Below are 57,671 nucleotides of genomic sequence, written 5' to 3'. Positions count from 1 at the left end.
TCAAGGACCAGGTCGTCATGGTGGGTGGTCACCTGGATTCATGGCAGGGGGGCACCGGTGCATCCGATGACGGCACCGGCGTTGCCGCGTCGATGGAAGCTGTCCGTATTCTCCAGGCGCTCGGTGTCAAGCCGCGCAGGACAATTCGTATTGGACTCTGGGCTGCTGAAGAGGAAGGCTTGATTGGTTCGCGCTCATATGTCGCTCAGCATTTTGGTGAGCGCACAGGCGGCGGTGGCGGCATGGCGGCGATGATGGGAGGGGGCGGAGGCGAACTGAAGCTGAAACCTGAGCATGAAAAACTCTCGGTCTATTTCAATCACGACAACGGATCGGGCAAGTTCCGCGGTATTTATCTGCAGGGGAATGAAGCAGCCCGAACAATTTTCCGTGCGTGGTTTGCACCGTTCGCTTCGTTGGGAGCGACCACGATTACACTTCAAAATACAGGTGGAACTGACCACCTGTCATTCGATGGCGTTGGATTGCCTGGGTTCCAGTTCATCCAGGATCCGTTGGAATATGATACGCGGGTTCACCATTCTACCGCCGACGTGTTCGAGCGAGTTCAGGGGGACGATATGAAGCAGGCATCGACGATCATGGCTGCATTTCTGTATAATGCGGCGATGCGCGATGAAATGTTCCCGCGCAAGCCGGCAGCTGCGCCGCGGCCAGCACGTACCGGCGGTAACTAGTCGTTGTTCAGAACGCTCCTGTTCATGCCAGATTCAAGGGGCATGGGCAGGAGCGTTTTCCTTTCTACTCCCGTTCTGCATTCATGCTACCTATGAAGAGTACCCGAACAATCCTCCTCGTTGCCCTTTTTGCCGCTGCATTTGCCTTCGTTGAATCAAGCGTTGTTGTCTACCTGCGTCAGATCTTCTACCCGGAAGGGTTTGCATTTCCTTTGAAACCGGCGATCATGTCGAACGTTGCCGTGGAACTTGTGCGCGAGCTGGCCACGATTGTCATGCTCATCACGGTGGGATTCATAGCAGGGATGACCCGATGGCAGCGTTTCAGCTACTTCCTGATCGGATTCGGCGTGTGGGATATCTTCTATTACGTCTGGCTGAAACTGGTCCTCGATTGGCCGGCGTCGGTCTTCGATTGGGACATCCTATTTCTCATCCCATTTCCCTGGATCGGGCCTGTCATTGCGCCGGTCGCAGTTTCGGTGACGATGATAGCTGGTGGGTGGTTGATTCTTCACAGAGAAGAAAAGCACGGTCCGTTCCAGGCATCCCGGACCACTATCGCTCTTGCCCTCCTCGGTTCGGCGGCAATTCTTGTCTCCTTCATGCTCGACACAGATGCTGCGGTTCGATTTCAGTATCCGAAACCGTATCACTACGAACTCCTGACGCTTGGCATGGTCTGCTACGGTGGCGCATTCGCATCAACGGTCCGAAGTTTCAGGAAAAGCTGATAATGAGTGTCGTTGACGCTACTACGGCAGAGTTGGGAGGATGAAGTCAGGAGGCGCTGGATGGGGCTGGTTTGAACCTATCCCAGAGATATGAGAGCGTAACCGACCCGACGATCAGGACCACGAAGTACACATTCATGATATTCCGTCCGACCAGATAGAACGGCGCGAGCGTCACCAGTGTATATACGTAGGGGTAACACAAAACCGCCAGGTCCCGCCATCGTCGTCGTGTCAGCCAGAGGCCGGCGAGGAAACACCCTGTGAACAAGCCGTCGACAATCATCAGCATGATTTTTCCGAAGGATGTATTCAGCGTTCCCGTCACATGCTGTGGAAGCTGCGGCTGAAAGAACAACTCCCGCCCGATTTTTGGAAACACGAACACGACTCCCCGCTTCAGTACTGAGCCTGCATACAGGAACGGGTGGATGCTGACGTATGTCAGAGCTTCGCGTTTCAAGACCTGCTCATAGTAATCGGTTTCATACTGTGCGCTGGAGTCGAGGGACCGGGCAAAGCGGATGATTGTTTCGTCATCGTCGCGTACTGCGTATGGGTTCGGCATCTGACCCACTCCGGCCCAGAAGGAATGCCAGAAGACTCCCCGCGTGGCCATGAACTTGTTGAAGACCACGTAGTTGCGAACAACCAACGGCGAAAAGGTCAGCACAAATCCGACGAGGAGCAGAAAAGAAAAGCGCAACGCTTCCCGCGGCGGTCTCATCACGAACACCATGGGTATCATCAGGATGACAAACAGCAGAACGGTGGACCGCATCCACGCCACGATACCGGTTGCGATTCCGATGCCAAGGATGCGCCACCACGTGTGTGGTCCGGAACCGATTGCGGTCAACTGGTAGACTGTGATGATAAACAGAAACGTTACCCAAATATCCCGGTGCGGGCGCACCGCCAGCTCGATGCCGGGGATGAAGCACGCGTAGGCAAACGCTGCGATGAGGCCTGTTCGTTCGTTGAAGACCTGCCTGCCGATCCGATAGACAAACCAGCACATCAGCACATCGAGCAGTACCTGCAGGAGGCGCACATACCACCAACGGTGAGAACCGGTGATTTTCCATATCGCTGCGAGGAGGAGCCCATACCCACCTTCGTCATTGTAGAGCGGAACAAGGTGCTCCTGCGCTGGGGGCGGAAAGTCCTGCTGATCGATGAGTCTCGATTGTGTGGTGCACTCGCGCAGGTAGTCCTGAAGATGCTGCTGGTCGAGCTGAAACCAGTGACCGTTCAGGATGTTGCGAGCGACTTCGGCGTGCATCAGATAGGAAGCTGCAAAATCGAGGTTGTTCCAATTCCGGTAGAGAAAGCCGAGCCTCACGAAAAGCGCAAGGGCGAGAACAGCGAAGAGAAGCCTGGAAAACCGTCGAGTTGAAGTGCTGGCCATCAGAGGACTGGAAATGGTTGTAGGCTCCGGCGCGGCTTCAGAAAACCGCTCAGATGCAATAGAACGAAGGCCTTAGGATTTGCGGGCATCGTCTAATCCGATGGCGTTTCGTACGATGTACAACGGACGCCGCTTCGTCTCGTCATAGACACGAATCAGGTATTCTCCGAGGATTCCGATGCTGATCAGCTGCACACCTCCGAGGAACAGAATGACGATCACGAGCGAGGTCCATCCCTGCACGGTATCATTTGTGAAGAACCGAACATAGAGGGAGTACATTCCGTACAGAAAGCCAACGATCGAAGCGAAAAGACCAAGGTAGGTCACCGCGTGCAGCGGCGCAGCGGAAAACGAGATAATACCATTGAACGCGAGCTTCATCATCTTGCCGACGGTGTATTTGCTTGTTCCCGCGGCACGGGGATCAGCCGTATACGGGACTCCGATGGTAGAAAAACCAAGCCAGCCAATGAGCCCGCGCAGGAACCGATCGCGTTCTTCAAGCGTGTTCAGACTCCTGACAACCGAACGATCCAGGAGACGAAAATCGGCAGCGAACGGCTGCACGGGAGTCTCCGAAAATGCATTGATGATCTTGTAGAACAGCCGGGAGGTCATCTTCTTGAAAAATGTTTCATCAGCTGTCGACTCGCGCGTTGTGTAGACGATTTCATATCCTTCACGCCACTTCTCAATCAAGGTCGGAATGAGGGATGGGGGATGCTGGAGATCTCCGTCCATCGTGATGACGGCGTCGCCCGAGGCGTAGTGGAGCCCGGCGGTCAGCGCAGCTTGATGGCCGAAATTGCGGGAAAAGGAGATTGCTTTTACGTTCCTGTCGCGTTGCTGAAGATCCTTGATCGCCAGGAAGGTTCCGTCCGTACTGCCGTCATCCACGAAAAATGTTTCAAAATTGTAAGGGAGACCGTGAATCGCCTTCTTGAGATGATCGAAGAGAATGGGGATGTTCTCCACCTCGTTGAAGACGGGAATGACGACGGAGACAGTCGGCAGATTCTTTCGGGACGGCGGGTTCTTTTTCACAGTGCGTGTCGGTCTTTCTGTGAGGTGTGTTTAGGCGGCAGTGTCCCGGCTCAGCGTGATCTGGATTTCGGCTGGAACGATGGCGTTGAGCGAAATCTTCAACGTCTTGTTCCTTTCCTTCACACCATAGCTCCGGGAGTACCAGGTGTCTTCGGGAGAAAACTCCCCCCGGCTAACGGATACAATATAACGTCCGTTTTGATTCCTTGCTATGGCTTTTTGGGGGCCCGTTAGCTCGAGAGAAACACCGGGCGCGAAGTGAAGATAACTCTCAAACAAATGCGATCCCGATCCCAGGAGTGCGTCTGTCACAATGAGAGAGAGGGGGGCTTTTGCGAATTCGAATCTTCTCCGGTGCGTGATCCGCGAGGGGAGGGAGAGATACGCGGAGTGTTCCACTTCCAGTACGTCCCGTTCGGCGTCGGAACTCCATGTCAGTATCTTTGGATTGGTGTCATCGGATTGGATTGACCACAAGCCCGTGAAGTCGGCGATTTCCTTCTTGTCGACGACCAGCGTGTTGTGCGCTTGTGAACGCCGAAACTCGTTTCTCAGGTAGACGTCCGCCGAATACGTGAACGTTCCTGAGTCCACGATGAGTGGGGACCCGTCGCACCAGAACTCGAAGCTGAAGGTGTCGTTGTGTCCGTGTCCGCCGCGGCCGAGCATGCCGATGTCACCGGCATCGACGAACAGGTGGACTTCACCGCTTCGCATCACATAGTATCCGCCGTCGGGAAAATCCTTCGATTCGGCCGCACTTACCGATGCCTGCAACCGCTGATGTTTTTCGAACCCTTCGCCGCCAAAGAGCCAGAGCGCGTCCTGTGTAAAACGTTCTGCCGTAGAACGGAAATCCGCCCGATCGAAAAGGAGAGCTCCCACCGACAGAGCGTGCCGATGGTCGTTGAAATCCTCGCGGGTTGAAAACTGAAACAGACGTGCGTCGTCAGCGTCACCCACAACCGGAGAAGAGCCGTCGGGTCTGGTGTAAGCCTGGACGAACTCAAACATCTTCTCCAGCCGCTTCGTGAACGCCTCTTCGAGGGGAATCTTGTTATTGCGGCACAGGATTGCCGCGGTATAGAAGAGTTCGAGGACCAGCCGGTGATATCCGACCGATTTCTCGTAGTTCACACCGTCCGGGTACACCTGGGTCTGCATTTCTTCCTGCAAAGTTCGTGCTCCCCACTCGGTCCATCGCGCCCCAAACGGAGCCGGGCGGAAGAAGACTCCCATCATCAGGAGCCCAACGACGTCCGCCAGCAGATGGTTGCCATTGCGCTTCGCGTACTCAAGATGACTTTCCACGTAACGTCCGTGGGAATACAGGCTCTTCAGAAACTTCAGCCAGAAATCATCCGTCAGTGATTTTGAATCACAGAAGAAATAGTAGCCCGCGATCCAGTTACAGGCACGGAGGGCCACCTCCATTGCGATGCTCCAATTTGGACCGCGTCCAACGGGGTTTTTCTGAATCCAGTCTTCGACCAGTTCGCCGAACTTGCGTGCATATTCTTCGTTTTGCGTCGCCCAATACGCCTTCCCCAGCCACCAAACCTGATGGAATCGGTTCAACTCCCATACGATCTTGATATCCGATGGTTTGCCGATATCGAGCAGCTCGCCGGCGGAAAGAGGTTTCATCGGCCAGATCCTACCGCTGCTGAAATCTCTTTGCCAGTGGATGCTCTCGCCGAGGCTGGTCTTGCCAAGGCCGAAAGCCTCAAATTTGTTTTCGAGGACATCCTGGGCGTCAGAGAGAACTTCCTCGTACGGCTGCGTTTGTGTAAGGAGATAGAGGAAGAAGTCCTTCTTGTTGCGGGGGTGGAAGAAGAATCGGAGCCGCGCTGACTCGTGGAAGTCCAGGAGAAAACCAGCCGGGTCCTGTCGCAACGGAAATGTGTTTCGGAACTCTGCGTCCGACAGCCGCTCAACCCGCGTACGTCCATGCCATTGCCACATCAGGGGATTGATGAGGCGATGCATGATACGTCGGATATGGACTTGTATCATCGGCGTGCGGAGGAAAGTAAGGAAGAATCTCAACTGACTGCGAATTCGCGCATCCAGAGCTCGAGATTCAGGAAACGCCAGGTGTCGCTGCTGGCCAACGGCAATGTCGATTGTTCAAAATCATGTGCGAACTTCTCCGTCAGCAGAAAACGTCCTGCGCGCAGCGGCTGCTGACGAAGCAGTGTCCGGAAATCGCCGTGAAGTTCACGCATCCAAAGCTCCTCGGGAGTCACGAACCCCATCTTGTCCCGTCTCCACTGGATGTCTTTAGGGAGCAGGCCTTCCATCGAGCGGCGAAGAAGATACTTCGACCAGCCCTCATGGATTTTGTACACCGCCGGGACATTCATCACGAATTCGATCAATCGGTACTCGACAAAGGGAACTCGCGCCTCGATGGAGAACGCCATCGAATTTCGATCTTCGTAATGAAGCAGCTGCTGGAGGTTGAAGCGTGTTTCCTCCTCCCACAGTCGACGTTGGAGACTGAAGTCGCTCTTCGTCAGGGCTGTCGCACGGTTGGCGCTTCGGGAAGCGAAGTCGCTATTGATGTAGCCCGATACGCCAAGGAATTCGCTCCGCAAGTTTTTCGGTACGAGGGACTTGGCGAGCTTCTGCAGAATCGGCTTCGCCAGGCTCGCCATTGAAAGGCCGGTCACGCCTTGAGTCGAACTGATTTCACGAAGCAGGTCGCCGAACCGAAGCTCTTTCATAAGCTGGCCATGGAAGACAGGGAAATGCCAGCGGTAGCCGCCGAGCAATTCGTCGCCCCCCTGACCGTCGAGAAGCACCTTGATCTTGTTCTGAGAGGCGAGTTTCATCACGTTCCACTGTGCGTACATCGAAGTGGAGATCACCGGCTCGTCGTGCGCCCGTACGAATGCGGGCAGATCAGCCCGTAAGCCTTCGCTGGACGGTTGAATGAAGAACGGTGCGGCATGTGTCTGGCCGATGACGCTCTGAACGAACTGATCTTCGCTGAACCGCGCATCGGCGTACGTCGCGGTGAAGGTCTTCTGCCGGTCGCCGACAATTGAGCGGCTGACACCCTCTGAACCAAAAATCAGCTGGTTACCCGTGCAGACAATCGATGATGAATCGAGTCCGCCGCTCAGGCAGCTTCCAATGGTCGCGTCGGTGCGAAGGTGGAGCCTGATCGAGTCTGTGAATCGCTCGCGGAATTCATCCACGTATCTGCGGCATTGCGCCTCGTCATACGTACCGGCATCCGGCGAATAGGTGAGCTGGTAATACTGGTGGGTCCGCAAGCCCGACTTATCGATCTGGAGCCAATGACCGGGGCGGAGCTGGTAAATGGATTCGAAAAACGTTTGATCGGTATGGTCGATGATCCTGTGCGCGAGATAGTCGTAGACCATCCCGCCGTTCGCAACGCGGGGTATTTCGCGGGATTCGAGCAACGCCTTGATCTCAGACGCGAACAGGAGCGTTGTGCCGTCCCACCAATAGTAGAACGGTTTAATCCCGAACCGATCGCGCGCACAAAACAGTTTCCGCTGCTTGGTATCATAGAGCGCAAATCCCCACATCCCGTTGAGCCTGTTGACGCACTCGGGACCCCACGCGGTGTAGGCGTGGAGGATGACCTCTGTGTCGGATTGTGTGCGGAAGACAAACCCGGCTGCCTGAAGTTCTTTCCGTAGTTCGATGTAGTTGTAGATCTCGCCGTTGAAGACGATCCAGACGGTTCGATCTGCATTCGTCATCGGTTGATGCCCGGTGGGGGAGAGATCGATGATGCCGAGACGTCTCCAGCCGAGGGCGAGATTGGGAGAGTCGTCAAACCTGAAAGGGGCGTTGATATCCGGGTTGGTGATTTCGGGGACGGTGTCGCTTCCACGGAACGGCTGCACCTTTGCAGATGCTGTGTGAGCAAGCAAGAAACCCTCGTCGTCCGGTCCGCGATGCCGCAGTGCGGTGGTCATCCGTACGAGGAGACCGCTGTCAGCAGGTTTCCCTTCAGGAGAAAATATTCCGGCTATTCCGCACAAGGAGTTCTTAGTTCCGAGTTGTGAGTTTGAAGTTGAGGACGGTTCACTGTTTACTGTTCACGGTTCACCGCGGCTGGTACTTCGGTTCTGACTGGCTCTGCGGCTTCAGAAGTAGATTGACTTGAATTCGTCTTTGTTCTCCTTCACCCACGCGGCGAGGAGTTGCACGCCATCTTCGACGCCGATCTTCGGTTCCCAGTCAAACTCATTCTTCGCCTTGCGGATATCGCAGATGAAGACTCTTTGATCGCCCGGACGCCAGTCGCCAAACGTATAGGTCAGCTTCTTGCCGAAGAACTTCTCGAGGTACGCGATCAGTTCCAGAAGCGACATCTTCTTCTGCGGCCCGCCGCCGATGTTGTAGGCTTTCCCGGAGGTTTTGTTGATCTGCTGCGTCGCCATGTCGTATGCCCGGACGAGGTCATCGATGAACAGGACGTCGCGGACCTGTTTCCCGTCGCCATAGATCGAGAGGGCGCGGTTGAACATGGCAGAAATCGTGAAATGTGCGACCCAACCCTGATCTTCAACGCCGAACTGCCGGTATCCATAGATGCAGGACTGGCGGAATACCACGGTCCGGAGGCCGTAGATCCTGGAATAGTCGATCATATACTGATCTGCCGTTCCCTTGCTGCAGCCGTAGGGAGAATGGAAATCGAGTTGTTCGCTCTCGGAGACTCCCTGCGGAAGGGTATCGTAGTCATAGACTCCGTTCCGCTCCACAATTTTCACGTGCTCCATCCCGCCATAGACTTTGTTCGTTGACGAATAGAGGACGACCGGCTTGTTGCCGGAGAGCCGGATTGCCTCGAGGACGTTGAACGTCCCGAGCGCGTTAATTTCGAAATCTTCCCGCGGGTCCACAACGGACGTGGTCACGGCTACCTGGGCGGCAAGGTGAAAGACAATGTCCGCCTTGCCCACTGTCGACTTGAGCTTATTGAAATCAATGCGGGTGTCCCCCTGCACGACCGTCAGGTTCTCTTTGTACTTCGTCTGCAGCCACTGAAGGTTTTGCAGTGTTCCCTTGCGGGAGAAGTTGTCGAACACTGTGACGTGATGTCCGTTCTTCAGGTAGTAATCTGCAACATTACAGCCGATGAATCCAGCCCCGCCGATAACGACAATGTTCATTTCTCTCTCGGACCTTTCTTGCCCTTAGTGGCCGATTACGGAGCGCACGTCGGCAAGCAATGTGCGCTCGTGGATGTCAAATGTGAAATTCTCGAGGATGCGTGCACGCGCTTTCTTTCCAAGCTCGGGCGAGGCCAATGCGCGCCTGATTGCCTGCGCAGTTGCCGGTACATCTCCAAACGGAACAAAGAATCCTGCATCCCCGACAACTTCAGGGAGTGCTGTAGTGTTTGTCACGACCGGTATGCATTCGCATGACATCGCCTCGGCGTTGGCAATTCCAAATCCTTCGTGTGCCGAAGCCTGCACGTACACTGTCGCCCGCTGATAGTAATGAAGCAACTCCTCGTCGAATATGAACTTGTCCTGGAAGCGGACATTTGCCGGAGCTGTGCGGCGCGCGTCCGCGACGGCAGCATCATTGCTCGTTTCACCGATCAGGACGAACTGAGCCTCGGGGATGGAGCGAGCGCTTTCGATCATCGTCCGCAACCCTTTCTGGATGAGGGTGCTCTCGTTCACCTGAAAGCATACCGTGATTACCAGCGGCTCTTTTGGTCCGGACGGTTTGAAATACTCCGTGTCGATGCCGAAGTAGAGCGCCTTGGAGCGCTTCGGCTTCGCATACTTAAGAACGTCGCTCTTCGAGAATTCCGAGAAACAGAGGACAAGGTCGACCATGAAAAGTGCATATCTCTGAGCGATCCGTTTCCACCAGGTCTTCATTTCTCCCCAATCGATAACCGGGACGTAGGTCGTGTCGTACCCGCCGGTAATGACGACGACTTTCTTTCCGAACAACTTCGCCAGCGTAACGACAAACGGCGCATAGATCGGAACCGAGAAGTACATCAGCACCATCAATACCTCTCCCTTCAAGAGCAGCGAAAGGAGCCGGAAAAGGAGGACCAGTTTTCGCGGAAAGGGGAGTGTATCGACGCCGAGGATTTCCGTCGGATAGTGCTTCGCGAGGATCGCGGCATCGCTGCGAACGAACGGGGACCTTGCCCCTGGACAGATGATCAGTATTTTCTGGCGGCTATTCATGTTTAGGGGAGATCATTTCTCGGCGATGAGAACGAGCGTTTCCTTCACTCTCATGCCGAGCGAATAGAACAAAGATTGAACCTTGAGCGCTCCCTCGATGGAAAGAAGGCCGCGCTGGTTGAGCAGTTTTGTGAGCGGTATTCCGGTATAGGAAGACTGCACCTTGTAGCGGGAGAAGCCGGCGTCGCAAGCGACCCGTTCCAGGCTTGTCGATGTGAAGGGCCGGATGTGGGTATAGTCGACATAGAATTCAAAACCCACGGCGCGGACATTCGGTGTTACAATGACTGCCCGCCCGCCCGGCTTGAGCACTCGCAGACATTCCTTCATAAGAAAGAGGGGCTGTTCAACGTGCTCGATGACATGCTGGCAGTCGATGGAGGTGAACGAAGCGTCCTTGAACGGCAGGCCGGGTTGAACATCAACCTGAGCCACGGTGAATCCCTTGTCGCGTGCAATCTTTAGCGCGTCGAAATCATAGTCGATGCCGATCTTCCGCTCGCCGCCAAACTGCGTGTGGTGGCCGACGCTGCAACCGATTTCAAGAATCGGACCCGCCGATGCCCCGTGGAACCGCTCAAAGTAGAGCCGTTCCGAGAGGTATTGCGGTCGCTCGGAGAATTGCTTGATGTAACTCTTCATTTCGGTTTTGGTATCCCGGGTTAGTTGTTTCCACGGCCAATCCGCTGACGCAATCGGGCGGCGATGCTCCGGAAATCCATCGACATCGACTTCAAGATTTCCAGAAATTCCGAAGTCGTCATGTTCGAGACCCGCCAGAAGACACCGACGGTCATGATCGACGACATCGTGTATGAAATGCCGGAGGCGAAAGCGGCGCCGGACATACCATACCGTGGAATCAACAAAATATCAAAAATGACCGTGAATAGAAACGAAATAAACGCTATCGCGGCGTTGTACCCGGGCTTTCCGGCAGCCGTCAGGTACGTTGCGAGGACATTTGTGAGGGAAAAAATCACCACGCCCGGGAGAAGGAAGAGAAACGGGTTAATGGAGCCGACGAACCGGGGAAGGAGAATTCTTATTACTGGCGGCCCGATCAGGAACGCAGCGATACCTGCAGCCAAAGAAACCGCGAACGTCGCGACGACCGCCTTGACCGCGATCATCTTGGAGTGGGCATGATGTCCTGCGAGCGTCGGCAGAAGAACGGCGGCCATCGAAGCAGAGAGGAGCCATACGGATTCGGCGAACGTTTTCGAGTAACTGTAAATGCCGACCCCCCCGAGCCCGAGAAAATAACTGACGATGAACGCATCAAGCCGATAGTTGAAAAACTGCGTCAGATTGCCAACGTGGATTGTGGCAGAAAACCCAACGAGTTCGCGGTATTCATGCCAATGGAGGCGCGCACGAAGAACCTCCCCCAGAGGCGGAAACGATGTGTAGATGATGATACCGAAAGCGAGCAGGAAACTGGCCGCAAAGAGCCCGATTGCGATCGTCACCGTCAAGGCATGAAGTGCATAGAGAATTGTGAGCGTGATGGCGAGGGCTCCCTGACTGCTGAGCGAAATGTAGTTGTTCAGGCTGATCCTGTTCTCGCCGACAATGATCCCCTGGGCAAACTGGGAAAAAAAGACGACGGGGATAATGCAGAGCGATGCGATGACAGCCGGCGTCATCTTGTCGATCGGGAAGAGGAAGTTCAGTCGAAGGATGTAGACGAGAAACAGGAGCCCGAAACTGAGAACGCTGATTGGAATCGTGAGAATAATTGACGCCCGTGTGAGCTGGGCGCGACTGAATTTCTTCTGAGCTCTAAAATAGGTGTTCGTACCTGGAATGCCGAAGTTCAAAACGGTTGTGATCGTGGTGATAATCAGGACGAGGAGGAAGTACTCTCCGCGTTCGGCTATCTCGAGAGCGTTGCCCAGGACGACGGCAATAACCATGCCGACGACGAACTTCAGGACGAAGTTTGAAACTGCAGTATGAAGAAAATTACGTCCGAGGATTCCCATATTCACTAGTCTTGAGAAGAAATTTCACCACTGAGCCGAAGGCTCATGCGCCTTTGGCGCAAAAGGCACAAAGAATTTGTAGACAAAGATGACTTCGTGCTCTTTGTGCCTTCGTGGTTCGCTTCTTGAATACCATATTAGACGGATCCGGCAGCGAGTATGGCATCAATCTGCCGGACCCGTTCCGACCAGCTGTTGCGTTTGGCGATCTCTTTCCGTTTCAACATCAGCGCTGGTGACTCCATGGACAGAGCTTCTGCAATGGCAGCAAGAACTTCCTGTTGAGAAGTTCCATTGATGACGACGTCGCGATCATACTCCTTTGGTCCAACCGTCGAAACGACGCACTTGCCGGCTGCGAGATACTCATAGAACTTCAACGGGGCAGCGTAGTATGTCGACACTTCCCCCTTGATATAGGGGAGAAGGCACACATCAAACGCGTTGATATATGCGGGAAGTTCTTCGGGGCGCTTCGATCCAAGGAAGTGAACGTTCGGCCGCCGCCTGAGGTTTTCGATGTGCGCGTAGAACTCAGACCGGCTCTCGCTCACCGGCCCGACCAGAACGAAGTCCCAATCGGGTTTCTGGTCAGCCAGAAACCGGATGAGCTCGAGGTCGAGCATGTAGCGAATAACGCCCGAGTACCCTATGACAGGTTTCCCGGAGGGCATGTCAACAGGCCGGCCAACGTTCGCTCCGGCTGCCCGGTCAAAAAGCGCGTAATCCACCCCATGGCAGATTGTGTGAACGGATTTATGAAAGCGGGATTTCTCTTCCGAGAGCTTGTCTGAAACGGTAAAGGTGACGTCGACCTTCTGCAGGACTTCCCGCTCGAGCGATACAATTCGCTGCTGCAAGGTTTTTGAGTCGACGAGGAGACTGAAGGCATCGTTGCAGAAATAGAGTGAGAGCGATTCACCAAGCTTGCCGATGAGCGGACTGGCGTTGTAGGCAAAGATCCAGAGAATTGGATCGTGGAATCCGAGGCGCTTCATTGCCTGACGGAGAAATGATCGTTCGAGATTCCAATTCGTCCGGCTGATTCCGGCGCTGAATTCACCGCCGGGTATAAATGGAATCGTAGAAAGAAGATAAAGATTGTCTGCCTGACGCCGGGGACCCTTGAGGAATCGGAGCGCACGGGAAACATTGGGTTTCTGGATGAATTTGGAGAGCGTGTATTGCGATTCGACGAACAGAACCCTGTTTCCCTGGCGAGCCAGCTCTTCGGATAAGAACTGTCGAATCCGCTTGGGACCTTCCCAATCAGAAATGGAAATAATGACGATGTCTTTGTTCTTCAGGAATGTGCCCGCGGGTGAGGCCATCGATCAGACCAATTTGCTGGCAGAATTCGAACGGCAGGCGTTGATCAGTATATCGCAAATGAACGTGACTTGATCAGCGGTCAGTTCGGGGTACATCGGCAGACTCAGGATCTCGCCCGCAAAACGTTCGGCCACAGGATATGAACCCGCAGGAAGTCCCAGGTATTTGTACGCCGGCTGCATGTGGAGTGGAATCGGATAATGAATTCCTGTCGCAATCCCCGCTTCCTTGAGTGCCTGCTGTACTTTTTCACGCTGCCGGACGCGGACGACATACAAATGAAACACGTGCGTTGCGTCGGGGTGGACAACGGGGGTAACGATCTCCGCCGCCCTGGAAAGCAGCTGTGAGTACTGCGCAGCGTGCTGCTGACGCCGTTGCGTCCAAGCCCGAAGGTGGCGCAGCTTCACATCGAGTACCGCTGCCTGCAGCGTATCGAGGCGGCTGTTGTATCCTTCCATCTCGTGCTCGTACTTTTTCAGCCGGCCATGGTTTGCGAGCATGCGGACTTTGTTCGCAAGCGCTTCGTCGTTTGTCGCGATCGCTCCGGCGTCGCCGTACGCCCCGAGGTTCTTGCCAGGATAGAAACTGAAACACGCGATTTTCCCCAGAGTCCCGACGGACTTTCCCTTGAAACTTGCCCCGTGGGCCTGTGCGGCGTCTTCGACGACGGCCAGGTTGCGGCGAGCGGCGATCTCGTTGAGCGCGATCATTGCAGCAGGTTGGCCATACAAATGTATGGGTATGATCGCTTTTGTGTGCGGCGTGATCTTCTCTTCAATCTTACTGACGTCGATCGTGTAAGTCTGAGGATCGTTGTCAACGAATACGGGTCGGGCACCTGTCGCCGAGATTGCCTCGGATGTTGCGATAAATGTATTGACCGCGGTGATAACCTCGTCACCTCTTCCTATTCCCAGGGCGAGCAATGATAACTGAAGGGCGTCTGTGCCGTTAGCCAGTCCGACCGCGGAACGGGTTCCGCAGTATGCCGCGAAGGATTGTTCGAATTTCGAAACGGCGCCGCCGTTAATAAAGTCTGTTTCATCCAGCACGAGTTGAACGGCGCTGTCGATTTCCGTCTTGATGCCTGCATATTGAGCTTTCAAGTCAACCAAAGGAATCTTCATTGACGCTCTCCGTACGGAAGGTTGGACACGTCGTTGATGACCTTCGCCGGGTTTCCCGCCACAACTTTGTTCGCAGGGACATCTTTTGTCACGACCGCACCGGCACCGACAAGCGCGTTCTCGCCAATCGTCACTCCGGGCAGCAGGGTCGCGTTGGCGCCGACCTTTGCATTCTTTTTTACCACTGCACCTTTGAGCTCATTCTTGACATTCTGGGAAAGCGGATACGCGGCGTTGGTGATGACTACATGTGGTCCGATCCACGCGCCGTCCTCAAGAATCGACATTTCAGGCACAAATGCCTGGGAATGGATGCGCACGTTATTCCCCATCCGCACATGGTGCTCGACCACGGATGAGGTCCCGATACTGACGTTGTCACCGAACTGGTTTTCTTCGCGCACCAAAACGTGGTGCCCCGTCTGGAAGTTTTTCCCGATAATGTTGCCGGCGTAAATCACCGTATGAGAGCGAAGAACCGCCCCATCGCCGATGATGGTCGGGAGCTCACCGGGCTTCTTGCCGCGGGGAGGAACGCCGATGATGACATATTCCCCGATCACCGCGTCCTTGCCGATTTGAACATTAGGGTAGATTTTGTGGTCCATAGTTTACGCCTTCGGGCCGATATTCGCTTGCGCGTAGATTCTCTCGATCACTTCGACAGTTTTCAACCCCTCGAGACCACCGGTTGCGACCTCGTGATTGTTTGTAAGAACGTCGAGCACGTTCTGGTAGACCTTGTCGTGATTCGACATCGACCCCTGATAGAAACCGTAGTCGTTGGCCGGAGCTGAATGCTCCACGTTGGTGATCTCGTATCCCTCGATGCACTGATATTCGAGCGCGTTGAGGTATTGGCCGCCAATTTTTACTGTTCCCTTGTCGCCAAACAGGGTGATCGAGCCTTCCATGTTCTTTTTGTAGCTGTTCACGGTGTAATTGATTGTACCGAGCGCTCCATTGGTGAACTCCAACGCAACAACGCCGGTATCTTCAAAGTCGATCGTTGATTGATGAAAGAAATTCCCCGTCAGTACGTGGAGAGGTCCAATGTCACCAACCATCCAGATCAGGAGATCGACAAAATGGCTGAACTGCGTATACAAGGTGCCGCCGTCGAGATCGAGCGAGCCCTTCCAGTCGGATTCCTTGTAGTATGCATCTGTCCGGTTCCAGAAACAGTTGAGTTGAACATTGACGATGCGTCCGAGCCGTCCCTCGTCGACTGCTTTTTTCAGCGCGGCAATCGGAGGATTAAACCGGTTTTGTTTCACGACAAAGAGCTTTCTGCCCGAGCGCTTTTCTTCCTCGATCATCCTTCGGCAATCGGCTGAGCGCAAAGCCATCGGTTTCTCACAGAGGGCGTGCTTCCCGGCCCGCAAGACCTTGATTGTGTGCTCGGCATGAAGCCCGTTCGGTGTGCAGATGGAAACGACGTTGACGCCAGGTTCAGCCGCGAGCAGATCCTCGATGTTTCCATATGCCCGGCATTGATACTTTGCTGCGAGTTCATCTGCGCGCTGCCGCTTGACGTCACACACGGCGGCCAGGTGAGCCATCTTGTTGATATGTTCCGCGTGGCGTTGAGCAATCCGTCCGCAGCCGACGATCGCGAATTGAATGTCACTCACAAGAAGCCTTCGTAGTTTTCAATTTTGAGTTTCGAGTTTCCAGTTTGAAGTTTCAAGTTCAAAGTTCCGCGTTTCACGTCTTCCTTCTCACGTCTACCGTCTCACATCTTCCGCTTTTCTTCCTTTTATCACCATCCAAAACCCCCACCGGCGGCTGAGGAATTTCTGATTGAGCCAGTTGACCGCAGCGCCGTACTTGCGACGGATCGGGTCACAGGCAGCGAAACGGAGATCCTTGAACCGCGTGAACATGGTTCGGAGTTCTGCTTCCGAATACGCTTTTCCCAGTGGATTCTCAGCACCGTCATACACGCGGACCCAGTCCTCGACCAGCGAACCCGCACCTGCGCGCAGTTTGTGCAGCATCGAATAGATAGGTGCACCGAGAAACACGTGAACGGAATTCTTGTGATACAACATGATGACAATGCGCCCGCCGGGTTTGAGAACGCGGTGCACTTCGTCGATCGATTTCTGTGTGTTTGGAGTATGGTGAAGAACTCCGAAGGAATATACGACATCAAATGATGCATCCGGAAAGGGAAGATTCTCCGCATCCGCAACCTGTGCGTCCACCGAAATTCCTTCCAGGGCGAATCGCTTCTTCACGAGCTCAATGCTCGCCGGCGTGAGATCGACTCCGGAAGTGATGGCGCCGCCGCGTGCGAATTGGAGCAGATCCGTGCCGAGTCCACATCCGATTTCCAGCAGCCGCTTGCCGCGAAAATTGTCGAATTCCACCAACTCCCGCATGAATGGCTGCGAATCATACCGGAACCTCTCGACCTCGTCGAAGAACTGCTTCGAGCCCCATTCGAGGTGCGTGAACTGCGTGCCGCATGGATGAGCGTCCCAGTACTCGCGTACCTGCTGCTTCAGGGTTTCGTCGTTTGTGTCTGTCATCTTCATTTGGGTCGATTCTAGAAATTAACCACGGATTTACACGGAAGAAACACGGATAAAGGCAAAATGAATTGGAGAAAAAGTCTTCCTTAACTTTCAAAAACCCGAGAAAATCCGTTCAATTCCGTGTCATCCGTGGCAAATTCTTCCCCACTTAAAGCTCTTTTCCCTCAATCCAGTACTTATGCCAGAGAACAAGGTTCAGGAGATTCCAGATGTTCTGCCCGGCATCGATTTTCCGGGCGCGATGGCTCTCGATCATCGATTTGATGAAGCCGTACTGCAGAATCCCCTGCTTCACGAGCGCCGATTCCCGGATCGCATTCTCCGCGTAGCCCGACCATTCATTTCGCAGCCATTCGTTGACCGGTGCGGCGAAACCCTGCTTTTTCCGGTAAATGATGTTGTCCGGAATAATCCCTTCCACAGCTTTCTTCAGAATGTACTTCGGCTCTCCCCCCTTGATCTTGAATTCCTGGGGGATCGTCATGGAATATTCCACCAGCCGATGATCAAGAAATGGAACGCGGGCTTCGATAGATGCAGCCATCGACACCTTGTCCACCCGCATCAGAAGAAGCTCGGGCAGGCGGTTCTTGAACTCGAGGTAGATCATTCGCTTCAAATAGTCTGCCCCGGGATCCTTCCGGAGAAGCTCGTCATGCCAGCCCTTCGCCAGCGCGTGCACGAACTGCGGATCGGTTTTTCGTCCGCCGTCGAGCAGAAGACGCTTGTGTGTTTCTGTGAAATTGATCGCGCCCCCCCAGAACAGTTCTTCTCCCTTCAAACCCTTCCGGATGTAATCGAGCGCGAGATATTCCTGTTTTCTTTTCAGAAACAGCGCTGCCGCTCCGTAGATGGACGATTGCGCGAAGCCGGGGAGTGCCTTGTATGCCTTCCATGCTGTGTTGTAGAACCGCAGCTCGCGCAGCATCGACTGATAACCGGCAAATTGCTCGTCGCTCCCTTCGCCGACCTGAACGACAATCGTCCCGTTGTCACGAGCGAGCTTTGAGACGAAGTACAGCGGAATACAGACTGGATCAGCAAGAGGTTCATCCTGGTGGTAGATGAGCTTCGGCAAAAAGTCGAAGGCCATCCTCTGATCGATCATCACTTCATGATGGTTCGTCTTGAACTGGCTCGCAATCTGGCGTGCGTAGCCAAGTTCGTTGTACTTCTCAAGGTCCCGGACGCCGACGGAAAACGTATCGACCGGCCGGTCCATCAATTCGGCCATCAGCGCAACGTTCGTGCTCGAATCGATGCCGCCGCTCAGGAAAACACCGAAAGGGACGTCGCTCATCATCCGGTCTTTTACAGACTGCTTGAGGAGCGTGCGGATCGTGCTGATACACGATTCCTCGGTCATTCCCGCTGCGTTTTCGACGAGCGTAGAGTGGGGAATCGGCGTCCCGTCGATGTCGATCGACGGCTGCTCGCCGGACGGAACCGGGTCCCAGTACTGTTCGTCTCTCTGGATTCCGTCCTGACCGATGACCAGGAAATGTCCCGGTTCGAGCTTACGAATGTTTTTGAACATCGTAAGCGGCGCGGGACTGATGAGAAAGGTCAGGTACGCATCCATCGCCTGCGGATCAATCTCACGTGAGACGGAGGGATGCTGCAGAATGGCCTTGATCTCCGAACCGAAGATCAACTGTCCGTCGGCAACGGTGTAGTAGAGCGGCTTGATGCCGATGCGGTCACGCGCGAGAACGAGAATGCGTCTCTTCTCGTCCCACAATGCAAGAGCGAACATCCCAAGCAGCTTGTGGACAAAGTTCAGTCCGTACTCCTGATACGCGTAGAGGATCGTTTCGGTATCAGAGCGCGAACGGTACTTGTATCCCTTCGCCTCGAGTTCTTTGCGAATGACAAGATGATTGTAGATCTCGCCGTTGAAGACGATGGCGACCGACTTGTCCGGCGTGAACATCGGCTGGTGGCCGGCAGGTGAGAGATCGACGATGGAAAGGCGTCGAAAACCGAACCCCACGCGATGATCGGAAGAAAGAAACGTACCCGCATCATCAGGACCGCGATGCTTGATGACGTCGCTCATCCTGACGAGGAGCGCCTCGTCGAACGCATGGTTCGGGTTGCCGTACTTATAGATGCCGCAAATGCCGCACATTGCTACGCCCCGCGCATGGCCGGATGGTTACGCCTTGGCCTGTTCATCGGCCTGTTTTGGTGTTCGTTTCTTACGCCAATAATCGAAGCCGAAAAACCCCAGCCCACCCAGCACAAGAATGTTTGCGGCGAGACTCAGGTTCTTGCCCAGGTAAAATCCCTTCGGTTCAAATTTCATTTCGAGTTTGTGCTGCCCGGCCGGCACGACCACCGCTCTGAACAAATAGTTCGCCCGGTAGATCGGTATTTCCTTGCCGTCGAGCAGGGCCTTCCAGCCCACAGGGAAATACGTTTCGCTCAGGAAGAGGAGGTTGTTGCCCCCGGTTGTTGTTCTCAACTCGAGGTCCTGAATGCCATAACGCACAATGTCCACGCTTGCAGCCGCATTGACCGGCTCCACGGATACCTTCGGGTCTTCCATGAAGTACATGACCTCGCGGGGATTGAAAGTCATATCCTTGATCTTGTTGAGGATCGTCAGGCCGTCAGCAACTTCATACTTGTTGACAAAGAAAGCACGCGGGAGTTGGAAACGGTTGCCGTATACCTTCATGTCGCGGCCGCTATAGACGAGGCCGATTGCACCGCTCGAATCCGGTGTGTTCGAGATGATGTACTTCACGTTCATCAGCCCCCACAACAAGGGATTCCCCATTCCGATGACATCGTCCATGTCCTGATACGCGCGCATCTTCGCTCCCTGATATCCGTACGCGCTTTGAATGCGCCAGTATGCGAGCATGTTGTTGTACGGGGGGCGGCCGTTCTGGAATTCCAGGACGCGGAACAGCGTCGTATCGCGTTGCAGGTATTTGATGTATTCAGGAGTAGCAAAGGCCTGCTGTCGCACGGATTTGTCGTGGGGATTCATTGGCTTGACGTCCACTCGCCACAGATCGAAGCCGATCACGAGTGTCAGGACGACGATGAAGGTCGTGTACTTCATCTGGTTTTGGACGAAGTAGTACAGCGCTCCGAATGTCACGATGAGGAGGACCAATGCGACGTACATGTCGCCCGTGGCCATTTTGGTGAGCGTCGAGGAGGCTTCTGTCATGTATTGAGCGGGAATCTGGCGCATGAATTGCTCGACCACCCGGTCCCGCGGCAAACTCTGTTGGGCAATGGGGGCGAGAATATTCTGCAGCGCCTGACGCGGAAGCAGGCTTTCGAAGGTCAGCGAGAGCAGGACGAAGACCCCGACGACGACTCCACCAGCGACAAGGATCGACTTCTTCCGTTTTTCAATATCGGCACCGCGAAGATCATCTCGCTCGCGCATAATAGAAGTGATCCCATACGCAGCCAGAATTGGAACAAAAACCTGGATCATGACGAGGATCATCGACGGAATTCGGAACTTGTTGAATGCCGGGAAGTATCGGTACATCAGATCGTACAGTAATGGGAACTCTCTGCCGAACGCGATCAGGAGAGAGAAAACGATCATGATCCCCACGAATTGAACAAAGGGATCTTTCCTGTTCTTCACAAAACCTATCACCGCAAGAATCAGGACGATGACGCCCATGTATTGAGGTGCGTGGGTGAACGGCTGCGGTCCCCAGTAAAAATTGGCCGACACGTCCTGGTTGTTCGAGAAGAAGCCTTTGTAGTCTACCTGTCCGAACCCATACCACGAAGGGACGAGCCACGTCATCATTTCGCCGGGGGAGAAGGACCAGCTTGTGGCGTAATCGTAGTCGAGACCTCCCTTAATCGTTTTGGTATCGCCGGGTTGGGGCGCTGAGACGATGGCGTTGGAACCCCTCATGGAATAAGGATTGTATTCGAGAACGGAGAGGTACTTGTCGGAGTCCATCGCGAACGCCAGGGCGCTTGCGAGAGTGAGAACGACGCCTGCCCGCACGAGGCCTTTCCAGGCCTGTGACTCGCCTGCCGCGCTCTCCAGGTCTTTCCTCTTGAGAAGAGATCGGATAAGGAAAAACAGGAAGTAGATGCCGAGCGTAAGGTAGATGTAGAAAATCATCTGGATATGGCTCGGCATATAGGTGAAGTGCAGCAAGACCACAAGAAGGAGAGCGAGCAGCCAGCTGAATTTCTCGCGCAGCCGCTCGACTGCATAGAAAATGTAGGGGAAGAAAGCCATGACGGCGATCTTCGTATTGTGTCCGCTCATCACCCAGATGATGATGTACATAGAGAATGTGGCAGAAAAAGCGGCAATGAATGCCGGAAACTTATGTTTCACCTTCTGATAGGTGAAGAGATAGATGCCCGAGGCAAAGACGAAGTAGAAGAACAACACCCATCCCTCGGAAGGATTCAGGATGACATAGCTGAACGCTGTTGAGGCATTCGACAGAATCTGAGCCGAGAGGTCGAAGAACCGGTCGCCCCCAACGGTAAGACTTCCGTAGGAAGGCATGCCGCAGAAGATGTAAGGGTTCCAGAGCGGGAAGATCCCCTGATGCTTGGCGTCTGACAGAAACGTGTCGAAGCTCCGGCTCGCCAGGATATCGGCCTCGGTGAACATTTTCCCGCTGAAAATCAGCTGGTTGAAGAAAATGACGAGGCTGAGAAAGAGGAGCGCGATGGCTGCGAAGTGCTGGTAGCGCTCTGGAATCAGGGGCGTTTCGCCGGCAGTCTGTCGACCACCGGTCCGTTCTTTATGTGTTTTGCTCATGGGATGATAAGGGTGGGGTTAATGCCGGGGGCTGAGAGTATCGAGAAGCGCCGCTAACTGGCGGGTGATTTCTCTCCGATCGTATCGTTTCACGGCCTCCCGATCCTGTTCAAAATTCGACTTATGATAGAGAAAATTGTCATAACATTCAATGAATGCGGCCTGAATCGCCGGAATGTCCTGATTCGGAGCCACGAACCCCGAGTGTGTTTCGCGCATCAGGCCAGCGATCGCGCCTTCCGGAGCCAGCGCGATGATGGGGCGCTGCGCGCCGATATACTCGAAGACTTTTCCCGGAACAATCTCGTCGCTTCCCGCCGCTTCATCGACAATCAAAAGCAGCGCATCGGAACGGAGCAAAGCCTCAACGCTCTCGCTGTGCGGGAGGTACGAGATTATTTCGATTGAATCGTGGACGGGCGAGTTCAGCAGCATCTCGTGCACTTCTGAACCGAACCGGCCGATAAACTTGAGGCGAATCTTCTTCGGATCGACCTTCCCCTCGCTTACCAATCCTTCAATTGCATGCAGAAAAGTCTTCGGGTTCCGTTTGCCGTACATCGAGCCGGTGTAGGTGACCGTGAACCGCTTGTTCTTCTGTTTCTTCAGCGCGGGATAGTCCTCGCTGTCGAATCCGTTCGGGTGGTACACGAGCTTCTTCTGATCGATATCCGGCACTTTTCCGATCAGGTCCTTCAAAATGCCGCGCCACGCTGCCTCGACGGCATTCGCGTCGTTGAAGACGGCACGCTCGAGGCGTTCATCGATTGCGCGAGGTATGGACCACCGATCGGGCGTGGAGAGGAAGCCGGTCCACGGATCGCGAAATCCAGCTACCCATGGAATTTTTGTTGCCAGATGAAGTTTTCGCGCAATGACTGAAGTGGTGTAAGGCGGCGAAGAGGAGTAGATGGCTTCGATGTTATGTTCTTTGATGATCCTGAGCCCCTGCGGAACAGCGTACGGGTACCATCCAATGCGAGCGTCGGGGATGAAGAAGGTGGAGCGGATGAATTCAGCAAGGGATTCCATTGCGGACCTCCCCTGTTTCCCCCCCTGCGGAATGTTCTCCACATCAACCGCCGCGTTTGCAGGTTTTCCGGTGAGCTTGCGGTAGAGGCGGTACGGCTCGAAGATTTTTGTCCTGTAGACGATCGCGTGGTCCGGGATCTCCGCGAGGAGCGACTCGTCGCGTGCGGGATAGTCGCCATCCTGCACCGTCAGCACGACCGGCTGCCAGCCGAACTCCGGAAGGTACTTGACGAATTTCAGCACGCGCTGAACTCCGGGTCCGCCGGAAGGTGGAAAGTAGTATGAGACGATAAGGACTTTTTTCACAGCGTAATGCTTGTTTAGACGATGGAATGCTGGATTCAGCCTCTTTAGCGTGATAGCAGGAAATCACGTAGAGACCTGCCCACTTTAAGGAATACACGGAGGCAGATGGGCGCCAAGCAGCAAAGGAACAAAATACTTACGCACGAATTCTCACAATCGACTTTGCGATCTTTGCGCCTTTGCGTGAGACTTCTTGAAAGGCTCCTATTTCTTCGTGGCTACAACAATGAGTCCTGTGCCTGTCTTGTTGGTGCCAGCGTAGTCAAGATACATAAGAAGGAGTGTAAATGGAAGGGTGAGAATGTAGTAGAAGGGGAGGAGAATGAAGAAGGCCTTGCTCACATTGAGCAGAAGCATCGGATATTTGATGCCCAGTCGCCATGCGATTGAACCCCACGGGCCGTAGGCGAACTGAATCTTGTCAACCGTGAAGCCAACGGATGTCAGCTTGGTTCTGATTTCCTCGACGCCGTAACCGTTCCGGGCGTGTTCCTCGATGAAGCTTTCATCCTCGGGACCGTGCGCGTCCGATCCGCCAAGATCCGACGGCGTGTTGACGAGGAGTCTGCCCCCCGGGCGAAGACTTCGGTGGAGATTGCGAAATACACCGACATCGTCCGGTATATGCTCCATCACGTCCACCGAGACCGCGAAGTCGAACCGGTTCTCGTGCTGTATCTGCGTCAGGTCCTCGACAGCGAACGACGCGTTTGTCAGGCCTGCGTTCCGGAAGAACCGTGTGCAATCTTCGATTTGCTCCGACTTGACATCCACGGCATAGATCGATGCGCCGGGAAAATTTGTCGCACAGTAGTAGGAATACTGTCCGAATCCGCACCCTGCATCATAGATCTGTTTCGGGGCTTTGTCGCGGCCGAGAAGCTTGCGAAGTTCCCGTTTTACATGCCATTCGCGCAGGAACATCAACCCGAGCATTGTGTAGAACAGCTTGCGGAGAAGGACGTTTTCGCGAACGATGTCGCCGAGAACTTTTTTGATGGGGTCGTATTTCACGCGCGTTTAGGCCTATGTTGTTTGAAGCATGACATTCGATGCCGGGGGTTGAAACCCCCTTGAGTTGTTCCTTCTGGTCCCCGACCTGAAGGTCGGGGCAATTACAACAACAGATTGAGAATTAGCACGGCGCTTGGAGGCCTTACGACAGGATGTCGGGGCAAGTACAACCACTGATTCATACCAAGCTAGGCTCCATGATTTATCTTGATAGGAGGTGAAGACAATCTGCATTCGATACTGGCCCGCGTACGCTGTCGGACAGAGATGCCACGACAGTTGTGTGAGTGGTTCGCTCTACTAGTTGCCCCGAGCTTTAGCTCGGGGGCAAGCCCCAAAACTTGGTGGGTTTTAACCCTTCAGTCCCACGGCAGAGCTTTCAGGGAACCATGGTGGTTCATTAACTCACCCCATTCCTCCGAAAGAGATTTCTTCCGGTGATGTCCTTCTTGGTTCTTTATGTACAACCTCACCCGCTCAACGGCAGAGTCGGAGACTGACGCTGCAAAATAATCATCCTGCCATTCAAATTTTCCCCGTAGGAGATGTTGCTGATTGAACCAGTGAGAAGATTCACCTTTCAAAAGCTGAGCAATCTTAGCGATTGTCTGATCCGGACCTAAAGAGACAAGTGCGTGAACATGATCGCATACGCCGTTCACACAATCGAGATAGATGCCTTTATTCGCCGCGTTCCCGGCCATGTGTTGAAAGAGCTGTTGCCGGAGTTCTAAACCGTTGATCAATGGCTCGCGGTTCTTCGTCGACCAAACAAATTGTATCCAGACTCTCAGGTATGCCATGGCTTCCTCCTCAGTGGAAAGGATTCCAGAGATAAGACGTTTCAATGGTTCCTTGACCAGGTGGCCTAGGGAACGCCTATGGCAAATTAAGTCTGAATGTCGAAGCGAAACAACGAGATACGATTGGCAGTTATCTGCTCATCGACTCACGAACCCCGAGTCAATCTTTCAATCGCCTGAACCAGATTCTCCCAGCTGTATTTCTTCTTCTCTTCCCGGACGTTCTTGACGAATGCCTCTTCCCGCTTTTCACTGTAGAACCGGACGACAGCGTCAGCGACCGCCTGCGGAGTTTCCGGTTTCACGATGAAGCCGGTCCGGTCGTTCAGCACAACCTCCGCAAGACCGCCGACATCAGTGGCAATGACCGGTTTGTCGAACTGATATGCTATCTGGACAATCCCGCTCTGGGTCGCAGAGATATAGGGTAACACGACGATATCCGCAGCGGAGAAGTACAGACTGACTTCTTCGTTGGGCACGTAATCCGAACGGACAACCACGTCGCTCTGCAAATTCTTGTCCGCAATTTGTTGGCGGTATTTCTGCTCATCATCATAGAACTCGCCGACAACGAGGAGCTTCACTTTCATCGACTTCAGAATAGACGGCATCGCATCCAGGAGGATATGCAGTCCCTTATATCGGCGGACGTACCCGAAGAAGAGTATCACCCGTTCGTCGGTGAGCCCGAGTTTCGCCCGCGCTTCCGATTTCGGCATGCTCGTCCCGAAAATCTCGTACACCGGATGAGCCACGAGCTCGTACCGTGAACCCGGGAGGAAGGCATTGAGGTCCTTTTCGACGGAGGCTGATTGGACAATGAACGCGTCGGCTGTCTTGAACGCGTAGCGGGTGAACGCCATGTCACCCGGACGCTTTTCATGAGGAATGATATTGTCGCAGACGAACAGGATCTTGGCTCCCGTCTTGCGGCGAACGAGTCGGGCGATGGTGCCAAAACATGGACCAAAGAACGGCATCCAGTATTTGAATATGAGCAGGTCCGGTTTCTTGCGGGCAATAGCGCTGGCCGCGGTGAACCACGTAATCGGATTGATCGAATCGATCAGCTGCTCGCTTGGGACGGCGCCCTCCTGACCTCCTTTTTCATCCTGTGTCTTCCCGGGAAACAGGAGGGAAGGATATTGGCGCGAGAAGGTGACAATCTCCACATGATGATGTTTGGAGAGATGCTTGTAGAGCAGCGCGTTGAAATGTGCTATGCCGCCGCGCAGGGGATATGCGGTACCGACGATGACGATATTCACGGTGTTTCTCCCAGCTCAACCTTGTACAGAACAGCCGGGGGGTTGGTCGTATAGGTGAGGGGGCGCAGCTCTTTCGGAGCGTTGCGTGGATCGAGAAGTCCCCGGAACTGCGGACGCATGCCGGCTTCCATAAGGCTGAAGTACAGATACGAGGCTTTCACCCTGCGCAATTCGACAAGAAGCTGATCGTAGTTCTCGACATAGGGAAACATCTCCAACTTCATGTCAAGGTAGTACGCAATGTGCGGTTTGCGCGCGATGACGATCTTGCCGCGCTCCGAATCGGCGAGATTCTGACGTGACCAGCTGCCGAAGCTCAGGACCTCCTTCGGGCCTGAGTCGATATTCGCCCTGTTGAACTCCGTGGAATCATAGCACGTCCAGACAATAAGGATGATCGCAATGAGACCGCCGGCATGAATTGTCTTCCAGAAACGGAATTGCGCCATGGAAGGGACGCTGAGCGCCTTCAACGCGAGAACTGCGTAGACAGGCAGGAGTGTCATGGAGAAACGTTCACCGTAGAACACAAGAAGCAAGACGCCGAAAAAGGCCGCGCTGATAAGGAAATAGCCTGCCACACGGGACGTCGGCCGATATTTGACGAATGCAGCGATGCCCAGGAGCGAAAAAACGCCCACCTGCCAGCCGAGGAGGAGGTTGAAATCACTGACGGCGTGGTCGATCAGGTTTTTCACCAGTGATGTCGTAAAGAGCACCGGATCGGCGAAGATTACCTGCGTGAGCGATGTGAACTTCTGTGCCTCACCGTACCAATATTGATCCCAGCCGATCTTTCCCTTCGCGAACATCTCGTACGCGATGTTCAGATAGTTTCTGTTGTAGAAGAAGCTTCCCTTCTGAATCTGGCAGTAAATTCCCCAGGGGGCAATCACCGCGAGGAAGACCCCGAGGAAGATGGCTGAAGTTTTGATCCTGTCTTTGAGGCTTTGCTGGAAAGGGTTCGCCACAAGAACGGCGAGCGGTATTCCGACGGCGGCAGACAGTCCATTGTATCGCGTGAGATATCCGATCGCTGCAAAGCATGCAGAGAGCACAACGTTGGTGCGGCGAAGTTGTTCGTCACGGAGCAGAAAAAACGTGGAGGCGCTCATGAACGCTACGAATAACATATCCGTTCCGGCGGTGTAGGAATAGCGGACGAAGGTCGTGTTCGCGGCGACGAGAAGCGTCCCGAGGAACGCGACGTCGGATCGGAAAAGTTTCTTCAGGAGCTCAAAGATCAGGAAGAGAGAAACTGCCGCCGCAAGTGTCGAGAGCGCGACGCCGGCATGGAACAGATCTCGCGTGAACAGAGAAATAAACGCGAGGACCATCGGATACGCCGGTCCGTGGTAGTCCTCGATCGGCACCATCCCCTCGAGGATGTGTTTCGCCTGGGGGACGTAACTCCAGTAGAAATCGGTTTCAACGTTATAGTCCCCGACGATGTGGTAATTCAGACTGATGAACAGCATCAGGACGAAATACAACGCAGCGATGCCCAGCCCGGCATAACGGCTGTTCAGAGCCTCCGGGAAGCAGGGAAAGAGGGACGTCTGAGGTATGACCTGTTGTCTGGACTGTTTTGCCATGGTGTCTACTTGATGCCGATGCCGAGAAGACGGTCGCCGAAAATCCCGAGTGACTTCGTCAGTCCGAAATTCGGATAGTGCAGCACCTTCTTGACTGCTTTCTCAAACGCGTTTCCCCGGAGTGTGATCGCCGACGGGGGTTTGATACGCTGGATGATCACCGCTTCCCGGAATCCCGCGCGCCCGATGATGGAACGCAGCGTCTTCGGAGTGAACTCATTCACGTGATAGGGGGGAAGCTTCATTTTCTTTCTTGTCCTGAGCAGCCGCATCCCGGCGACTGCACAACGTCCGGCGAGGCTGTTGAACGTTGAAGGTACCTCAAGAGCGACGATACCCGACGTTTTCAGCATCGTATGCGCCTTCGTGAGCATCTCCAGCGGTTGTGTGAGATGCTCCAGCACATCCCCCATAAAGATTACGTCGCACTGCTCCGGCTCGGGCGCAAGTTCCTCGAACGAGCCGCGCCGCACATCCAGTCCGAATTTCTCGCGACACGTACGGGCTCCAAGTTCTGCATACTCAATGCCGCTGACGGCATATCCCTGCTTGCGGGCGTACTCCAGGAAGTACCCCATTCCGCAGCCGACTTCGAAGAATTCACCCGACGGTTTGAAGCGGCTGATCCATCCAAGAATCTCAGGAAACTTCACCGAGCCTTTGATCGCTGCGGTCTCGTAATCTGAGGCAGAATGCGCCCCGAAATCTGCACCGTCGTGCAGAAAATACTCGTCGCTGTAGAGCAGCCGGAGATCGTTGGCGCTGAGCCGTGGATCGAGAAATACAAAGGAACAGCTTGAACATTGCTTTGCCTGGTACCTCCCGGCGTTGAACTCGTAGTAAATCGGAAAATCCCGGGAGACTGGTTGATGGCAAAGAGGGCAGGTCGTCACAGGTCCGCTCCAGTCGGCAACACGTTTGCTTTACGATCGGAGAAGGCGCGCACACGCATCAACGACGCGGGTTACAGGGAGATGCTCCATGCAGCGATACCGGGAGTTCGTGCATGTCGGCTGGTAGAAGCAGCGGCATGGTTTGTCCGGCTCAAGAACGGACCCAAGTCCGTAGAGCTCGAACTCATGCTTGTTAAAGATGTTGTTGAACAACACGATCTTCTTTCCCAATCCGATGGTGATGTGCATCGCCATCGTCACGCCGGTGACGACAAGATCGCACCGGTCGACAAGCTCGATGAACTGTTGAAGGGGATAGTGGCCGAAGTACTTCGCCTTGGAAGCCCGGGCCAGTTTCTGATTCTTCGAGTGCTCCTGTTCGCCTCCGAGGAGCACAACCTCGTATCCCTTTTTCTTGAGCGCGCGCGCGACCGCGACCCAGTTCTTGTCATCCCACAGCCGTGATGTCCAGCGGCCCCCGCAGCCGGTATTCAGCCCCACAACACGTTTTCGCTTGTTGATCTTCCAGGTGGTAGTCGCCGAAGCCGGCCGGTCGAGAATGTACCGTTCGCCGGCAAAGGAGAATCCGCAAATCTCAAAAATCTCCTCGGGATAACTCTTCTTATTGGCCTGGCTCAGGTCGTCGAAGATGCCGGTCAGATACTTTCCATCTGCTGCGGCATCGATGGGTGCGATGATGCCGTCCCTGAGGCGGAATCCTCTCTTCGTCGTCGCTGAAATCTGCTCGCACAACGCACACGCCTCGCGGTCTTTGTCGAGATTGTACAGGACGTCGAAATGAAGCGAACGAAGCGAGACGATGTTCTTCAGCGAAAACCCGAGGGGTTCGTCAACGAGAGAAGGCAGGATTTCCGGAGTGAGCGTCAGCCACCAGATTCTCGCGGAGGGATATTCTGCTTTGAGTTTGTGCAGCAGCGGTGTCGTCCGTATGACATCACCGATTGCGCCGAGTTTGATGATGAGAATGTTCTTGTCGATGTGTTCGTAATGCAGACACGATGCGCCGGACTCATCGACGCAGTGCACGCCGAAGCGCTTGTGCGGTCTGCACGGGACGTCGCCTCGAAAGAACCGGCAATCAGTTTTGAGTGGGATCATGTCGGTTCTTCGGTCTACCTGAGGGTTTCCCGGATGGAGTAGGTCGTTTCATCCTGTTGCTGGCGGTTAATCATCTCTCCGAGCAATCCGAACGAAACGAATTGAACGCCGATGATAATAAAGAGAACCCCGAGAAGGAACAGAGGGCGATTGCTGAGAGATGTCCTGCCCAGGAACCATTCGACGGAGAGGTATCCATCAATCAGGATGCCGAAGAGAAAGCAAAGAATTCCCCAGACGCCGAAGAGGTGCAGCGGACGCCGGATGTACCTTGTCGTGAAGAGAATGGTGAGAAGGTCAAGAAATCCGCGTGAGAACCTGCCGATGCCAAACTTCGTGCGGCCGTACTTGCGTGGGTGATGCGTCACAACCTTTTCGCCGACGCGGAAGCCGGCCCAGTGTGCCAGCGCCGGGATGTAGCGGTGCAGCTCACCGTATACAATGACTTCCTTGACCACTTCCCTGCGGTAGGCCTTCAGCCCGCAATTCATGTCGTGAATGGGAATGCCCGTCATCATCGCGGTGACTGAATTCGCGAGGCGGGAAGGAATGGTCTTCGAAAGCGGGTCGTGCCGTTTCTGTTTCCAGCCAGAAACAAGGTCGTATCCCTGTTCGAGCATTTCGAGGAGCGAAGGGATTTCTGCCGGATCGTCCTGAAGATCGGCATCCATGGTGACAACGAAGTTTCCCTGTGCTTCCCGGAATCCCACTGACAAGGCGGCGGACTTTCCGAAGTTTCTTCGAAAACGAACAACCTTGACCCGCGCGTCCTTCCTGTGCAGTTCCTCAAGGATCGAGAACGACTGGTCGGTGCTTCCGTCGTCCACGAAAATCATCTCGATCGGCTTTTTCAGCGGATCGGTGGCAGCGAGGATCTGCGCGTACAATTCGCCGAGAGACTCTTCTTCATCGAGAAGAGGAATGACGATCGAAAGAAACGGAGCCGCAGCGGCCGTTTTCGCCGGGGTCTTTGGTGAAATTTTTTGAGGTTTTGGCATGAGAGAGTATCAATAAACGTGTGCCAAAGTAAAGGAATTTCGTCCGAAATGCAATCGCGTCACGGTCACGTTGAATATAGCCCCCTCGTTCTGTATATTGACCCGGACTTCGCGCACATGCTTCCACCAAAAAAATCCCTCGGACAGAATTTCCTTCGTGATGAGAATGTTGCGCGCAACATTGTCGACAGCCTGAACGTACGTCCTGACGATGTTGTCGTCGAAATTGGACCCGGACAGGGAGCGCTCACCAAATACCTCCATGATCGATGCTCCCGCCTTGTCGCCATCGAGATCGACGAGCGGGCGGTAGGAATTCTGAAGGAGTCGTTCGGCTCATCGGTCGACATTGTGCACGCCGATGTCCGCACTGTTTCTCTCCCTCAGTTCGTTGGGCGGGAGGGGCAGCGACTGCGCGTTGTCGGCAATATCCCTTACAATATTACGAGCGAGATTCTCTTCTGGCTCTTTGACCAGCACACGGTCGTCGAAGACGCGACACTGATGGTGCAGCTCGAGGTGGCCAGGCGGTTCGTGGCGCCGATCGGGACGAAGGACTACGGCATCCTGGCCGTCTCTGTGCGCTATTACACCGACCCGGAACTTCTGTTCAAAGTTTCCCGGAATTCCTTCTACCCGCGGCCGGGAGTGGATTCAGCGATTGTCCGCCTCAGTTTTCGCAAACACCTTGACGAATGCGATCGGGAACTTCTGACCTCCATCGTTCGGTCGACCTTCGGGAAGCGGCGAAAGACGCTCAGAAACGGGCTCCGGTATATGGGATTCCCCGATGCCCAGCTCGACTCAGTTTCGTTTGATCTTACAAGAAGACCGGAACAGCTTTCTCTTGAGGAATTTCTCGAGCTTACCCGGCTTCTCCACCCGTTCCGTGGCTTTCTCAGAAGAGAAACCCTCTCCCTTCCCGGAGCTGGATCAACACGACCACGTTGAGCCGGCCAGTTCAGTACGGACCGGACCATCATTGACAATTCCCGGGTGTTGAATGAATGTTCGCAAGTCCCTCTCGCTTCTCTCGCCGGCCGACCTTGTATCGATCGTCTTCCTGCTCTTCCTGATCGGTCTCAACTTGGTCTTCTTTTCACGCGTTCCTCAATGGTGCGAACTCGCAGCGATCAATCTCGCCGTCATCGCACTCATTTTCTTCCTCGCATGGGGGGCAAAGGAAAAAAAGACGAGGCTGCTTGTTGGTCTGCACCGATGGTACTGCTATCTCATCATCATCTTCGTTTTCAAAGAGATCTACCTGATGGTGCATCCCATTCACCCCACTGATTACGATCAGGTCCTGATCGCCATCGACCATTGGGTGTTTGGTGTCCATCCGACTCAATGGATCGGTCAGTTCGCTCATCCTGTGCTGACGGAAATACTCCAGATAGCGTACTTCTCGTACTATATTCTCTTCATCATTCTCGGCGTGGAAATCTATCGCCGGTACGCGATCGAAGCCTTCGACAAAGCGGCGTTCATGATCGTATACGGTTTCTACCTGTCGTACCTGGGATACTTTTCGCTGCCGGGAGTCGGTCCGCGCTTCACGCTCCATGATTTCGCCCTGCTGGAAACCGAGCTCCCCGGTATTCTCCTGACGAACACGCTTCGTGCAATCATCAACGCCGGGGAATCCATTCCGCAGATTCATGATCATGCAATAGACGTCGTGCAACGGGACGTGTTCCCGAGCGGACATACGCAGTTGACGATGATCGTCATCGCGCTCGGGTTTCGCTATACGCTGAAGACGCGCTGGGTGTTGCTCGCGTTCGGAACTTTGCTCATCCTTGCCACAGTATACCTCCGCTATCACTATGTCGTCGACCTGGTTGCGGGAGCCCTTCTTGCGTGGTTTACCTTCTGGACAGGGGACAAGCTTGAAGTGTGGTGGAGCGGGACAACGACGCGCCTCCGCGGCGGAGAAGAGTTGACTTGATAGTCAACTCAAAATCCCCTATGTTTTTGAAGAAGACAGTTCAGAAATACCCCTTCAGACTACGATGTCATTCCCGCACGCCTGCGTGCCGAAACGCCGCACTTCGGCGTGCAGGCACGTTTCAGGTGAGAATCCAGACTGCGCAGTCTGGACTCCCGACAATGACGTTCGGGAGTGACAGGCGATTTTAGGATTGGCGCGAGTCAGTTTCTCGTCGTTGATGCAATGGAGGTTGGTGAAGACGATATGAAAGAAGAACAGATTGTAAAAGAGCTTGAGATGCTGGCCTCCAGCAGCGGGATTGCAGTCCGCTACGAAAAGGGGGACTTTGAAGGCGGGTTCTGTGTCCTCAAGGCGGAGCGGTTAATTGTTGTGAATAAGAAACTGGCGCCAGCCAGAAAGGCCTCAGTTCTCGCGCAGGGTCTCGCCGAGATCGGCATTGAAGACCGGTACCTCAAGCCCGCGATCAGGGAATTCATCGAGGAGGAGCTTGCAAGGCTCGTGCGCTCATAGCGATGTGGCCCGTTGCCGTGTTCACCGTTGCTCCTTGTCGGTTCGATTTCCTCATACGAGAGGCCGAGCAGAGTTTGTCGCACCCTCCAACGTTTACTTCAAACTCAGCGTGAACCTCTCTTTCTTCATACCTGTGCACGTCTTATAGAAATCCCGTGGAATATACACTTCTTCTCAAAGGGATCATTATTGGCTTTGCACTGGCCCTCCCCATCGGCCCCATCGGCATCCTGTGCATTCGAAAGACAGCCGCCGAGGGACATCTTTCCGGTATGGTGGTTGGGTTTGGGGCGGCGACGGCAGACGCCGTGTACGGGTTCATCGCAGCCTTTGGCCTGACGGTTATTTCGGACGCTCTTGTAACAAGGCAGATGTGGTTCCGTCTTATAGGTGGAGTGTTCCTGATCTATCTTGGGCTCAAGACCTTTCTCGCGAAGCCGGTCGAGAACGCGCGGGGAACAAATGGCAAAGGGCTTCTGGGTTCCTATGTTTCGACTTTCTTCCTGACGCTCACGAATCCTCTTTCGATCATAGCGTTCCTGGGGGTCTTTGCCGGATTCGGGCTTCGCAACTACGATTTGAGCATTGGCTCTGCCTCGACGCTTATTGCAGGCGTATTTCTGGGTTCGTCGCTCTGGTTCTTTCTTCTGAGTTATAGTATCACCCTGTTTCGGGAAAAGATCAACGCCACAGGACTCGGGTGGGTCAATCGGATTTCCGGATTGCTCATCATCATGTTCGGTATCATCGCGATCATCAGCTTTTTCTAGAGATCCGGGTGAAAAGTCCTGCCACAAAGACGCGAAGACACAAGGCACCTCACAAACTGAAACAATTCAAATCTTCTCCTTCGTGTCTTGCCAGCCCGCCCGTCTGCCAGTTGGAGCCACCAGAGGCGGGCAGGCTACGCGTTCTGGCGGGGTGCTTCTGTGGTCCCGCTTCCGGATTCCGCTCATGGGCGGAATTCAGAGAGCGAACAAATGGCGGGTTTTCGTCCGCACTTCTAGTCCGCGGGGGGCTGCGGCTCTATGAAATGAAACTCCGCCTGCATCTCCTTGTATCAACGATTTCGGCAACGGTATCCTCCCAGGGAGTCGGTTGATATGGAAAAACTTCAGAAGCTCTTTCCGTTCCTGCTGCTTCTTGTACTTTCTTCACTCGTCATCGTCCAGTTCTTCCCAAGCGTTCACACGTACGGCGGACTGCGCCTTCCTCTGGATGCGCAGGCAATCGAACTGCGTTCGCGCGAACTCCTGGTCCGCGTAGGAATCAACACCGAAGGCCTAACCCCGCAGGCTCAGCTCAAATACAATCAGGCGCTGTTCAGGGAAGTAGAGGAGCGGTACGGTGTCGAAAAGGCGAATGAACTTATGCGGAGCTCGATCCCCGTGCATCATTGGGATGTGACGTGGAGAAAGGCGTCCGTGCTTTCGATCGCGATGAATCAAAGTGAAGACCCCTCCAAACAGGGTGAACGCATGACGGAGTTAATCCGGGGGAATGTGTTCATGAGGCTGGGCACCGACGGCCGACTCATGGAGTTTGAGCGAAAGATCCCAGACAGCGTCGTGCTCCCGGGCGTTTCCCAGGAAGAAGCGAGGAAGCTGGCGCGAGCGTTCGTGGAGGAGTATGGAGCGCAGGCAGCGATGATCTCCGACACAGCTCAACCAGCCTCTCAAAAACGGATAGAGCTGAAGAAACGCACCGATCATGAATTTGTCTGGAACACGCGGTCTCCCGTGCTCGACAACCCGATAAGTGTGACGGTTCTTGTCGCCGGCTCACATGTGGTCCACTTCGAGGTACGGGTTGACGTCCCAGAGCAGTATAAGAAATCCGAGATTGAATCGGCTTCCCAGGCAATCGTCCCCATCGTTTACTTCCTCGTTGTCCTCCTCATGGTGATCGTGGCGTTCCGCCGGTTTCGTTCGTTTGAAATCGGTTTCCGCCTCGGGACCTTCATTGGTGTTGTGGCGGCGCTCGCGCTTGGGGTGGAAATTTATCTGACCATGCAGTCAGACAAAGGGTGGGAGATCCTGATCCCGCTCATTCTTGGTCCGCTCTTCTATGGCGGGGGGTTGGTCATTGTCTGGGCCGTCGGAGAATCGGTGACCCGGGAAACGTGGAAGGAAAAACTCATTTCGTTTGACCTTCTCTCCAAAGGCTATGTAATCCATTCCAGGGTGGGAAAAAATGTCGTCCGGGGAATCGCGCTAGGGTGCGCGGCATTCGCATTCACGCTGGTGCTGACGTTTCTCGCTGGAAAGATCACGCATCTTTGGTTCAACCGCATTGAAGATTCGGCCATCGAGAGTTTCGGGTCGTTCGCGTCGTGGGTGTACCTGCTCGGAATCGGATTGAGCGCCAACGCATACAAGCTTGCGATCATCATTCTCTTCACGGTCACGTTTCTCCGGCGCAGAATCTCGTCGGCTGTTCTTCTCATCGGGCTTGGCGCTCTCATTCTTGCTCTGACCTCCCGTGGAGACCTCTCACCGGTCTGGCTTGGTATGCTCATCCAGCTTCTCGCCGGAGCTGTTTCAGTCTGGGCATTCTATCGCTATGATGCACTCGCGGCGTTTCTCTCCCTCTACACGTTTTCGGTACTCCAGGGTGTGGGTGGACTTCTCGTTGCCGGAAATCCAACCTATACGCAATCGGGACTGTTTGTCATCGCAGTTCTTGTGCTGCTTGTCGTCGGAGGCCTGGCGAGTCAGTTGCGGAAACGGGAAATCACGGACTTCGACGATATCATGCCGGCATTCGCGAAACACATCACGGAACGCCAGCGGCTGCAGCAGGAATTGGAAATTGCGCGCAGCGTGCAGATGAGTTTTCTCCCGAAGGCAAATCCGAACATGGCGGAGTTGGATATTGCTTCGCGTTGCGATCCGGCGCTGGAGGTGGGAGGGGACTACTATGATTTCATCCATTTACCTGAGAGACGCCTCGGAGTCGTTGTGGGGGATGTCTCCGGCAAGGGAACGCAGGCCGCGTTCTACATGACGCTCACGAAAGGCTTCGTCCATGCCCTTGCCGAGGTCTCCAATTCACCCTCAGTCGTCCTCACACAGGTCAACAAGCTCTTCTATGAAAACGTGGACCGGGGGGTATTTATCAGCATGGTCTATGGCGTGTTTGATATTCAACGACACGTCCTGACATTGGCCCGCGCCGGCCATAACCCGGTCATCATGCGCAAGACGCTCGCCAATGACGTCCAGGTTGTGAATCCTATGGGACTGGCGCTCGGCCTTGACCCGGGGGCGACATTTGCGAAGTCAATTCAGGAGGTTTCCATCCCTTTCCAATCCGGAGACCTTTTCGTATTCTATACTGACGGCTTCCCCGAGGCGATGAATAAGACGCTGGAAGAATTCGGGGAGGAGCGTCTCTGCCGCACGGTCGAGAACTATGCACACGGTTCGGCGGCGCAGATCATGGACGGCGTGTTCGCCGACATGCGGCAGTTTGTGGGAAAAGCAAAACAGCATGACGACATGACGATTGTGGTGGTCAAAGTCGTCTAACAGTTTGTTGAAATTCTAGTTTCCAAGAATAAGATGAACCGCCCCCGAACCAACATCGTTCGGGGCAAGCAAGGCTGCCAAGAACGCCAAATGTTTGAGTTTTTGGATGGAAAAGGATACGCAACATATTCTTTGCGGTCCTTTGCGCTCTTTGCTGTTTGTTTTTCAGCAGCCTGCTAGTGGCGTTCCGAGAAAGAACACCTCAAAGACACAAGGTGGCGGGCGAGTGACTTCGTGTTCTTCGTGTCTTCGTGGTTGAAGTTCTTTTTGGTTCTCGTAAAATTTATTGATTGGAGTGCATATGCGGATTCTCGTTGTGAGCGGACCGAATCTGAATCTTCTAGGAAAACGCGAACCCGGAGTGTACGGGACTGTGACTCTGTGGGATATCGAAACCCGCCTGAGAGAGAAGTACCCCTCCGTGAAGTTCGAGTTCTTTCAGTCCAACAGTGAAGGCGCGCTTATTGACGAGATCCAGAAGGCAATCGATGGCGCGTTTGACGGTGTGGTGCTCAACCCGGGCGCGTACGGTCACTATTCGTACGCTCTCCGAGATGCAGTCGCCGCCCTGAAGACTCCGGTCGTTGAAGTTCATGTTTCGAACGTCTACGCCCGGGAGGAATTCAGAAAGCACTCTGTCATAGCCCCCGTCTGCAAAGGTGTCATCACCGGTTTTGGCGTCATGAGCTATGAGCTCGCTGTTCATTTTCTCGTCAACTTCAAGCAATAGAATACCACCGCGAGCAGACAGCTGACCCCTGGACCCTTCAAGATCTCGGGCCAAGCTGCTGACAGCTGATTGCTAATCGCCAACAGCCTGAAAGACCCACCACCACCATGATCAAAGCAGTTATCTTCGATCTCGACAACACGCTTGTGGACTTCATGGCGATGAAGAACCAGGCGATTGATGCGGCCATCCATGCGATGCGCGACGCCGGCCTCGGCCTGTCAGCCGAGGAGATACGAAAACGGATTGACGCCATTTATGCAGAGCGGGGCATCGAGTTTCAGAGCGTCTTCGATCAACTGCTGTACGACGAGTTCAGCAAGGTCGACTACAAGATCCTCGCGTCAGGCATCATCGCCTACCGGCGTGCACGTGAAGCGGCACTTGTACTGTACCCCCATGTGTACCTCACGCTGATCGGATTGATGAAGATGAATCTCAAACTGGCGGTCGTGTCGGACGCGCCGAGCAGGGAGGCGTGGTTGCGGCTGTGCTATCTGAACCTGCATCATCTCTTCGACGCGGTGGTCACCTTTGACGACACGAAAATACGCAAACCAAACCCGGAGCCGTTCGTGGAAGCGTTGAAGCGACTTGGCTTGCGGGCTGAAGAATGCCTGATGATCGGTGATTGGGCGGAACGCGACATGGTGGGAGCCGCGCAGGTCGGGATGAAAACCATCTTCGCACGGTATGGCGATACGTTCGGCACGATCGTGTCCCATGCGGATTATGAGGTCGACGACATCACGCAGGTGGTCGACATTGTCAGGCAATTGAATTCGAGGTCGTAACATTATGGCAGCTATTCTGGGAATTGGTGTCGATGTGGTCGATGTGAAGAGGATGAAGATCGTTCTCGACGCACGCGGTATGCCGCTGATGAAGAAGTTGTTCACAGAATCAGAAATCGCGTACTGCTCTCTGAAGAAGAATCCGCATGAACACTTCGCGGCAAGGTTTGCCGCCAAGGAAGCGGTCAGCAAGGCGATGCAAACAGGCTGGAGCGGCCGGTTCCGATGGCGTGATGTCGAAGTGGTCAACAATCCCTCGGGAGCTCCGAAAGTGGTTCTCCACGATTTCGTGGGTGAGCAACTCGTGAACTGCGAAGTTCATCTCTCGCTTTCTCACACCGAAAACACCGTTGTGGCCTTTGCAATCATTGAGAAAAGCACATGATGGGTATGGGGCCGACATTCCCTGTGCCGCATAGATTGCAAGTCAGACCGATTTTCCATATTTTTGCTCCAGAGCATTGATGACGACTTCCTACAGAACGAGGCACATCGTATGAAACATATTGGGATCAAGAAACTGTATTATTCGATCAGCGAAGTCAGCACCATCACTGGCCTCGAACAATATGTCCTCCGCTACTGGGAGTCCGAATTTCCGCAGTTGAAACCCGCCAAGAACCGTGCCGGCAACAGGATCTACACGAACAAAGACATCAAGTTGATCCTGTACATCAAGAAACTGCTTCGCGACGAGCGCTACACGATCGAAGGTGCGAAGAAAGTGCTGGAGGAGTACGTGCCGGAGTCGGAGTCCGTGGAACAGCTCGAGCTGTTGTCGGTGCCGCAAAAGAAGAAGATATCGGACGACGAAATCCGGTCTGATCTTGTTGAAGTGAAGGCGTTCCTCGAAGACCTGGCAGTGCGGTTGAAGTAAGCAGCGTTCAGCGTTCTTCTTCTTGTTCCATTCCTCTCGGGACAATCGTCCGACGTCCCTTAGTCCCTGTCGCAGTGTCATCTCGAATGTTCACGAAAAAACTTCCACAACGTTTCCGTGGCGTTCAAAGTCTTCACCGTGGGTCCAAAAAGCACTTTTGGGTGAAACCTGTCCGTCGGTGATGGATACGCATGGCCGTGACCTTTGATGACCACGGAGCGGACTTCCGCACCCCGCCGTGACAGACCCCACGAGAGGATTTGAATCTTCTCATCATCCTGCAAGAGTTTCGGTTCCGCCTCGAGTCTGAGCATGGAAGCCCAGATGCGCGGGCTTTGAAGAGCCGGCGGCAGCGTGGCGCTGCGTCCCAGGATTGTGACTCTTCCTCCCGCCATGGGTGTGAAAGGATCCTTGTCGCCAACGATTTGAATCAGGGAGACCTGTTCATCGAGCGGTTTGGGTTCGAGGAAGAAGTGTCCCGCGACTACGCCCGCTGACGCAACCAGGTTCGCCCGCTCGAATGCGAACCGGTATGCCATGCCGGCCCCATTCGAATGGCCCGCAACGAATATTCGGGACGAGTCAATTCTCAATTCTTTCTGTGTCTGCTCGATGAGTTCGCTGAGAAATCCGACGTCGTCAATGTCTCTTGCCGTCGCCGACAATTCCCCCGCGGCAAGGCTTTCCTTTCCCCCCGAATTCCATGTTTGCTGATTTCCAAAGAAGCTCTCTCGCCGAGTTTCGTTCTTCGGAGTTCCGTTCGGGAAAACCGTGACTACGCCTTCTCTCTCTCCGAGTTCCACCCATCCTGTGCTCTCAATGACATTTCCTGCCGAACCACCTGCTCCGTGCAGCATCATCACAAGGGGCCAGCCCGCTGCCGGAAGTTGTCGTGCCTTTGGAATGAAGATAACGGCAGTTCGCCGCCGTCCGCCGTGATCGAATTCGACATCATTTCTTCCCGGATGAAGCTGGGGATGCTCAGACCGCTCTGTGCCTGCAAACGAGGTAGGAGCTAAGAGGGCAAAAAGGAAGAGTGTCGAAAAAGACCAGAACCGGGACATAGGGGAAGCCTGAAGAATTGTGGAGTGTTCCTACGGGTCGGGATGGATCTCCCTGGGCTCAAAGTACTCAGACGACTCGGGAGGATCAAGGTTTAATGCCTGTGGAAGGCACTGTCACCTCCAGGTCTGTGGTCACCAGGTCTGCCGATCAAGAAACCTCATTGTTCCAGTGTCTGATTGCGGTGTGCACACGGACACCCCGCTCACATACTTCATACTCATCTACTCTACTACTTCCTTCTTTCTCGAATTCTTTATACCTTTTCCGCCATCTGAAGCGTCGCGGCCTTCCTCGATTGCACCGGACTCCATGCTTCGCTTCGAATCATTCGTCACCCATTCCACCTCGAGAGGAGCATCATGGATTTCTCATCGGTCGGACGCGGGCTTCTCGGACTCGTCTTTGTCATAGGCATCGCCTTTCTTTTCTCGCCCAACAAACGGGCCATCAGCTGGCGGCTGGTCGGTGTCGGCCTCGGAATGCAGTTTGTCTTCGCCCTTTTCGTCCTGAAAACAGACATTGGCAGACAGATCTTCGACGCCATCAGCAAGGCCTTTGTTCGGCTGTTTGCCTTCGCGCTGAACGGCGCTCAATTCGTGTTTGGTTCGTTGGCGACGGCTCCCGGGGACAAGGGAAGCCTCGGCTTTTTCTTTGCCTTCCAGGTGCTCCCGACAATCATTTTCTTCGCATCGCTGATGGCGATATTGTACCACCTCGGCGTTATGCAGCGCGTGGTGCAGGGAATGGCCTGGGTGATCTCGAAATTCATGAAGGCAAGCGGAGCAGAATCGCTCTGCGTCGCGGCAGCCACGTTCATCGGTCAGACGGAAGCACCGCTGGTCATCCGCCCATACATCGCCAAGATGACGCAGTCTGAACTCTATACCGTTATGACAAGCGGTATGGCCCACATCGCCGGGGGCGTGATGATCGCCTACTATACGCTTCTCGGCGTTGCCTATGCAAAATCGTATGGCATGGGGCTTGATGCATCACAGATCTACTTCGCCGGACACCTGCTCGCAGCAGTGATCATGGCCGCGCCGGCGACGATCGTTGTCGCGAAGATGCTCTTTCCGGAGACAGAAGAACCTCTCACGATGGGGACGGTGAAGCTGAAGATCGAGAAGACCTATTCAAACGTGATCGAAGCGGCAGCTTCCGGTGCCTCGGACGGTGTCCGGCTTGCACTGAACGTTGGCGGAATGCTGATCGCGTTCATCGCGTTTATCGCTCTCATCAATTTTCTGCTCGGACTCCTCGGCGATGCCACCGGTCTCGGTGCGCTCTGCGTGGCGCAGTTTGGAAAGCCTCTTTCACTCGAACTGTTGTTCGGACTGATCTTCCAGTTCGTCGCCTTCGCAATCGGCGTTCCGTGGGGCGATGCGCTCAATGTGGGAAGCCTGATGGGACTGAAGCTTGTCCTGAACGAGTTCGTTGCCTATTCACAGATGGCGGACGTCGTCGCGGCGCATCAGCTTTCTGAAAAAGCGATCGTCATTGCCACCTATGCGCTCTGCGGGTTTGCGAACTTCTCCTCGATAGCAATCCAGATCGGCGGAATCAGTCCGCTCGCGGAGAACAGGCGGAGCGACATCGCGAAACTCGGCTTCCGGGCGCTGCTGGGAGGCACCATTGCAACCTGGATGACGGCATCGATTGCAGGGATGTTTGTCAGTTGATAAGCTCGAAATGGCACACTGATGACACAGATGAAACGGATTTACACAGATGTTCTCATCTGTGTAAATCTCTCCTTTTCTGTGTAATCAGTGTGCGCTTCTATTATTGATTGAGGGATTTCGCTATGAACAACACTTCAAAACGCTATCAGTGGTTTGCCCTTGGGGACCTGAACGGCTTCTTCGGACTGATGTTCGACAACCTGACCGTTCTTTCGTTCCTTGCCGGCATACTCGTCTTTGTTTTCAAATTCCCCGCCGACATCGTGTACACCAAAATGTTTCCCGGCACGGCATTCGGCGTGCTCTTTGGAGATATTGTCTACACGTGGATGGCCTTCCGACTCTCGAAAAAGACAGGAAATCCCACCGTCACAGCAATGCCGCTGGGCCTGGATACGCCGTCTACAATCGGTATCGCTCTTGTTGTCCTCGGTCCTGCCTTCGTGGGCCTGAAGGCGGAAGGAATGTCCGAACACGACGCTGCGCTGATGACGTGGTACATCGGCATGGCGACCATGGTGATGATCGGCATACTCAAAGTAGTATTTTCGTTCATCGGTCAGTGGGTGCAGCGTGTCGTGCCGCAGGCGGGGCTCCTTGGTTCGCTTGCGGGAATTGGGCTCGCACTTATCGGATTGACGCCTCTGGTCGACGTGTTTGGGATGCCCATTGTCGGTATGATTTCGCTCGGACTCATCCTCTATACACTCGTTGCGCGCATCCGCCTGCCGAAGAATTTCCCGAGCGTCTTCGCGGCCGTCTTCATAGGGACGGCGATCTACTATTTGTTCGGCTCGACGGGTTGGATGGGGGGGACCTACGCCGGAGCGCCGGCGCTGGATTTCCATTTGGGATTTCCGACACCGACGCTCGGGTTCATTGACGGCTTCACTCGGGCGCTTAAATACCTGCCGATAGCGATTCCATTTGGTCTGCTGACAGTGGTGGGCGGCATCAACGTCACTGAGAGTGCCCGCGTTGCAGGCGATGATTACAACACGAGGAGTATACTTCTCACAGAAGCGATCGCAACGCTCATCGCAGGCATGTGCGGAGGAGTTGCACAATCCACTCCGTACATCGGGCAGCCTGCCTACAAACATATGGGTTCAAGAGCGGGCTACACCTTAATGACGGGGCTGTTTATCGGGTTGGGAGGAATGCTGGGGTATGTTTCATTCTTCGTCGAACTCATCCCGCGTGCAGTGCTCGCCCCCATCCTGATTTTCGTGGCACTCGACATCGTATGCCAATCGTTCCTCGCCTGTCCGGCCCGCCACGCGCCGGCCGTTGCGTTCGCGTTTTTCCCGACCGTTGCCCGGCTGCTTTCGATTAAGCTCGGCAACCCCGAGTTCGTACCGGCGGAGAATTTCCAGAAGCTGATGGTCGCTCCCGGAAAGGCTCTGCCCGAAATGCTGGTGACGTTTGCTCTCGGCAACGGATTCATCGTCACCGCGATGTTGTGGGGGGGCTTCCTCGCAGAGTTGATTGACCGTCATCTGAGAAAAGCATCTGTCTATCTTCTGATTCTCGCCGGCCTCACGTACTTTGGAGTCATCCATTCGGCATCAGCAGACGGAGTGATGTATCTCCCCTGGACGCTGGAAAGTGTTCTGCAGAAGATCCCATACCAGTTTGCAGCCGCGTACCTCGTGTTTGCTGTGATGTTGTTCCTGTTCTCGTTCACGAAGGAATCGCTCGAGCCCATGCCCGAGCACGAGTAAGCTGTGAGGCCCTTCGTGTCTTCAACCGTATCACTCAGGAAACCTTGAGGGCTGACATATTGTGTTTGCGTTTCTGCGGCTTTTCCAGCATGTTAGTCCGGCACCCCGCGTCCGATGTGCAGGCAGCCGCGTGGCCGGTATAACGTATCTTTTTCGAAAATGGAGTTAAACCTCGCCAAACTTGACGCTGTCAAAGCGCCAACAAGGAGGAAGGATCTATGAAACCATCAATTGTCTTCACCCTGTCTGCGGTACTCGTTCTGGCCATCGTGCTGACTCTCCCGGCCTGTTCCGATCGGGGAAATGTTAATGGCCCCCGTCAGATGAACTTCGACATCGCTCAGTTCGCCATTGTGGACTATGGCGATGTTCAGAACGGCGTTGAGGATGCGACCACCGAAACCGAAATGACATTTAACAGCACGCTCTTGAACTACGGTTTCGTCGACGGCGACCGGCTGTTCGTACCTGGCGACCCTGCCATGAGGGGAATGCCTTGGTTCGATCGGTTCAATTTCGGAAAACACCTGGGCCTCTTCTTCAGACAGCTGAACCTGACGGACGATCAGAAGACCCGCATTCGAGATTTGGCGAAAACGTTCCACCAGGACATGAAACCGCTCATCCAGCAATTCTTCGAAGCGAACAAGACCATTATTCAGGACGCAAATACAAAACGGCGGGCAATCCTGGATGATGTGAAGAACGGAAAGCTTACGCGGGAGGCCGCGGCCGCACAAATCAAAGTTCTCAACCAGGCAACGCGGGAACTGATCAAGAACAATCCGGCGTCGCAGACTGTCAAAGTTGCGATGTGCGCGAAGAGGGATCAGCTCTTTGCAGGCGTTACTGCGATTCTTCAGGGAGAACAGATTACGAAGTGGAAAGACTGGATCGCGAAGATTCAGGATCCATGCGCTCCGTAGCGGGCAAGCACATCATGGGGATCAACGAGAGCCGGTCAATGTTGACCGGCTCTTGTGTTTTTCGCAGGATCGATATCCCGTCGGGAATTTATCGGATATACTGGAAACCCGATAAGTCAGCGAAGCAGAGCCGCTCCTTAATCTGAGAATGATTTTGGGAATGATTTTTCCCACCTGTTTGCGGATCGACTTAGAATCTGCTACCTTCACTTCAACACCCATCATACCTTTCTGATCTTCCCGGGACTTCGATGGCTGACGCAGCGAATTCCGGAATCCCGGTTCAACGTAAAGGAACGATCCACAATGAACTCACGCGAACGAGTCATCAGTGCCTATGAGCGGCGCGGATATGACCGCATCCCGATCAAACACGAGGGCACACCCGAAATCAACCGGATGATCATGCAGCACTTCGGCCTCAGCAACATGGAGCAGGTGCTGCGGCTCGTCGGTGACGATTTCCGTTATGTTGAACCTGTATATGTCGGGCCGGAACTGCGAACATTTCCGGATGGGAGCATCGAGGGGTATTTTGGAGAACGGTACCGCTATGCGCAATTTGAGGGAGGACGCTACCTCGAAGCATGCTACCTGCCCTATGCCGGCATTGAGACTCTCGATAAACTCGATCGCTCTCACTTTCCGAAAGCGGATGGGTTTGATTATTCGACGATCCGGGCACAGTGTGAGGCGCTGAAGGGCCGATACGCCATCTGTTTTGGCACGGCAGGAGACATGGATTTCATCAACAGCATCGGACGGGCCCGTGGCATGGAAGAGGTATTGATGGATCTCCTTGAGGACAATGAAGTCTTCCTCGAAATCATGGAGGCCCGGTTCAAGTTCTACTACGAACAGCACCGGCGGGTGCTTGAAGCGGCGGGAGGATTGATCGACTTTGCCCATGTGGGGGATGATCTTGGGAACCAGCAGGGCCAGATGATCAGTCACGAGATTTTCGAGCGCCACTTCGCTCCAAAATACAAGAAATACTTCGACATGGTACACAGCTATGGTGCGCGCACGATGATGCATATGTGCGGCACCGTTGAAGCCTTTCTGCCTCGCCTGATTGAGCTGGGGCTGGATGTGCAGGACGTAGTCCAGCCGACGACGCCGGAAATGGATATCGCGTATCTTAAGTCGCACTACGGCGACCGCCTGACGTTTTGCGGGTCGGTTTGCGTGCAGACGACGATGGCATGGGGGACGGTGGACGATGTTCAACGAGAGGTGCGAAGGAGGCTGGATTTGTTTCCTGATGGCGGGTTGTTCCTTGGTCCGTCGCATGCGATTCAGGTTGGTTCACCAATGGCCAATATCATCGCGCTCTACAAGACAGCCGGCTCGCTGACAGAAAAGGTCGACGCATCGATCTTGTCGGCTACAGACGGTGTCGATCCGGACAAAATTAACATGTCGAAGCTATTTTGAAAGAGATTAGCACACTGATGACACAGAAAAGGACGTGATGACCACAGATTGATCAATCAGTGTAAATCTGTATCATCAGTGTCATCTGTGTGCAATTAACAGCGCAATCGTTGTGCACAAACCTGGTTGAATGGAAATGAATTCACGTGAACGCGTACTAACCTCTATGCGCCGAACCGGTCTCCCGGATCGCCCGCCGTTTGAAATCAGCTGGGGGGCATTCACGCCGGGACTCATGAAGGTGTTCCGGGAACGAACCGGATTTCAGCTTGATCCTGCCGAGTATTTCGACTTCGATACCCGTTCCGTCAACATCAATCCGACAACAAAACAGACCGATTTTCGCCGCCGGTTTGATGCAGAAATTCCATCGAATGTCATTTGGGATGAATGGGGCTACGGGGCGGTCCAGGGATCGATGGAGCATTTCCTGGAATACAAGTATCACCCCCTTGCCGTTTGCACGACGGTTGAACAAATCCTCGAATTCGACTGTCCTGATGTCGATGCGGACTATCGATTTGAGGGGATAGCCGAAAAGACGCGGGCGTATCAAGACCGGGGCTACGCCGTCACCGGCGAACTGTACATGACGATCTTCGAAACCGCATGGCTCATGCGCGGGATGGAGAACCTGCTTACCGATTTCTATCGCAACGAAGACCTCGCACACGCGATCTGTGAGAAGCTCACGGAGATTCGCATTCGTCAGGCGAGAAAGTACGCAGAGATCGGAGTGGATGTGCTGAGGCTCGGTGACGACGTTTCGACGCAGCATGGACCTATGTTCGGCCTCGAATTGTACCGGAAGTTCCTGAAAGAGCGAACGCGGCGGATCATTGCGGCTGCAAAGCAGGAGAACGATGACATCCTCGTGTTCATGCACTCTGACGGAGCCATCATGGACTTCATCCCGGAGTACATCGACATCGGGGTCGACATCGTAAACCCGGTCCAGCCGGAGTGCAACGATCTGGAAGAAATCGGTCGCCGGTTCAGTGGCAAGATTTCGTTCTGGGGAGGCATCGGGACGCAGACGACGATGCCCTACAGCGCGCCAGAAGAGATTGCGCGAACGGTGAAGCAGATTCAGGGGCAATTGGGAGCAAAGGGGGGACTGCTGATCGCTCCATCGCATATACTGGAGCCTGATGTGCCTTGGGAAAACGTGCTTGCCTTCGTTGACGCGGTGCGCCAGTAAGCCGGTAGACCCGTCAGGTTTGCCAAGGTGACTCCCGGGAAACCTGACGGGTCTGCAATGCAACTTCAGCTCAGGTTGGACTTCAATTCCTCGAGTTCATTCCATCGTGTATAGAGACGATCCACGGTTGCTTTCGCGGTCTCGAGTTCGCCCATTAGTTGAGCAATTTGGTCTCCGCGCTTCTGGTAGAAATCCGGCTCGGAGAAAATCGCTTCAAGACGCTCAACTTCCGCTTCTGCATCCACAATGCCGCGCTCGATAGATTCAAGCTCGCGCGCTTCCTTCCACTTCAAACCCTTCGGCTGAGTCTTTGTCGTAGTCTCCTGCTTCTTCGATGGGATGTCCGCGGGCACGTCCGCGGCCGTGCGGAGTTCCCTCTTCTCGAGGTAGTAATCATAATCGCCCTCACTGAAGTGAACTTCTCCCTCTCCTTCAAACGCCAGAATCCCGTTGCAGACCCTGTTCAGAAAGTACCGATCGTGGCTCACGATGATCACACACCCCTCGAATGCGACCAGGGCTTCCTCCAGGACGCGGAGCGTCGCCAAATCAAGATCATTCGTCGGCTCATCCAGGATCAGAAAATTTCCCCCGTTCATCAGGATCTTTGCGAGCAGAAGCCTGCTCCGCTCACCGCCTGAGAGTTTCTCTACCTTGGTGTTGATCCTGTCGTCCGTGAAGAGAAATCGCCGGAGGTATTTCCAGACGGTGAGGCGCTCCTCGCCGAACATGATCCACTCGCGTCCATCGCCGATTTCCTGAAGGACCGTGTTCTTGTCGTTCAACGCCAGCCGGGATTGGTCGACGTAGTTGAAGACAGTTTTGTCTCCGAGGTCCGTATGTCCGTCACCCGGCTGCAGTTCTCCCAGGATGATCCGCAGCAGCGTCGTTTTGCCGAGCCCGTTCCGGCCTATGATTCCGAGTTTCCGGTGCCTCTCGAAATTGAAATTCAACCCAGAAAACAGTTGTCTTCCTCCCAGCTCAATCCCCAGGTTCTTCAGGTTCAGGACCCTTGATCCGAACGGAGGGGCGGGGGGAAGAATCAGGTCAACTTCCGCGTCAGCTTCGTATCCGTCTTCGGCAAGTGTCTCGAAATAACTCTTGAGACGGCTCTTTGCTTTTGTGCGCCGGGCCCGCGGCCCGCGGCGGACCCAATCGAGTTCGCGCCGGAGAAACCTGTTCCGCTTCCTCTCCTCGGTTTCGAGCTGAGCTTCGCGTTCAGCTTTGTCGATGAGGAAATCGGTGTAGTTGCCTTCGTGTGAATAGCATTCCCCGTTGGAGAGTTCAACAATTCTGGTCGCGATCGAGTCAAGGAAATATCTGTCGTGCGTGACGAAAAGGCAGGCGCCTGAATAGTTCTCCAGGAAGCTCTCCATCCATTCGATGGATTGTGTGTCGAGGTGGTTCGTCGGTTCATCGAGGATGAGCAGGTCGGGACGAGAGATGATCGCTTTGCACAATGCGACGCGGCGTTTCTCGCCGCCGGAAAGAGTCTGAATGCCGCGACTCCGCTCCGGTACATTCAAGGAGTGCATCGCGGTCTGAATCCTGTTCTCGAGATTCCATCCGTCCCGATGATGGATCTGCTCTTCGAGGAGGTGACGCCGGTCAGAGGTGTAGGGGAGAGATTCATATTCTCTCAGGATGTCGATGACGTCGTGAGCCCCCTCCACAATATTGTCGTACACCGTTTTCGTCTGATCGAGCTGAAAATCCTGGGACAAATACCCAAGGATCATTGCGCGCCGGCGTTCGACGGATCCTGAATCAGGCTCCATCACCGCGGCGATGATCCTCAGGAGCGTGGTCTTTCCGGAGCCGTTGTTTCCGATGAGCCCGATCCTGTCGTCCTGATGAATGCTGATGGACGCGTTCTTTAACACAACCTGTTCTCCGAAGTGGACGGACAGATCGCGTGCAGCGATGAGGATGCTCCTGACGGAGCTCGATCAAGTGCTATTTCCTGGATAGAGACATTCCGCCCCTACGGGGCTGTCAGGCCCGACATCCAGGATCCCGGTGTGTCAGTGCTCTCTGTATTGAGTCACGAAAGCGCTCGGCTGGGAGCGCAATATTTATTACCAGGTGAAACAAGATCATGGGAAGATCCATAGGAACAAGACAGCTGAGCTCATCTTCTTGGTTAGAGACATTCCGCACCTACGGGGCTGTTGGGCCCGGAATCAAGGATTCGCGTGCGGTGGGACTCAGTGTGTTGAGTCACGGAAGCGCTGGGCTGGGAGCGGAATATCTAGTACCAAGTGAAATAATATCATGGGAAGCTCCGTAGGAACAAGACAGCTGAGTTCAACTCCTTGACGGAGCTCGATCAAGTTCCATTTCCTGGTTAGAGACATTCCGCCCCTACGGGGCTGTTCGGCCCGGAATCAAGGATTCGCGTGCGTTGGGACTCTGTGCGTTGAGCCACGAAAGCGCTCCGTTAGGAGCGCAATGTCTGTAACTACGCAAATCACATTAAAGGAAGCTCCAGAGGAGCGGCACACCAATCTACAAAACATTCTCCGAGACCGAACATGCAATTAGTCGGTTTGTTCGAAAACGTACTTCTTGTCGAATTCAATGTGAGAATCCTGGAGCATCTGGAGATATTCATCGAGGAAGCACTTTCTTGAATGATGCGCTTCTTGATTCTCAATGTACTTGATCACCCTCTCCAGTTCTTCATGTGACCGGGTGAAGGCCCCAAAGCCCTCTTGCCAATTGAATTTGCCTCGAACCCATCGTCGTTCATTGACAAATCTTGACGAATTTGCCTTGATGTCACGAACCAACTCGGAGAGTGCAATATCAGGTCTCAAGCCAAGAAGCACGTGCACGTGGTCAGGCATGCTATTGATGCCTATCAGTTTCTGACCCTGATTCCGTACAATACCCGCGATGTATTTATGCAATTCCTCCTTCCATTGTTTCCGGATGAGACCAAGTCTTCCCTTGACCGCAAAGACTACATGTACGTATAGTTGAGTGTATGTATTGGCCATGACGACACCAATCAGTCTGACCTCCTGACGGAGCTCGATCAAGTGCTATTTCCTGGATAGAGACATTCCGCCCCTACGGGGCTGTCAGGCCCGACATCCAGGATCCCGGTGTGTCAGTGCTCTCTGTATTGAGTCACGAAAGCGCTCGGCTGGGAGCGCAATGTCTGTAACTACGCAAATCACATTAAAGGAAGCTCCAGAGGAGCTGCACAGTTAGACTTACCGATTCCGATCATAGCATCCGATCGCGATCTCCTATCGCGCAGATGGAGCCCGATCTTGTGTCATGTCCCGACCAGCGACATGCAGCCACTGCGCGATTGCAGAGAAAAGCCCCAGCACGTGCTGAGGCTTTTCAACCTGGGTACCAAGTAGACCTTCAGGTTTGCTCCCGGATCACCGTGGAAACCTGACGGGTCCACACTGTTCTTGTTACCAGATCTTCACTCTCAGACTCTCAGGCCGCCACATCGCATTCCCCTCTTTCACTCCGAACGTCTGATAGAACTCGGGCATATCGGCCAGCGGACCAATGACACGGAACTTCGCAGGGGAGTGTTCATTGCTTCGAACCTGATTCGCGATCGACTCCGGGCGTTCATTGATCATCCACGCGAGGGCGTACCCGAGGAAAAAGCGCTGATCCGGATTCAGCCCGGCGATGATCTCCTTGTTTTTGTACTGCTTGGTTTTTTTGAACGCATCATATCCCATCATGATACCGCCGATGTCGGCAATATTTTCACCTTGCGTCAGTTCTCCATTGATGTGGAGGCTGTCGACGGCGATGTAGTCGTTGAACTGTTTGACAACCATCTTGGTCTTCGCTGTGAACTTTGCGCTGTCGTCGGCGGTCCACCAGTTGTTGAGATTCCCCATCTCATCATACTTGCTCCCCTGATCGTCGAACCCATGCGTGATCTCGTGACCAAACGTGGACCCGCCGATGATGGAATACAGCAGGGCATCGTCCGCGAGCACGCGTTCATAGCCCGGCACGATGATGTTACATCCCGGAACGACTATTTCGTTGTTGGAGGGGTTGTAGTACGCGTTGTAGGTTTGAGGTTCCATACCCCATTCCGTCCGGTCGACCGGTTTGCCGAACTTCGAAATCATATACTTGTGCCGCCATGTGTTCGCATTCATCACGTTGTGGACAAACGACGAGCGGTCGGTCTGGAGCGTGCTCAGGTCTTTCCATTTGTCGGGATATCCGACTTTCATAATGATGGAATTGAGTTTCACGAGGGCTTTCGCCTTTGTCGCCTCGCTCATCCAGTCGAGGGCTTTAATCCGTTCGGCGTACGCTTCTCTGATGGCGTTTCCGATTTCCTGGAGCTTTTCCTTCGTTCCCTTCGGCAGGTACTCGTCGACATAGACCTGTCCAATGAGCTCACCCAGCGAGCCGTCGGACTGTTCCACGACGCGTTTCCATCGCGGCTTCGGCTCTTTGACGCCCCGGAGGGTGGTGGAGTAGAAGCTGAAGGCCTCGAGGTAGGTCTTGTCGTCCATGTACCGGGCGAGTCCGCGTACGAGATGGTATTTGAGGTAGTTCTTCCAATCAGCGAGCGGTACGGTTTTCAGCGTCCCGTTCAGGGCGGTGAGAAACTCCGGCTGTCCGACGATGACGGTGTCGACGTTCTGCAATCCTGAGCCTGCCATGAACACGGCCCAATCCAGGCCGGGTGTCGAACTGGCGAGCTGCTTGAACGACATCTTGTTGTAGTTCTTGATCGGGTCCCGCGTGTCCTCGCGCTTCCGGGCGGCCTTGGCAAGGCTGGTTTCGAGTTTCATCAGGCTGCCTGCGGCCATTTTCGCTCTGGCATTGTCATAGCCGAGGATCACGAACATGTTATTGAGGTGCTCGACAAACTTCTGGCGAATCTTCACCGCGCCGGCGTCGGTGTCGAAATAGTACCGGCGGTCCGGGAGACTGAGCCCTCCCTGGTAGATGAACACGGCGTTCTTGCTGCTGATCCGGTCATCCTGTCCGACACTGAAGGAAAACAACGGAGAGCCCGAAACAGTACGAATATAAGCAGCAGCTTTGACCACGCCCTGCACATCCTTCAAGCCATCGATCATATCGAGATCGCTCCTCAGGTCGGCGATTCCGTTCTTGTTGAGTGTCACGCTATCCATTCCGCTGAAGAAGAAATCGCCGATCTTCTGCTTGTTGCTTCCTTTCGGAGCATTCGTCAATGCCGAAGACGACTCACAGATGTTGCGGATCTGAGCGTTGATGGTGTCCTGAATGAGCTGCCAGAGTCCGTTGCTCGTTTCGCTCGCCGGAATAGGATTGTCCTTGAACCATTTCCCGTTTGCGAAGAGAAAAAAATCGTTGCCGGGCGTCACCGTGGAATCGATGTGTGCTGCCAGGGCGTCGGGCTTCTGTGAAGCGTTCTTTGATTGGCACGAAATTGAAAGTGCCGCAAGAATGAGGATGAACAACGAAAGATGGATTTGTTTCATGTTACTCCCTGGGATGCAGAAATAGAAACTCTTGGATGTGTGTTATATAGTGAAAGGGAGAGGGAAAATCAACTTCTTGCCGGTCCCTTCAGGCTGATCACGACTCCTCCTCCTCCAATCAACAGCATGATAACCGCCTGAATCATTGTTTTGTAGTTCACCGTTGCTCCGGTGAAGGCTGAGATGTACAGGAACCAGCAGCCGACAATCAGAAGGAGAACATATACACCGATCATGATGGTGCGCGCACGTGCGTTGGTTTCCGGCGTATCGATGGCGAACGCACGATTGTAGAACATGAGACCGACTACCGCAGCGATGTCCAGTCCTGCGAACATCAACCAGAACAATCGTGTGGTGCCGATGGAGTCCGGTTGACCGATGACGGGTTTCATGATCGATTCGTACAGCGCACCGCCGATGCTCGAGCCGACAAGACTGCCGATGACACCATAGAGGAACGCATATCCCATGTAGACCGCTTTCTTGTCCGCCGGAGCAACCAGCCCGACGTAACTGTAATACTTCGGGTGAGCGGTCATTTCACCGATGGAAAACACGACGATGCCTGCCACGAAGATCCAGATGTTCGAAGAGAACGCGAGGAGAATGAAGCCGAGGAACCCGAGGAACATGCCGGAGATCATCGTCGGCAGAGGTTTGGCGTTCTTTACGATCCTGCTGACGAATACCTGAAGCAGTATGATAGTGCCGGCGTTCACGATGGTGACGTACTCGGGTCCGAACTTGAGCGGAAGTCCGATCGAAGCGAACAACTGATCAATGGGCGCAGTGGGAATAAAGTCGCGCAGATACCATAGCACTGAACCAAAGTTCTGAAAGTACAAAATCCAGAAACCGGAGTAGACTACAATCATCAGCATGAACCGGGCATCGCCAAGAACCATCGCCGCCCCCTGGAGCACGTCCTTGAACGAACGAGTATTTTCGGGTTTTGGGGGATCCTTGAACATGAAGATAGTAGGGAGCAGCATGGCCGCACAATAGAGGGAGGAGGCAGTGAACACGTACGTCCATGAGAAGTCTTTGATGTAGCTGACGACGAACGGAGCGATAAACGCGCCGAGATTGATCATCCAGTAATAGATACCGAAACCGAATCCAGAGTTGCCTTCGTTGGTGCTCCTGGCGATGGTTCCGCTGATGATCGGTTTGAACAGCCCGGCCCCCGAGGCCATCACGAGCAAGCTCGCGAAGACAGCACCGTAGGAACTCATATGTCCGGTTGCGAAGTATCCCGCAGTGAGGAACGAAAACGCCACCATGAGCATCCGTCTGTATCCGTATCGATCGGCTAGCGCGCCGCCGAGAATCGGGACGACATACGTCATAGCGTAGATCAGACCTTGCAGAAAGCCTACCGATTGTTCCGAGAATCCGAGCCCGCCGGACTGAACAGAATCGGTAAGGTAAATGGCAAGAACGGAGTTCATGCCATAGTATGCAGCGCGTTCGAACAGTTCCATCGTGTTCGCGATCCAGAACACGCGCGGGAATGATTTCATCAAGCCGGATGACGATGTGGGCATAAGGGCTCCTTCCTGTGAGAGCACGGTGACCGTCCAATGTAGAGAAGGAAGGAGTGAAAGACAAGGAGGGGGGTAGGGGGGGGGGTGCTTAATTCAGAAGAAACAAAACAAACAGCAGCTGGCAGACGGCACCGCGGTCAGTTGTCAGCCTCGGGGTCATTCGGCTTGTATTCTCCTGCTGCATTTGGTACATTGGCACGCATCAGCACCGTTTGTGTGGGCGACATCCTTCCGCTTCGTTGTAACAGCCAAGTCTACAAATCGTTCAACACACGCTTACATTGGGGAATACTTTATGCCTGCGCGCATTGGTTTCGACAGCGACAAGTACCTTGCCGAGCAAACTGCGGCCATCCTTGAACGCGTCAAACGGTTTGAGAACAAGCTCTATCTGGAGTTCGGGGGGAAACTCGTGTATGATTTTCACGCTGCACGTGTGTTGCCGGGGTTCGATCCCAATGTCAAAATCCGATTATTACAGGAACTGCGGGACAAATCAGAAGTTGTGCTCTGCATCTACGCAGGGGACATCGAGAGAAAGAAGATGCGGGCAGATTTCGGCATTACGTATGATGCCGACGCACTGAAGCTCATCGACGACCTTCGCTCGCGCGGCATCAATGTGACCGGTGTCGTGATCACGAGATTTGAGAACCAGCCGTCTGCGTTGCTCTTCAAGAACAAACTGGAGCGTCGCAACATCCAGGTGTACATCCATCGGTATACGCGAGGGTATCCCACGGATGTGGACGTGGTTGTGAGCGATGAAGGCTACGGCGCCAATGACTACATCCGTACGACGCAACCGATTGTCGTGATCACCGGGCCGGGGCCGCTCAGCGGCAAGCTCGCCACGTGTCTCTCCCAATTGTATCACGAATGGCGGCGAGGGACGCATGCCGGATACGCGAAGTTCGAAACGTTCCCAATCTGGAACCTGCCCCTGAAGCACCCGATCAACGTCGCCTATGAGGCTGCAACTGCGGACATACGGGATTTCAACGTGATCGATTCATTTCACCTTGAGGCGTATGACCAGAAGGCGGTCAACTATAATCGCGATGTAGAAGCATTTCCACTCCTGAAGCGGATCATTGAGAAAATCACCGGAGAACCTTCCTTCTACAAATCGCCGACTGACATGGGCGTCAATCGGGCGGGATTTGGAATCATCGATGACGGAGCGGTCCGGTTTGCGGCGACGCAGGAAGTCATCCGCCGTTATTTTCGCTACGCCTGTGAGTACGCGATGGGTCTCACAGACAAAGGGACTGTCCAGCGCGCCGAACTGTTGATGAATGAACTCGGAGCGCACCCGGAGGATCGCAGCACCGTGCTCCCCGCCCGCAAGGCGGCGGCTGAAGCAGAAGGGAATCAAAAAGGGAATGAAGGTGTCTACTGCGGAGCGGCAATTGAGCTTCGGGATGGGACAATCGTGACGGGCAAAAACTCTCCGCTCATGCACTCATCGTCAGCGCTGATCCTGAATGCGATCAAACAGATGGCCAATCTGCCGGATTCGGTTCATCTCCTTGCGCCTGAGATCATTGCATCATTGAGTCATTTCAAGAAGGATGTGCTGCAGGGTACTATGCTCAGCCTGGACCTCGAAGAAACCCTTATTGCATTGAGCATCAGCGGCACGACGAATCCCGCTGCACAGGCTGCGGTGGAAAAGCTCAAAGAACTCCGCGGATGTGAGGTTCATTTAACACACATACCTACTCCAGGTGACGATGCCGGACTGAGAAAGCTGGGCGTGAACCTGACGACCGATCCCAATTTCGTGACGAAGCAGCTGTTTATGGGGTAGGGGGGAAAGAATCCAGAATCCAGAAGGCAGAAGAGAGGATCCACTGTCGATGCGGCCCAATCACAAGCCTTCGCTATCAGTTTTGATTTCTTTTCAAGCATCGTCCGCGCCGAGTAAAGGGGTAGACGAAAAGCCTCAATATTGTTGGGCGATTTTGGATATTGGCATTGGGTTTCGTTGCTTCCAGACAATTTGATATTTCCTCCCCGATTCGCTATGTTAGCATCCATCAGCACCGTCTTTTCGAGGCGCCCCGCAGCTCCCCCTCCGCCCCGAAAAGTATACACCTAACTTAGCCACCCTTCGCTCACCCGCATGGAGCAGCCCTCATGCCGGGCACCACTCTGTCCCATTGCAGGATTATAGGGAAGCTCACGACTGCGTTTCTCAAAGGAGGAACTCTGCCGGGACACATTGGCGGGAGGCATGAGCGATGATAGGGCAGACGATATCACATTACCGCATCCTTGAAAAGCTCGGAGGAGGCGGGATGGGTGTTGTCTATAAAGCCGAGGACACAAAGCTCAAGCGTCAAGTAGCCCTGAAGTTCCTTCCTCCCGAACTCACCACCGACGAAGATGCCAAGGAGCGTTTCATCCGGGAAGCGCAGGCGGCATCTGCCCTTCAGCATAACAATATCTGTACAGTCCACGACATTGACGAGAGCAGAGATGGACAGATATTCATGGTGATGGATCTCTACGAGGGCGAGACTCTTAAAAAGACAATTGCCCGCGGCCCAATCCAACCACATGAAGCTGCGTCTCTCACCGCACAGATTGCGGAAGGCCTTGCGCGTGCGCACGAGAAAGGTCTCGTGCACCGGGATGTCAAGCCTGCGAACATCCTTGTGACGAAAGCCGGCGTCGTCAAGATCGTCGATTTCGGACTGGCGAAGTTCATCTACTCTCCGCAGGTATCCCGGGAGGGAAGGAGAGCCGGGACGACGCTGTATATGTCGCCCGAGCAATTGAAAGGAGAACCAATTGACGCGCGGACAGACATCTGGTCTTTCGGCGTGCTGCTGTATCAAATGCTGACGGGTATACATCCATTCGACGCAGAGTTTGACGAAAGCGTAATGTACCGGGTGATCACTGACGAACCGCTGCCGGTTGCGACGGTACAGCCTGGTGTTCCGACAGCCCTCTCCGATCTCGTGATGCATTGCCTGCAGAAGGAGAAGACCAAGCGTCCGCAGTCGATGGATGAAATCCTCGACGCGCTGCGTGTACTTACCGAAGTTCGCACGAGCCATCTCACGCGGAAACGCCTCGGCCGGATTGCCGCCGTCACCGGCGCTGCGATGGCGGTCGCTGCCGTTGGTTTGTATCTCGGCTGGGATCTTTTCTTTCCGCCTCCGCCGCAGACGATCAGAATTGCCGTGCTCCAGTTCGTGGACGAGCCGAGAGACACATTACTTCAGGCCTACAAACCGGAGATGCAGCGGCAGTTCGAAGGGGAATTTGTCAATGTTCATCGCATCATCACAAAA

The 57,671-nt window shown here is 54.3% G+C and carries 46 protein-coding genes (2 of these 46 cut by a window edge); 18 read left to right on the top strand and 28 right to left on the bottom strand.

Annotated elements, in window-relative coordinates:
- Together NTU47_04630 and NTU47_04625 are read left to right on the top strand one after the other, a co-directional pair.
- On the top strand, window positions 1-698 hold the 3' portion of the coding sequence (locus NTU47_04630; GenBank protein MCX6133083.1) for a M20/M25/M40 family metallo-hydrolase. Its footprint begins 1,045 nt before the window's first position; the window shows 698 of its 1,743 coding nt (coding positions 1,046-1,743); the start codon falls outside the window, past its left edge; its stop codon occupies window positions 696-698.
- 92 nt (window positions 699-790) lie between these two features.
- Window positions 791-1,432 carry a hypothetical protein gene (locus NTU47_04625; protein ID MCX6133082.1) on the top strand — a complete coding sequence of 214 codons (642 nt, stop codon included), beginning with the start codon at window positions 791-793 and terminating at the stop codon, window positions 1,430-1,432.
- 46 nt (window positions 1,433-1,478) lie between these two features.
- Here the strand turns inward: NTU47_04625 and NTU47_04620 are convergent, their stop codons facing one another.
- The 23 genes from NTU47_04620 to NTU47_04510 form a co-directional block, all read right to left on the bottom strand.
- On the bottom strand, window positions 1,479-2,843 hold the full coding sequence (locus tag NTU47_04620; protein MCX6133081.1) for a glycosyltransferase family 39 protein: 1,365 nt from the start codon (window positions 2,841-2,843) through the stop codon (window positions 1,479-1,481).
- 72 nt (window positions 2,844-2,915) lie between these two features.
- On the bottom strand, window positions 2,916-3,890 hold the full coding sequence (locus tag NTU47_04615; GenBank protein MCX6133080.1) for a glycosyltransferase family 2 protein: 975 nt from the start codon (window positions 3,888-3,890) through the stop codon (window positions 2,916-2,918).
- A gap of 30 nt (window positions 3,891-3,920) precedes the next feature.
- Entirely contained in the window at window positions 3,921-5,879 is a 1,959-nt protein-coding gene (locus NTU47_04610) for an alginate lyase family protein (GenBank protein ID MCX6133079.1), read from the bottom strand.
- A 56-nt stretch (window positions 5,880-5,935) separates the two neighbouring features.
- Entirely contained in the window at window positions 5,936-7,918 is a 1,983-nt protein-coding gene (asnB, locus tag NTU47_04605) for an asparagine synthase (glutamine-hydrolyzing) (protein ID MCX6133078.1), read from the bottom strand.
- A 105-nt stretch (window positions 7,919-8,023) separates the two neighbouring features.
- On the bottom strand, window positions 8,024-9,055 hold the full coding sequence (locus NTU47_04600) for a GDP-mannose 4,6-dehydratase (protein MCX6133077.1): 1,032 nt from the start codon (window positions 9,053-9,055) through the stop codon (window positions 8,024-8,026).
- 24 nt (window positions 9,056-9,079) lie between these two features.
- Window positions 9,080-10,102 (bottom strand): glycosyltransferase family 4 protein, encoded by a 1,023-nt coding sequence (locus NTU47_04595; protein ID MCX6133076.1) that lies wholly within the window; start codon window positions 10,100-10,102, stop codon window positions 9,080-9,082.
- Window positions 10,103-10,114: 12 nt separating this feature from the next.
- On the bottom strand, window positions 10,115-10,744 hold the full coding sequence (locus NTU47_04590; GenBank protein MCX6133075.1) for a class I SAM-dependent methyltransferase: 630 nt from the start codon (window positions 10,742-10,744) through the stop codon (window positions 10,115-10,117).
- A gap of 20 nt (window positions 10,745-10,764) precedes the next feature.
- Complete coding sequence (locus tag NTU47_04585; GenBank protein ID MCX6133074.1) at window positions 10,765-12,090, bottom strand: polysaccharide biosynthesis C-terminal domain-containing protein; 1,326 nt, start codon at window positions 12,088-12,090, stop codon at window positions 10,765-10,767.
- A gap of 137 nt (window positions 12,091-12,227) precedes the next feature.
- Entirely contained in the window at window positions 12,228-13,421 is a 1,194-nt protein-coding gene (locus NTU47_04580) for a glycosyltransferase (protein MCX6133073.1), read from the bottom strand.
- A gap of 3 nt (window positions 13,422-13,424) precedes the next feature.
- Window positions 13,425-14,552 carry a DegT/DnrJ/EryC1/StrS family aminotransferase gene (locus NTU47_04575; GenBank protein ID MCX6133072.1) on the bottom strand — a complete coding sequence of 376 codons (1,128 nt, stop codon included), beginning with the start codon at window positions 14,550-14,552 and terminating at the stop codon, window positions 13,425-13,427.
- Entirely contained in the window at window positions 14,549-15,160 is a 612-nt protein-coding gene (locus tag NTU47_04570) for an acyltransferase (GenBank protein MCX6133071.1), read from the bottom strand. The genes NTU47_04575 and NTU47_04570 overlap by 4 nt, the downstream gene beginning before the upstream one ends.
- Before the next feature lie 3 nt (window positions 15,161-15,163).
- On the bottom strand, window positions 15,164-16,186 hold the full coding sequence (locus NTU47_04565) for a Gfo/Idh/MocA family oxidoreductase (protein ID MCX6133070.1): 1,023 nt from the start codon (window positions 16,184-16,186) through the stop codon (window positions 15,164-15,166).
- A gap of 93 nt (window positions 16,187-16,279) precedes the next feature.
- Window positions 16,280-17,095, bottom strand: a complete 816-nt coding sequence (locus NTU47_04560) for a class I SAM-dependent methyltransferase (GenBank protein MCX6133069.1) — start codon at window positions 17,093-17,095, stop codon at window positions 16,280-16,282.
- A gap of 148 nt (window positions 17,096-17,243) precedes the next feature.
- Window positions 17,244-19,226: an asparagine synthase (glutamine-hydrolyzing) gene (gene asnB / locus NTU47_04555; GenBank protein MCX6133068.1), complete on the bottom strand. Its 1,983-nt coding sequence runs from the start codon at window positions 19,224-19,226 to the stop codon at window positions 17,244-17,246.
- A gap of 27 nt (window positions 19,227-19,253) precedes the next feature.
- Entirely contained in the window at window positions 19,254-21,872 is a 2,619-nt protein-coding gene (locus tag NTU47_04550; GenBank protein MCX6133067.1) for a YfhO family protein, read from the bottom strand.
- Between the two features lie 18 nt (window positions 21,873-21,890).
- Window positions 21,891-23,210, bottom strand: coding sequence for a glycosyltransferase (locus NTU47_04545; protein MCX6133066.1), 1,320 nt, complete (start codon window positions 23,208-23,210; stop codon window positions 21,891-21,893).
- Between the two features lie 204 nt (window positions 23,211-23,414).
- On the bottom strand, window positions 23,415-24,224 hold the full coding sequence (locus NTU47_04540; protein MCX6133065.1) for a class I SAM-dependent methyltransferase: 810 nt from the start codon (window positions 24,222-24,224) through the stop codon (window positions 23,415-23,417).
- 359 nt (window positions 24,225-24,583) lie between these two features.
- Window positions 24,584-25,027, bottom strand: coding sequence for an IS200/IS605 family transposase (tnpA, locus tag NTU47_04535; protein MCX6133064.1), 444 nt, complete (start codon window positions 25,025-25,027; stop codon window positions 24,584-24,586).
- 146 nt (window positions 25,028-25,173) lie between these two features.
- A complete protein-coding gene (locus tag NTU47_04530; GenBank protein MCX6133063.1) occupies window positions 25,174-26,298 on the bottom strand; it encodes a glycosyltransferase in 1,125 nt (374 codons plus the stop codon).
- The gene (locus NTU47_04525; GenBank protein MCX6133062.1) at window positions 26,295-27,893 is read right to left on the bottom strand and encodes a glycosyltransferase family 39 protein; all 1,599 of its coding nucleotides are present in this window, start codon (window positions 27,891-27,893) and stop codon (window positions 26,295-26,297) included. Before NTU47_04525 ends, NTU47_04530 begins: the two co-directional genes overlap by 4 nt.
- Before the next feature lie 5 nt (window positions 27,894-27,898).
- Entirely contained in the window at window positions 27,899-28,786 is an 888-nt protein-coding gene (locus NTU47_04520; protein MCX6133061.1) for a class I SAM-dependent methyltransferase, read from the bottom strand.
- Between the two features lie 30 nt (window positions 28,787-28,816).
- A complete protein-coding gene (locus tag NTU47_04515) occupies window positions 28,817-29,905 on the bottom strand; it encodes a glycosyltransferase family 9 protein (GenBank protein ID MCX6133060.1) in 1,089 nt (362 codons plus the stop codon).
- A 14-nt stretch (window positions 29,906-29,919) separates the two neighbouring features.
- Window positions 29,920-30,903 carry a glycosyltransferase family 2 protein gene (locus tag NTU47_04510; GenBank protein ID MCX6133059.1) on the bottom strand — a complete coding sequence of 328 codons (984 nt, stop codon included), beginning with the start codon at window positions 30,901-30,903 and terminating at the stop codon, window positions 29,920-29,922.
- A gap of 117 nt (window positions 30,904-31,020) precedes the next feature.
- Between NTU47_04510 and rsmA the strand changes: the two genes are divergently transcribed.
- From rsmA to NTU47_04465, 9 genes are all read left to right on the top strand, one after another.
- A complete protein-coding gene (rsmA, locus tag NTU47_04505; GenBank protein ID MCX6133058.1) occupies window positions 31,021-31,854 on the top strand; it encodes a 16S rRNA (adenine(1518)-N(6)/adenine(1519)-N(6))-dimethyltransferase RsmA in 834 nt (277 codons plus the stop codon).
- Between the two features lie 52 nt (window positions 31,855-31,906).
- Window positions 31,907-32,854 (top strand): phosphatase PAP2 family protein, encoded by a 948-nt coding sequence (locus NTU47_04500; GenBank protein MCX6133057.1) that lies wholly within the window; start codon window positions 31,907-31,909, stop codon window positions 32,852-32,854.
- Between the two features lie 246 nt (window positions 32,855-33,100).
- Entirely contained in the window at window positions 33,101-33,367 is a 267-nt protein-coding gene (locus tag NTU47_04495; GenBank protein MCX6133056.1) for a hypothetical protein, read from the top strand.
- A 155-nt stretch (window positions 33,368-33,522) separates the two neighbouring features.
- Window positions 33,523-34,137 (top strand): LysE family transporter, encoded by a 615-nt coding sequence (locus tag NTU47_04490; GenBank protein ID MCX6133055.1) that lies wholly within the window; start codon window positions 33,523-33,525, stop codon window positions 34,135-34,137.
- A gap of 333 nt (window positions 34,138-34,470) precedes the next feature.
- Window positions 34,471-36,897, top strand: a complete 2,427-nt coding sequence (locus tag NTU47_04485) for a PP2C family protein-serine/threonine phosphatase (GenBank protein MCX6133054.1) — start codon at window positions 34,471-34,473, stop codon at window positions 36,895-36,897.
- A gap of 301 nt (window positions 36,898-37,198) precedes the next feature.
- Complete coding sequence (aroQ, locus tag NTU47_04480) at window positions 37,199-37,627, top strand: type II 3-dehydroquinate dehydratase (protein ID MCX6133053.1); 429 nt, start codon at window positions 37,199-37,201, stop codon at window positions 37,625-37,627.
- Between the two features lie 107 nt (window positions 37,628-37,734).
- Window positions 37,735-38,421, top strand: a complete 687-nt coding sequence (locus NTU47_04475; protein MCX6133052.1) for an HAD-IA family hydrolase — start codon at window positions 37,735-37,737, stop codon at window positions 38,419-38,421.
- A gap of 4 nt (window positions 38,422-38,425) precedes the next feature.
- On the top strand, window positions 38,426-38,806 hold the full coding sequence (gene acpS / locus NTU47_04470) for a holo-ACP synthase (protein ID MCX6133051.1): 381 nt from the start codon (window positions 38,426-38,428) through the stop codon (window positions 38,804-38,806).
- 111 nt (window positions 38,807-38,917) lie between these two features.
- On the top strand, window positions 38,918-39,298 hold the full coding sequence (locus NTU47_04465) for a MerR family transcriptional regulator (GenBank protein ID MCX6133050.1): 381 nt from the start codon (window positions 38,918-38,920) through the stop codon (window positions 39,296-39,298).
- 77 nt (window positions 39,299-39,375) lie between these two features.
- Here NTU47_04465 and NTU47_04460 read toward each other — a convergent pair whose 3' ends face one another.
- Window positions 39,376-40,362 (bottom strand): hypothetical protein, encoded by a 987-nt coding sequence (locus NTU47_04460; GenBank protein MCX6133049.1) that lies wholly within the window; start codon window positions 40,360-40,362, stop codon window positions 39,376-39,378.
- A 360-nt stretch (window positions 40,363-40,722) separates the two neighbouring features.
- Here NTU47_04460 and NTU47_04455 point away from each other — a divergent pair, with 360 nt between their 5' ends.
- The 5 genes from NTU47_04455 (at window position 40,723) to NTU47_04435 (ending at window position 47,336) form a co-directional block, all read left to right on the top strand.
- Window positions 40,723-42,045, top strand: a complete 1,323-nt coding sequence (locus NTU47_04455; protein MCX6133048.1) for a NupC/NupG family nucleoside CNT transporter — start codon at window positions 40,723-40,725, stop codon at window positions 42,043-42,045.
- A gap of 125 nt (window positions 42,046-42,170) precedes the next feature.
- Window positions 42,171-43,772 carry a hypothetical protein gene (locus NTU47_04450; protein MCX6133047.1) on the top strand — a complete coding sequence of 534 codons (1,602 nt, stop codon included), beginning with the start codon at window positions 42,171-42,173 and terminating at the stop codon, window positions 43,770-43,772.
- 218 nt (window positions 43,773-43,990) lie between these two features.
- Window positions 43,991-44,698 carry a hypothetical protein gene (locus NTU47_04445; GenBank protein ID MCX6133046.1) on the top strand — a complete coding sequence of 236 codons (708 nt, stop codon included), beginning with the start codon at window positions 43,991-43,993 and terminating at the stop codon, window positions 44,696-44,698.
- Between the two features lie 306 nt (window positions 44,699-45,004).
- Window positions 45,005-46,135 (top strand): hypothetical protein, encoded by a 1,131-nt coding sequence (locus tag NTU47_04440; GenBank protein MCX6133045.1) that lies wholly within the window; start codon window positions 45,005-45,007, stop codon window positions 46,133-46,135.
- Between the two features lie 136 nt (window positions 46,136-46,271).
- Window positions 46,272-47,336, top strand: coding sequence for a hypothetical protein (locus NTU47_04435; GenBank protein MCX6133044.1), 1,065 nt, complete (start codon window positions 46,272-46,274; stop codon window positions 47,334-47,336).
- 65 nt (window positions 47,337-47,401) lie between these two features.
- On the opposite strand, the gene NTU47_04430 is transcribed toward NTU47_04435, so the two are convergent.
- The 4 genes from NTU47_04430 to NTU47_04415 all read right to left on the bottom strand — a co-directional run bounded on the left by NTU47_04430 (window position 47,402) and on the right by NTU47_04415 (window position 54,363).
- The gene (locus NTU47_04430) at window positions 47,402-49,219 is read right to left on the bottom strand and encodes an ATP-binding cassette domain-containing protein (GenBank protein MCX6133043.1); all 1,818 of its coding nucleotides are present in this window, start codon (window positions 49,217-49,219) and stop codon (window positions 47,402-47,404) included.
- A 657-nt stretch (window positions 49,220-49,876) separates the two neighbouring features.
- Window positions 49,877-50,380, bottom strand: coding sequence for an IS200/IS605 family transposase (gene tnpA, locus NTU47_04425; GenBank protein MCX6133042.1), 504 nt, complete (start codon window positions 50,378-50,380; stop codon window positions 49,877-49,879).
- Between the two features lie 390 nt (window positions 50,381-50,770).
- Window positions 50,771-52,813, bottom strand: a complete 2,043-nt coding sequence (locus NTU47_04420) for a M13 family metallopeptidase (GenBank protein MCX6133041.1) — start codon at window positions 52,811-52,813, stop codon at window positions 50,771-50,773.
- A gap of 68 nt (window positions 52,814-52,881) precedes the next feature.
- Window positions 52,882-54,363, bottom strand: coding sequence for an MFS transporter (locus tag NTU47_04415; GenBank protein ID MCX6133040.1), 1,482 nt, complete (start codon window positions 54,361-54,363; stop codon window positions 52,882-52,884).
- Window positions 54,364-54,658: 295 nt separating this feature from the next.
- Here NTU47_04415 and NTU47_04410 point away from each other — a divergent pair, with 295 nt between their 5' ends.
- On the top strand, window positions 54,659-56,176 hold the full coding sequence (locus NTU47_04410) for a DUF1846 domain-containing protein (protein MCX6133039.1): 1,518 nt from the start codon (window positions 54,659-54,661) through the stop codon (window positions 56,174-56,176).
- A gap of 433 nt (window positions 56,177-56,609) precedes the next feature.
- Window positions 56,610-57,671, top strand: partial view of a serine/threonine-protein kinase gene (locus tag NTU47_04405; GenBank protein ID MCX6133038.1) — the beginning only. It continues 1,335 nt past the right edge of the window; 1,062 of the gene's 2,397 nt are visible here — the first part of the coding sequence; its start codon is at window positions 56,610-56,612; its stop codon lies off the right edge, out of view.

It is taken from the genome of Ignavibacteriales bacterium, from assembly GCA_026390595.1.
Classification (GTDB): domain Bacteria; phylum Bacteroidota; class Ignavibacteria; order UBA10030; family UBA10030; genus UBA9647.
This window is presented reverse-complemented; position numbering and strand designations above follow the sequence as displayed.

Coding starts and splice junctions, on each gene's coding strand:
- NTU47_04625 (MCX6133082.1), top strand. CDS start 791: ATGAAGAGTACCCGAACAATCCTCCTCGTTGCCCTTTTTGCCGCTGCA.
- NTU47_04620 (MCX6133081.1), bottom strand. CDS start 2,843: ATGGCCAGCACTTCAACTCGACGGTTTTCCAGGCTTCTCTTCGCTGTT.
- NTU47_04610 (MCX6133079.1), bottom strand. CDS start 5,879: ATGCATCGCCTCATCAATCCCCTGATGTGGCAATGGCATGGACGTACG.
- NTU47_04600 (MCX6133077.1), bottom strand. CDS start 9,055: ATGAACATTGTCGTTATCGGCGGGGCTGGATTCATCGGCTGTAATGTT.
- NTU47_04595 (MCX6133076.1), bottom strand. CDS start 10,102: ATGAATAGCCGCCAGAAAATACTGATCATCTGTCCAGGGGCAAGGTCC.
- NTU47_04590 (MCX6133075.1), bottom strand. CDS start 10,744: ATGAAGAGTTACATCAAGCAATTCTCCGAGCGACCGCAATACCTCTCG.
- NTU47_04585 (MCX6133074.1), bottom strand. CDS start 12,090: ATGGGAATCCTCGGACGTAATTTTCTTCATACTGCAGTTTCAAACTTC.
- NTU47_04580 (MCX6133073.1), bottom strand. CDS start 13,421: ATGGCCTCACCCGCGGGCACATTCCTGAAGAACAAAGACATCGTCATT.
- NTU47_04575 (MCX6133072.1), bottom strand. CDS start 14,552: ATGAAGATTCCTTTGGTTGACTTGAAAGCTCAATATGCAGGCATCAAG.
- NTU47_04570 (MCX6133071.1), bottom strand. CDS start 15,160: ATGGACCACAAAATCTACCCTAATGTTCAAATCGGCAAGGACGCGGTG.
- NTU47_04560 (MCX6133069.1), bottom strand. CDS start 17,095: ATGAAGATGACAGACACAAACGACGAAACCCTGAAGCAGCAGGTACGC.
- asnB (MCX6133068.1), bottom strand. CDS start 19,226: ATGTGCGGCATTTGCGGCATCTATAAGTACGGCAACCCGAACCATGCG.
- NTU47_04550 (MCX6133067.1), bottom strand. CDS start 21,872: ATGAGCAAAACACATAAAGAACGGACCGGTGGTCGACAGACTGCCGGC.
- tnpA (MCX6133064.1), bottom strand. CDS start 25,027: ATGGCATACCTGAGAGTCTGGATACAATTTGTTTGGTCGACGAAGAAC.
- NTU47_04525 (MCX6133062.1), bottom strand. CDS start 27,893: ATGGCAAAACAGTCCAGACAACAGGTCATACCTCAGACGTCCCTCTTT.
- NTU47_04515 (MCX6133060.1), bottom strand. CDS start 29,905: ATGATCCCACTCAAAACTGATTGCCGGTTCTTTCGAGGCGACGTCCCG.
- NTU47_04510 (MCX6133059.1), bottom strand. CDS start 30,903: ATGCCAAAACCTCAAAAAATTTCACCAAAGACCCCGGCGAAAACGGCC.
- rsmA (MCX6133058.1), top strand. CDS start 31,021: ATGCTTCCACCAAAAAAATCCCTCGGACAGAATTTCCTTCGTGATGAG.
- NTU47_04500 (MCX6133057.1), top strand. CDS start 31,907: ATGAATGTTCGCAAGTCCCTCTCGCTTCTCTCGCCGGCCGACCTTGTA.
- NTU47_04495 (MCX6133056.1), top strand. CDS start 33,101: ATGAAAGAAGAACAGATTGTAAAAGAGCTTGAGATGCTGGCCTCCAGC.
- NTU47_04485 (MCX6133054.1), top strand. CDS start 34,471: ATGGAAAAACTTCAGAAGCTCTTTCCGTTCCTGCTGCTTCTTGTACTT.
- aroQ (MCX6133053.1), top strand. CDS start 37,199: ATGCGGATTCTCGTTGTGAGCGGACCGAATCTGAATCTTCTAGGAAAA.
- NTU47_04475 (MCX6133052.1), top strand. CDS start 37,735: ATGATCAAAGCAGTTATCTTCGATCTCGACAACACGCTTGTGGACTTC.
- acpS (MCX6133051.1), top strand. CDS start 38,426: ATGGCAGCTATTCTGGGAATTGGTGTCGATGTGGTCGATGTGAAGAGG.
- NTU47_04465 (MCX6133050.1), top strand. CDS start 38,918: ATGAAACATATTGGGATCAAGAAACTGTATTATTCGATCAGCGAAGTC.
- NTU47_04460 (MCX6133049.1), bottom strand. CDS start 40,362: ATGTCCCGGTTCTGGTCTTTTTCGACACTCTTCCTTTTTGCCCTCTTA.
- NTU47_04455 (MCX6133048.1), top strand. CDS start 40,723: ATGGATTTCTCATCGGTCGGACGCGGGCTTCTCGGACTCGTCTTTGTC.
- NTU47_04450 (MCX6133047.1), top strand. CDS start 42,171: ATGAACAACACTTCAAAACGCTATCAGTGGTTTGCCCTTGGGGACCTG.
- NTU47_04445 (MCX6133046.1), top strand. CDS start 43,991: ATGAAACCATCAATTGTCTTCACCCTGTCTGCGGTACTCGTTCTGGCC.
- NTU47_04440 (MCX6133045.1), top strand. CDS start 45,005: ATGAACTCACGCGAACGAGTCATCAGTGCCTATGAGCGGCGCGGATAT.
- NTU47_04435 (MCX6133044.1), top strand. CDS start 46,272: ATGAATTCACGTGAACGCGTACTAACCTCTATGCGCCGAACCGGTCTC.
- NTU47_04420 (MCX6133041.1), bottom strand. CDS start 52,813: ATGAAACAAATCCATCTTTCGTTGTTCATCCTCATTCTTGCGGCACTT.
- NTU47_04415 (MCX6133040.1), bottom strand. CDS start 54,363: ATGCCCACATCGTCATCCGGCTTGATGAAATCATTCCCGCGCGTGTTC.
- NTU47_04410 (MCX6133039.1), top strand. CDS start 54,659: ATGCCTGCGCGCATTGGTTTCGACAGCGACAAGTACCTTGCCGAGCAA.